We start from the raw sequence: 56417 nt of genomic DNA, 5'->3' as shown, positions 1-56417 counted from the left end.
GTTCGTCGAGCGTGACGGGCTGCACGCCGAGCTGCTGGGCCCGTGCCGAGGTGATGTAGGGATCGTATGCGATGACATTGGTGCCGAAGGCCTGCATGCGGGCCGCGATCAGGGCGCCGATGCGACCCAGGCCGATGATGCCGATGGTCTTCTCGTAGAGTTCCACGCCGGTGTACTTCGAGCGCTTCCACTGGTTCTGGGCGAGCGCACCGTGTGCCGCCGGGATGTGTCTGGCCAAGCTGAGGATGTGGCCGACCGTGAGTTCCGCGGCGGAGATGATGTTCGATGTGGGCGCGTTGACCACCATGACGCCGGCCGCGGTGGCGGCCTTGATGTCGACGTTGTCCAGGCCGACCCCGGCGCGCGCGATCACCTTGAGGTTGGGGGCAGCCTTGATCGCCTCGGCGTCGACCTTGGTGGCGGAGCGCACCAGAACGGCGTGTGCGTTGGCGAGTTCGGCGAGCAGTGCGGCACGGTCAGTGCCGTCGACGTTGCGGATCTCGAAGTCGGGGCCGAGTGCGTCGACGGTGGCGGGCGAAAGTTCTTCAGCGATCAGTACGACAGGCTTCGACACGTAAGAGTAGTCCTTCGGTTGCGGGAGGCGGGAGCTCAGCTGCGCCGCGGCCTCGGGGCGCCAGAGTTGAAATCACTCTACTTGCTGCGGACTTACCCGATGAGCAGCATGACGCCGAGAGTCGCGCCCCCGCCGTCCGCACGGACTGGCCGGCCGCGCTGCCCGACCGCGCTGCCGGCATCCGCTGAGGTACGTATATAACATCTCCCCTGACTGAACGAAGGTGTTATATACGTACCTCGGCGCGGGTGGCCGGGCGGCAGGGGGCGTCCAGGGGCGCGGCGAGCGGCACGGCTCACGACCGACTACACGATCAGGCTGCCGAGTCCGAACACCGCATAGATATCGAGGGTGACGACGGCGATGAGCGCCAGGCCGACCAATAAGAGTAGCGCAAGCGGGCCGACACCGCGCTTCCGGCCGATCCAGAAGGCGATCCCGTAGACCGCCGCCGGCAGCAGGATTGCGCCGATCAGGATGCCCCAGCCGAAGCCGCTGAGCCGGGTGTCGAGGGCACCGGCCGCGACCGTCAGTCCAACCAGGTTGCCGACGGCCTCCCAGATGTCCCAGGCGTAGAGCAGTCCGAAAACGATGCAGACGGTGGCGACCAGCCACGCCGGCCCGGGCCGGCGTGGTGCTGCGACTGCGGCGGCGGGGCTCCGTTCGGCGGCGATCATGACGCTCCCCCGGCTCCGATGATGAACGGCAGCGGCGCGAGCAGCACCACGCCGAGCAGCAGGACCACGATCCGGGTGCGAGGCCGGTCCCGGGTGAGCTGGAAGGCGGCGCCGAACCAGACCAGCGGGGAGACGACTGCGGTCCAGGCGCCGAGGGAGAACATGAACTGGCCGACAGGGTCGGTGAGCGGGTTACTCATGCGTGAGACCCCGATGAACCAGCCGACGGCGTAGAGCAGGTAGACACCGGCGAGGATCCCCATCCCGACCAGGGCGACGGATGCCGCCACCTGGCCGGCCGCCGGCGCCTCAGGCGCCGAGGCGACCGCGGCCGGGCTGCCGGGAACCGACCAGCCCTCGGGCAATTCGGTGGCATCCGTTGGCTGGGCCTGCCCGGCGCCGGCCGTTTCGGCCGCGCGCGGCGGACTGAGGGTGGGATCGGAATCGCCGGCCCAGCTCAGGGCATCGTCTTCCGGTTCGGGGTTCATCCCTCTAGGGTACCGAGCGCTGGGCACGCCGCGGCGACCATGGCGCCCAACCAGCCGACCGAAAGCGACGGACGCCGCCGCCCGGCACCCGATATCCCGCCGGGCACCCGAAATCCCGCGCGCCCGGCGCATTCTCGCGCGCCCAGCGCATTCTCGCGCGCCCACGCCCGCGACGGAGGAGCAAGACCCGCGCCGTCCTCACCGGGTACGGCCCCTGGGCGGACGTGGACGACAAAGCGGCGGGACCAAACCGATTGGTCCCGCCGCAGATCATGCCGTACGGGGGTTAGCGGGCCACTTCGCCGTCGACGTAGTCGTCGTCGTTCGAGGCGTTCCAGGCAAAGAGCTTCCGCAGCTCGCGGCCGGTGGCCTCGATCGGGTGCTCCTCGCCCTTCTTGCGGAGCGCCAGGAATTCCGGTGCTCCGGCGTCCTGGTCCGTGATGAAGCGCTCGGCGAACGCGCCGCTCTGGATGTCGGCGAGAACGGCCTTCATGTTCTCCTTGACGTGCGGGTCGATCACGCGCGGCCCGGAGACGTAGTCGCCATACTCTGCGGTGTCGGAGACGCTCCAGCGCTGCTTGGCGATGCCGCCCTCCCACATCAGGTCGACGATGAGCTTCAGCTCGTGCAGCACCTCGAAGTAGGCGACCTGCGGCTGGTAGCCGGCCTCGGTCAGCGTTTCGAAGCCGTACTGGATGAGCTGTGACGCGCCACCGCAGAGCACAGCTTGCTCACCGAACAGGTCGGTTTCGGTCTCCTCGGTGAAGGTGGTCTTGATGCCGCCGGCGCGGAGGCCGCCGATCGCCTTGGCGTAGCTGAGCACGAGCGGCCAGGCATTGCCTGACGCGTCCTCTTCCACGGCAACGATGACGGGAACGCCACGGCCCGCCTCGAACTCGCGGCGCACGGTGTGGCCGGGTCCCTTCGGAGCGACCATGATCACGTCGACGCCTTCCGGCGGGGTGATGTAGCCGAAGCGGATGTTGAAGCCGTGTCCGAAGACAAGGGCCTTGCCCGCGGTGAGGTGTCCTTCGATGTCGTCGGCGTAGAGGTGGCGCTGCACCTGGTCCGGGGCGAGGATCACGATGACGTCGGCCCAGGCCGCGGCGTCTGCCGAGCTCAGGACCTTGAAGCCGGCTTCTTCGGCCTTGGCCTTCGACTTGGAGCCGTCCTTGAGTCCGACGACGACCTCGACACCGGAGTCGCGCAGGTTCTGGGCGTGGGCGTGGCCCTGTGAGCCGTAGCCGATGACGGCGACCTTCTTGCCCTGGATGATCGACAGGTCGGCGTCTTTGTCGTAGTAAATCTCTGACACGAGTGGTGTTCTCCTTATATATTTCGGTGGTCAAGCTTGTCGAGACCCGACAGGCTCACAACCGATCGAGATTCGGTGGTCGAGCTTGTCGAGACCCGGTGCTGGGTGTTCAGTTCTTGAAAACGCGTTCGGTGATCGACTTGGAGCCGCGCCCGATGGCGAGCAGGCCCGACTGGGCGATCTCCTTGATGCCGTACGGTTCGAGCACGCGCAACAGCGCCTGCGTCTTGCCGGAGTCCCCGGTGACCTCGATCACCAGTGCATCCGCGGCCACGTCCACGACGCGGGCGCGGAACAGGGTGACCGCCTCGAGCACCTGCGACCGGGTGGAGTTGTCCACGCGCACCTTGATCAGCAGGTGCTCCCGGTGCACGGATTGCGCCGGGTCGAGCTCGACCACCTTGATCACGTTGATCAGCTTGTTCAGCTGCTTGGTGACCTGCTCGAGCGGGAGGTCTTCGACGTCGACGACGACAGTGATGCGGGACAGGCCCTCGATCTCGCTGTGGCCCACGGCGAGGCTCTCGATGTTGAATCCCCGGCGGGCGAAGAGCCCGGCGACGCGGGTCAGGAGGCCCGGTTTGTCCTCGACGAGGAGGCTCAGAACGTGCGTGCTCACGGGCTACTCCTCTCCCCAGGTCGGTGCGTGGTCTTTGGCGTACTGCACATAGCTGTTGCTGACGCCCTGCGGGACCATCGGCCAGACCATGGCGTCACGGCTGACGATGAAGTCGATGACCACCGGGCGGTCGTTGGTCTCGAGGGCCAGCTTGATCGCGGCGTCCACCTGGTCGGCGCTGGTGACACGGATGCCGAGGGCACCGTACGCGTCGGCGAGCTTCACGAAGTCGGGCACCATCTGGGTGTCGTGGCCGGTGTTCAGGTCGGTGAAGGAGTGGCGTCCGTCGTAGAACAGGGTCTGCCACTGGCGCACCATTCCCAGCGAGGAGTTGTTGATGATGGCGACCTTGATCGGGATGTTGTTGATGGTGCAGGTGGCCAGTTCCTGGTTCGTCATCTGGAAGCATCCGTCACCGTCGATCGACCAGACCACCCGATCGGGTTCGGCGACCTTGGCCCCCATGGCCGCGGGCACCGAGTATCCCATGGTGCCGGCGCCGCCGGAGTTGAGCCAGGCGTTCGGGCGCTCATACTTGATGAACTGGGCGGCCCACATCTGGTGCTGGCCGACTCCGGCTGCGTAGACCGCCTCGGGTCCGGTCAGCTCCCCAATGCGCTTGATCACGTACTGCGGCGAGAGGAGGCCGTCGGCCGGCTCGCTGAAGCCGAGCGGGAACTCCTGGACCAGCCCTTTCAGGTAGGTCCACCATTCCTCGGTCTCCGGCTTCCGGCCGGCGATGGCCTCTTCGAAGGCGACGATGAGGTCAGCGATGACGTCCTTGGCATCGCCGACGATGGGAACGTCCGCCGTGCGGATCTTGGAGATCTCCGCAGGGTCGACGTCGACATGGACCACTTTCGCGTTGGGCGCGAACTCGGAGACCTTCCCGGTCACCCGGTCGTCGAAACGCGCGCCGAGCGACACGATCAGGTCGCTCTCCTGCAGTGCCAGCACCGCGGGAACGGTGCCGTGCATACCCGGCATGCCGAGGTGCTGCGGGTGCGAGTCGGGGAAGGCACCGCGGGCCATCAGCGTGGTCACGACGGGGGCGCCGGTGGTCTCGGCGAGCTTCAGCAATTCCTTCGACGCACGGGCCCTGATCACACCACCGCCCACGTACAGCACCGGCCTCTTCGCGCCGGCGAAGAGCGCCGCGGCGGCCTGCACCTGCTTGCCGTGCGCCTTAGTGATCGGCCGGTAGCCGGGCAGGTCGAGCTTGGGCGGCCAGACGAACGGGGCGGAGTTCTGTTGGGCGTCCTTGGTGATGTCGACCAGCACCGGGCCCGGGCGTCCGGTCGACGCGATGTGGTACGCCGACGCGATCGCCGCGGGGATGTCTTCGGGCCGCTTCACCAGGAAGGAGTGCTTCGTGATCGGCATCGTGATGCCGACGATGTCGGCCTCCTGGAAGGCGTCGGTCCCCATCAGCGTGGAGAATACCTGGCCGGTGATGGCCAGCAGCGGCACCGAGTCCATGTAGGCATCCGCTATGGCGGTGACCAGGTTGGTGGCCCCCGGTCCGGAGGTCGCGATCGCGACCCCGACCCGCCCGCTGGCTGCGGCGTAGCCCTCGGCGGCGTGCCCGGCGCCCTGCTCATGGCGGACCAGGATGTGCCGGATGTCGGTTTGCGCCATCAACTCGTCGTAGAACGGGATGACCGCGCCGCCGGGGATGCCGAAGACGTCGGTGACGCCGAGGTGCTTGAGGGTGCGGAGAATCGCACCGGAGCCGGTGAGGATTTCGGGTGCCGACGAGTCCGGCGCCGTGGAGGCGCGGGCTGACGGGGATGGCACGGGCGAGGGTTCCGTGGTCATGGAAGGAGAGTCCCTAGGTCGAATGCGGATGGTGGGCGCAGAACTAGCCGGTGATCGCGCCTTCGGCGGCTGAATGCACAAGCTTCGAGTACTTTGCGAGGACGCCACGGGTATAGCGCGGAGGAAGCGGAGCCCAGCCTTCACGGCGGGCGGCCAGCTCATCAGGGTCGACCAGTAGGTCGAGCGTGCGAGCTGCGATATCGACCCGTATCAGATCACCATCGCGCACGAAGGCGATGGGACCTGCGTCCACCGCTTCGGGTGCTATGTGGCCGATACACAGTCCGGTTGTGCCGCCTGAGAATCGACCGTCCGTCAATAGTAGTACATCCTTGCCGAGACCCGCGCCCTTGATGGCTCCGGTGATGGCAAGCATCTCGCGCATGCCGGGACCGCCCTTCGGGCCCTCATAGCGGATGACGACCACGTCGCCGGCGCCGATCTTGCCTTCGGTGAGCGCGTCCATCGCTGCGCGTTCGCGTTCGAACACTCGTGCGGGCCCTTCGAACACGCTGGCGTCGAAACCGGCCGTCTTGACCACGGCGCCCTCCGGCGCGAACGAGCCCTTGAGCACGGTGAGGCCGCCGGTGGCGTGGATCGGGTTGTCCAGGGTGCGGAGCACCGTCCCGTCCAGTGCCGGCGGGTTGATCTCGGCGAGGTTCTCGGCGACGGTCTTGCCGGTGACCGTGAGCGCGTCGCCGTGCAGCAGGCCGGCGTCGAGGAGGGCCTTCATCACGGTCGGGACACCGCCGTGACGGTCGACGTCATTCATGACGTAGTTGCCGAATGGCTTCAGGTCGCCGATGTGGGGAATCGTGTCACCGATGCGGTTGAAGTCATCGAGGGTGAGCTCCACCTCGGCCTCGTTGGCGATGGCCAGCAGGTGCAGGATCACGTTGGTCGAACCGCCGAAGGCCATGGCGACGGCGATCGCGTTCTCGAACGCCTTCTTGGTCAGGATGTCCCTGGCCGTGATGCCGAGGCGCAACATGTTGACGACGGCCTCGCCGGAGCGGTGCGCGTAGTAGTCGCGGCGGCGGTCGGCAGAGGCCGGGGAGGCCGAACCGGGCAGGCTCATGCCGAGTGCTTCGGCGACGCTGGCCATCGTGTTCGCCGTGTACATGCCGCCGCAGGCACCCTCGCCCGGAGCGAACGCGCACTCGATGCGCTTGGCGTCCTCGGCCGACATCCGGCCGGCCTTGACCGCGCCGACGGCTTCGAACGAGTCGATGATGGTGATGTCCTTCTCGGTGCCGTCCGAGAGCTTGACCCAGCCGGGCGCGATCGAGCCGGCGTAGAGGAACACGCTGGCCAGGTTCAGGCGCGCGGCGGCCATCAGCATGCCGGGCAGCGACTTGTCACAGCCCGCGAGCAGGATCGAACCGTCGAGGCGCTCGGCCTGCATGACGACCTCGACCGAGTCGGCGATCACCTCCCGTGAGACCAGGGAGAAGTGCATTCCCTCGTGGCCCATCGAGATGCCGTCGGAGACGGAGATGGTGCCGAACTGGAGCGGATACCCGCCGCCGGAGTGCACGCCCTCTTTCGACGCCTGGGCGAGGCGGTCAAGCGAGAGGTTGCAGGGCGTGATCTCGTTCCATGAGCTGGCGATGCCGATCTGCGGCTTCTCCCAGTCGGCGTCTCCCATTCCGACGGCCCGAAGCATCCCCCGTGAGGTGGTGGCTTCGATGCCGTCCGTGACGACGCGGCTTCGGGGTTTCAGATCAATCTCAGGCATGTCCACGAGTCTAGAACCTCGGGAACCACTCACTCTTCGCGGGCGGCGGCCGCCCCACGGAAGTCCGCGAGCAGCCCCAGCACCTGGGCGACTTCTTCGGGACCCCGCACCCGGTAGCCGGCCAGGGAGGCACCGGGGCCGATCTTCAGTCCGAGGTCTCCCTCCCCGAGCGCGGCGAAGCCGTCCTCATCCGTCACGTCGTCGCCGGCGTAGAACACGGCGGTGGCGCCGGTGTGGGCGCGCAGTTGCGCGAGCGCGTCGCCCTTGGTGCTGGAACGCACCGAGAACTCCAGCACGTTCTTGCCCTCCCGCATGGTGAGCCCGGGGAGCAGTTCGCTCACCTGTTCCCGCGCCTCACGCTGCGCTTCCCTGCCCTCATCCGCGCTGGCCAGCCGGGTGTGCAGGGCCATTCCGGCTGGTTTCCGCTCGATGAACGCGCCCTCGACGGAACCGCTGATCCGTTCGAGCACGCGGGCCAGGGTGTCCAACTCCTCAAGTTCCGCGGCCACCAGCCCCAGTTCGATGCCCGGTGTGTCCAGTTGCACCTCGATCCCGTGCGACCCGGTCAGCAGCACCCGCTCGGACGGCTGGGCCACCTGCTGCAGGCTGACCAGGGCGCGGCCAGAGACCAGGGCAACCCGGATGCCGGGAAGCTCCAGGAGTCGCTGAACAGCTTCGCGGGCGCCGTCCACGGCACGCGCGTTCTCGGGCTCGTCGACGTGGGGCGCGAGTGTCCCGTCGAAGTCGAGGGCCACCAGGAGGTTGTCGACCGCGGCGAGCTCGCGGAGCGCTGAGACCAGATTCTCGGGAACACCTGCCTGCACGGCTGCACCTCCGGTGAGGGTTTGAAGGAAATTGGCTGACCAGGCCGCGACGTCGTTGTCGAAGACCTTGCGCCGGAGTGCGCGCATCCGTCGTGCCCGGTCGCGAGGCGGCATCTCAAGCGCGTACATGATCGCGTCCTTCACGCCCTCGATGTCATGCGGGTTGATTCGCACCGACTGGCGGAGTTCGTCTGCGGCGCCGGCGAATTCGCTGAGCACCAGCACGCCGTCATTGTCGAACCGCACCGCAACGTACTCCTTGGCGACGAGGTTCATCCCATCGCGGAGCGCGGTGACCAGCATCACGTCGGCGGCGAGGTACAAGGCCACCATCTCCTCCCGCGGGTACCCGTGGTGGTGGTAGCTGATGGCCGTGTTGCTGATGGTGGCGTAATCGCCGTTCAGGCGCCCGACGGCGAGTTCGATTTCGTCGCGGAGGGCCATGTACGCGCCCACCCGCTCCCGGGACGGGCTGGCAACCTGCACCAGCGTCACGTCCTGCACGGTGAGGCGGCCTTCGGCGAGGAGTTCGCCGTATGCCTTGATCCGGTGCCCGATGCCTTTGGTGTAGTCCAGGCGGTCGACGCCGAGCATGATCTTCTTGGGGTTGCCGAGGTCTTCCCGGATCTGCTTGGCCCTGGCCTGGATCTCCGGGCGCCTGGCCAGTTCCTCGTAACTGTGGGCGTCGATCGAGATCGGGAAGTGCCGGGCGATGACCCGGCGCGAACGGCCTTCGCCGTCGGGGACGTCGATCGTGGTGCCGCGGGTGGTGTAGCCGAACAGGCGCCGGGTGGCGCGGGAGAAATTGCCCGCGTCTGCGACGCGCTGGAAACCGATCAGGTCGGCGCCGAGGAGGCCGTCGATGATCTGACGGCGCCAGGGCAGCTGCGAGTAGATGCCGTACGGAGGGAAGGGGATGTGGTTGAAGAACCCGATGACCAGGTCGGGTCGCATGTCACGCAGCATCCGTGGCACCAGTTGGAGCTGGTAGTCGTGCACCCACACCGTCGCCCCGGTGGCGGCGACCTCGGCGGCCGCGGCGGCGAACCGCTTGTTGACGGCGACGTAGGAGTCCCACCACTCCCGGTGGAAGCTGGGCGGTGCGATCACGTCATGGTAGAGCGGCCAGAGGGTGTCGTTGGAGAACCCCTCGTAGTAGCGCTCGAGGTCTTCGGTGCTCAGCCGCACCGGCACGATGGAGATGCCGTCGTTCTCGAAGGGTTCGAAGTCACGGTCCGCGACGCCGGGCCAGCCCACCCACGCTCCGTCTGAGGCGCGCATCAAGGGTTCGAGCGCGGTCACCAGGCCGCCCGGCGAGGTGCGCCAGTTGCCGTCGGTTCCGAGGGGACCCTCGGGTCCTGGATCGTAGTCGACCGGCAGGCGGTTGGAGACCACGACCAGCGAGAAAGCGCCGTTCTGGGCGTGGGGTCGTCGGGATTCGGTTGACTTCGTGATGGTTCGTCCGTTTCCGGCTGGGCCGTACTGCCGCCCCGCCTCGGTGTTCCTTCAGGTTATCAGGGCGCCTCCCGGCCCCGCCGAACCCGCAGTAGTTGGGGTTATGCGGGCCTCATAAACCCAACAAGTGCGGGTTCGCGGGGGTGGGGGCGGGCTAGGAGCGGGACAGGGCGAAGCTGAAGGAGCGGGCGCCGCGGCGCCGCCCGACCACCCAGAGGGAGACCAGCACGCCGAACAGCGCGAACGCCGCCAGCGCCGCAGCGGATGCCGCGACCTCCGCTCCCCCGACGCCCGACACGATCGCCTGCATGCCGTCCACCGCCCAGGTGAGCGGCAGGAACGGGCTGACCAGCTGGAATGGTTTCGCGACGATCTCGATCGGGTATAGCCCGCCGGCCGAGGTGAGCTGCAACGCGAGCAGCACCAGCGAGACCACGATTCCGGCCCGGCCGAACGCCACGGTGAGGGCATGGTGCACGGCGACGAAGACCAGGGCGAGCAGCAGCGCGAACGACAGGGTCGACGGAAGCAGTGCCCACGACACTCCGAGGGCGGCGTGCAGCAGCAGCGTGATCGCCACCGCCTGTGCGGCGGCGATGCCGAACCCCCGTCCGAGGCTCCGCAACACGATCCGCCCGGTCGACGCCGTGGAGGCCAGCGCGAGCGGGCTCACCGGCCGCAGGAGCAGGAAGATCGCCAGCGCGCCGATCCAGAGGCCGAGGGGCACGACGACCATCCCGATCACCGGGCCGATCGAGCCGATCTCGTTCGCCCGGGTGGTGCTCACCGTGACCGGCTCCGAGACCACCTTCGCGGTGGCGTCGGCGTCCTGGTCACCCGCAGCGGATGCCTGGCGGGCGCCGCTGGTCAGCCCGGTTGCGAGGGTGCCCGCTCCCCCGGCCAGCTGGTGGGCGCCGGCGGCGGAGGCGGCAGTGCCGTCCGCGAGCTGCGTGACCCCGTCGGCCAGGCCGGATACGCCGGAGGCGAGGTTGTACGCTCCCGACCGCAGCGCGCCGGACCCGGCCGCGAGTTGCGCGGCGCCGGCGGCGCTCTGCGCGATGCCGTCGGCGACGCTCCCGATTCCCCCGCCGGCCAGGCTGGTCGCCGGACTCTGGGCGGAGAGCGCGTCGAGACCGGCGCCGAGGCTGTTCAACGACGCCACCAGGGTGTCGATCTGCGCCAGCTGGGCGGCCTCGGCCGGCCCCTGCGGAACGACGGCGGCGATGGCGGCCCGGTTGGCGGCGAGCATCGGTTGCAGCCCCTGGGACAGTTGCGCGAATCCGGTGGCGCTCTGCTGCACCCCCGAGGCGTACGCGGGCAGCCCGGTGCGGAGCACCCCGAGGCCGGCCGCCCCGGAACTGAGCCGGCCGAGGCCCGTAGCCAGCGCATCAACTCCCTGCGTGTACGACGTCACCCCGGAAGCGAACGACTCAGCGCCACCGGCCGCGGAGGAGGCGCCGGACGACGTGGTCGCCGCACCCGCTGCAAGGGAGTCGAGCCCCGTGGCCAGACCGTCGACTCCGCTGGAAACCTGCGACGCGCCATCCGCCGCGCTGGTCAGTGACTCACCCATGGTGCCGAGTTGGGCGTAGAAGCCGGTGAGGTACTGGGCGGTGATGGCACGGCCGAACGCGCTCGTCATGGCGGTTCCCACCGATTGGGCGGCTGAGCCGGCCAGGTAGGAGTGCGCGTCGTCGGTGCGGATCGCGAGCTTCGCCTGCTGCGGGCTGCTGCCGGAGAGTGAGGTGACAGAGGCCGAGAAGTCCCTGGGGATGGTCAGCACCGCGTAGGCGTCACCGGCGGCGAGCGCGTCGGCCGCGTCGGCGGAGTTGGAGATCGTCCAGTCGAATCCGGCGGATTGTTCCCCGCCGGCGCGCGGGCCGGTGAGTTCGGTGACCAGTTGCCGGCCGGCGAGCACCGGCGTGGTGGTGCCGTCGGGCTGGGGCAGGTTCACCATGGTGTCGTTGTTCACGACGATCGCCGGGATGGTGTCGATCCTCTGGTCGGCCGACGCCAGCGCACCGGCGAAGAGGCCGCCGACCGCCAGCGGCACGATGACGAGCCCGGCCAGCACCGCTCCGAACGACACCCGGCGCTGCCTCGGTGTGCGGCCGAACAATTTTTCAAGCCTGGAGCTCATCGCAGCACGGCCTCTCTGTCATCGGATCCGGTCGGGGCCGGAACACTCTCTGCGGGGTCTGGCACGGTCACGCCGGCCGCGACCAGCTCGAGACGACGGATGCCCCTGCCGCCGATCCCTCCCACGTCGCGGCCGACGGCGGCACCGGCACCGGCACCGGCACCGGCACCGAGCACGATTGTGGTCGTGTCGGGGGCAAGGGCTGCGGCCACGGTCGCGAGAAGCACGGTATCCGGGCTCTCACCGAGGTCGACGAAGACCACTCCGGGGTTCTCGGCGAGCGCCGCGGCGACCAGCACCGCGGCCCGGGCCTCTGCGGAGAGCGATGACACCGTCGTGTGGGCGGTGATCCCGTGGCCGATCCCGTTGCCGAGTGCGCGGTTGATTTTGTCGTGCCACTGGTCCAGCTGGGCGCGCCGCGGCCTGGTGCGGAACCAGGGCAGGCCCAGTTCCAGCCGCTCGGAGATCAGTTCACCGACCGTGCGCCCGTTCGAAGCACTGTCGCCGCCGCCCAGGTCACACAGGGCAACGGTGCGGAGGGCCCGCGCCCGCTCCGAGGGCAGCGGGGCGCCGAGGACCTGAAGTCGGCCGTCGACGGGCTCGAGGCGACCGGCCAGGGTTGCCGCGACCACGCGGCGATCGGCGGCGCTCCCGGTCACGAACACTAGCGCACCGGTGGGAACAGACAGGTCGAACGGTTCGAGCGGGCTCTCCGGCAGTCCCAGCCGTACGGCGTCGGCGGTGATGGCGTCGCCGTGCCCCCAGTGGGCTTTCGCCCAGTCGAGATCGGCGAGGTGGTGCCGCAGGCTCTCCCCCTCGATATCGACGTTCGGGAGGATGCGTTCCAGCCAGGACGGCAGCCACCAGGCAGCGGTCCCCGCCAGCGCCATCGCAGCCGGCACCAGGGTCATCCGCACCAGGAACGCGTCGAGGAACACTCCGACGGCCAGCGCGAACGCGATGCCCTTGATCGCCCCGGAACCCTCGGGGACGAAGGCGAAGAAGACGAAGAACATGATCAGGGCCGCGGCCGTGACCACTCGCGCGGCGTGTGAGAACCCGGCGACGACCGATTCGCGGGCCTCGCCGGTCTTCACGAACTCCTCCCGCATTCCGGAGACCAGGAACACCTCGTAGTCCATGGCCAGGCCGAACAGCACCGCCATCAGCAGGATCGGCAGGAAGCTGAGGATCGGGCCGGGGTTCTCCACACCGAGCAGGTCGGCGAACCAGCCCCACTGGAAGATCGCGACGCTGGCGCCGATCGCGGCGAAAACGGAGAGCAGGAAGCCGACAGCCGCCTTGACCGGCACGAAGACCGAACGGAACACCATCATCAGCAAGACGATCGAGAGGCCCACCACGATCAGGGCGAACGGGATCAGCGCGTTGCTGAGCCGGTTGGAGATGTCGATCGACACTGCCGTCGCGCCGGTGACGGTGATCGGCGTGCCGAGGCTGCTGTCGATCGACGGGCCGAGGTCACGGATGGCCTGAACCAGGTCCTTGGTCTCCGGGGCGTTCGGTGCGCTCTCCGGCATGACCTGGATGATTGCGGTGTCGACGGTGGGGTCGGGCAGGCCGCCGCTGACGAATGCCACGTCGGGCAGTTCACGGATCTTCGCACCGATGGTCTCGAGGTCGGGCATGATGTCGGTGGTCTGGGTGATGTCGACGACCACGATCAGCGGACCGTTGTAGCCGGGGCCGAACCCCTGCTCGATCAGGTCGAACGCCTCGTGCTGGGTGGACCCCGCCGGTTCTGAGGCGCCGTCGGGCAGGTTGAGGTCGAGGCTGAGGGCGGGGACGGCCATCACGCCGAGGATGGCGACCACGGCGAGGCCGGCGACGACCGGGGCCTTCAGCACCAGCTTCACCCAGCGCCGGCCGAGGGTCGGGCGACCGGAATCCGGGGTGGTCGCTCGGCGGTGAGCGCGGCCGCCTGGCTTCGGCGCGAGCCGCATGCCGACCAGCCCGAGAATCGCCGGCAGCAGCGTGATCGCCACGAAGATGGCGACCAGCACTGCGAACGCGGCAGCCACACCCATCACCGACAGGAAGGGGATGCCCACCACGAGCAGGCCGAGGAGGGCGATGATGACCGTCAGCCCGGCGAACACGACAGCGCCGCCGGCGGTCGCCACCGCGGTGGCCGCCGATTCCTCTGGATCGTCACCCCGAGCCAGCTGGGTGCGGTGCCGGGACAGGATGAACAGGGAGTAGTCGATGCCGACCGCCAGCCCGAGCATGAGCGCGAGCATCGGGGCGGTGCTTGAGACGGAGGCGAACGCCGAGACGGCGGTGATGCCGCCCATGGCAACGCCCACGCCGATGAGGGCCATCAACAGGGGCATGCCGGCGGCCAGAAGGGATCCGAATGTGATGATCAGCACCACCCCGGCGAACAGCACGCCGAACACCTCGGTGACGGTGATCCCGAAGGTGTTGTCCTGGAACACCTGGCCGCCGAACGCGACGGTGAGGCCCGCGTCGGAGCCGATGGAACTGGTGGCGGTGAGATCGTCCAGCGTCTGCGGCGTCACATCCGTCGACTGGCCCTTCAGCTGCACCTGGGTGAACGCCGTGCCCTTGTCGGCGGAGATGGCGTCGGACGCGTACTCCGAGAACGGCGTGATCACGGTGTCCACGCCGGCGACTTTCTCGATCGCCCCGGCCATGTCGTCGATGGCGCCTTTGTAGTGCGGGTCGGAGACGGATGCCCCGTCCGGCGCTTTGTAGACCACCTGCACCTGCGTGCCCGCCGCAGACGGGAAGACGGCGGCGAGCTTGTCGATGCTGTCCTGGGATTCGGTGCCGGGGATCGCGAAAGACTCCTGGGTCTGGCCGCCGAGGGCGAAGCCACCGCCGAGGATCCCGCCGAGCACGACGACCCAGATGCCGATGACGAGCCAGGCGCGACGGAATGCGAACCGTCCGATGCGTTGCAGGAGGATGGCCATGGTGTTACGCCTTCTGGTTTCGGTCGGTGCGGGGGCCAGTGGCCACGGTGACCGGGGCCAGCAGTTCGGTGACGACGGTGAGAAGCGCGGTGCGGATCTCATCGGCCGGGGCGATCTCGTCTTCGAAGAAGGTCGCGCCGGCGACCAGCGTGTATGCGGCCCCGCCGAGGGCGATCCCGAGGCGCAGCCGGTCTTCGGTGCTTGCGGTCTCGTCGCAGAGCGTTTCCGAGAGCCTCACGATGAGCCGGCCGGCCCGGTCGATCACCGGGATGCCGCGGAGCGATTGACCCTGGTTGATGAAGGTGTGCACCTCGAGTCGGTACCGGAGCAGGAAGTCGATGAAGTCGTCGACGAACCGCGCCCGGCCCTTTGCGGGGTCCGATGCCCCCGCGAAGCGGTCGAGCATCACCTCCAGCTGGTCGATGGCGGGCGTGATGACGTCCTGGAGCAGCGCCTCCTTCGACGCGAAGTGGTACAGCACGCTCGACTTCGAGAACCCGGCGGCATCCGCTATCTGTTGCAGCGAGGTGCCGGCGAAACCGACGGATGCGAACTGTTCGAGCGCGATTGCGCGCAGTTCGTCGCTGGTCGTGGGGCGGGAGGCGGCGTGCGGTGCGTCAAGGGTCACGGATCGAGGCTACCCTGACCGATCGGTCAGATCCTGCACGATCGGTCAGATTCGCGGGGAGCTCGCAGCCGGGGCCCCGACTAACCGGCCACCGCAGACAGGGAGAGGGTGGCCAGGACGACGGTCACCGGGGCCAGCACCACGCCGAGCACCACGTAGCGTGACCACCGGATCTGCTCTCCAGACTCGCCAGCCGCTGGTGCCAGAGCAGCGTCGCCAGCGACGCCCACGGGGTGATCAGGGGCCCGGCGTTCACTCCGATCAACACGGCCACCAGTCGAAGTGGAGACCCGGCGGCCGGTTCGAGCGCGAGGTACGCGGGCAGGTTGTTGATCGCGTTCGCCCCGGTCGCGCCGACCCACGACAGGCGTCAACAGGACCGCGGTGGTGTCCAGGGACAGGTACACGGTGCTCGCCACAGCCAGCGCGACGACAAGCAGCCACAACGCCCAGGTGCGCCCGCCCGCCCAGCGCACCAGGCGATCCGCGACACAAAACGGAACAGACCCGCCTCAGCGGACAGCTCGGCGACGACAGTGATGGCGACGACAAAGGTGAGAATCGGCCAGACCCGGATGGCAAGCTCCGCGACGTCCGGCCAGGGCAGCAGACCGGTCACGATCGACACACAGCCCACGAGGAACAGGACCGCACCGACCAGGACTGTACGCACATCGTCCCTTCGTCGGGATGGGGTGAAGCACCTGTAGTCCGCCGCCGACCCCTGCGGGATCCGCGAACACCCGGGTACGTTAGTAGCAGGAGGCCACCATGCGAAAGTTCATCTTCAGCAGTGCAATGCTCGGCGTCGTGTCTGGCGGCTGGAACGCGGTACAGGCGACCCGGCACGGTCCGCGGGACTGGCGGTTGCTGCTGCTGTGGATCGGCTGGGCGCTCAGCGCCGCCGTGGCCATCGGCACCGTCATCGAAGACGCCAACGAGCGCAGAATCGAACACTGACTCGACACCGACTCGAGCCCCGGGCGATAAAAGCCTCATTAGCCGGTTGAATCTTCGGCGTGTCAGCAGGTGCGGAGCGGCGTCGTCCCCGACACTGGTACCAGTGCCATCGTTCCGTTTGAAAGGGGCCCCCATGTTCGGTCGTCGACGTCGTGTCGCACCTGTCGTCCAGGCGCCAGCCCCCGAGCTGAGCGACGAGCACATCTTCGAGCTGCTGAACAGCAAACTCGCGGAAATCGTCGGGGCCCGCGGCTCGTGGACCCTCGTTCCTCGCAGCAGCGACGACACCGATGTGATCTTCCACGACCTCAAGTCCACGCAGATCGCCACCGTCCTCGCCACACTCCTGAAGACGGAGAAGGCGACGTTGCGCGGCGAGACCGCTGCCGAACCGACCGCTCTCCCCTGGACACCGGCCCCGATCACGGTGTGGGCAGAGCCGGAACACGCCTCGGTCAACGCCCCGGTGCGGATTCCGGCCTACCAGGCCGCCGGCGAACCAGAGCGCGCCCGCCTCGTCGCTTAGCGGACTCAAGCCGGGTCAGCGGATGGCGGCCCAGCCATCGGGTCCGGCGCTTCCCGCCGGATAGGAGTCCAGCGGAACGTCGCCGTCACGCCAGGCCTTGAGCACGGGCGCCACGATCCTCCAGCACTGCTCGGCCGTGTCACCCCGCACCGACAGCGACGGGTCGCCCTCGAAGATCCCCTCCAGCACCTCGCCGTAGGCCAGCAACTGCCCAGGCCCGAACGTCGCCCCCAGGCTGACCCGTTCCAACTGCAACGGATCCCCCGGACCGTTGATGTTGAGCTCGAGCGACATCTCGTCCGGCGCGAGGAAGATGCGGAGCACGGTCGGATCCGTCAGCCCACGCAGCCCGGTCGGCAGGTGCGGCACCGCCTTGAACGTGATCACGATCTCGCGGCGCCGGGCGGCGAGCGCCTTCCCGGACCGCAACGTGAACGGCACCCCGGCCCAGCGCCAGTTGTCGATTTCGAAGGTGACCTCGGCGAGCGTCTCGGTGCCGTTGTTCGGATCCACCCCTGGCGAATCGACGTAGGCGGGCAACTTCCGCCCGTCGACCGTCCCCGCCGTGTACCGGCCGCGCCGGCTCGACCGTTTCGGCGACCCGTTCCGCAGCCGGGTCGCACGGAGCACGGCTCCCTTGGCGTCCCGGAGATCCACGGCATCGAGGGTCGACGGCGGCTCCATTGCGAGGATCGACATCACCTGCAGCAGGTGGCTCTGGATCATGTCGACCAGGGCGCCGGCCTGGTCGTAGTAACCGGCGCGGCCCTCGAGCCCGAGCTGCTCGTCGTAGACGATGTCCACCCGCTCGATGTTCTCGCTGTTCCAGAGCGGCTCGAAGATCCGGTTCGCGAACCGCAGCCCCATCAGGTTGAACACCGTCGAGCGGCCCAGGAAGTGATCGACCCGGTGGATCTGGTTCTCCGGGACCAGCTTCGCCAGCATCGCATTGAGTTCCGCGGCGCTGGCCTCATCAACGCCGAACGGCTTCTCCAGTGCCAGCTGGGTCCCGGCCGGCAGCGTCAGGTCACCGAGCGCCGCACACACACGCTCCGTGACGGCGGGCGGGAGCGCGAAATAGATCGACGGCGTTCCGGCGCACAGGCCGAGCAGCCGCTGCATCTCCGCGGCCTGCGTCACGTCTGCCTGCTTGTAGACAGCGGATTTGATGAGCGCGTCCACCGCATCGCCACTGGCCCCGGCCGTCGCGAACGACTTTCTGAGGGTGTCCCGCCAGGCGGCGGGTGAGAACTCTTCACGCCCGGCGCCGACCAGGGTCACCGCCAGCTCCGGCCGTTTGGCAAGCAGTTGCCCCAGGGCCGGCAACAGGAGGCGGGCGGACAGGTCCCCGCCGGCACCGAGAATCAGAAGCGTGGAAGCGGGCTGCGTCATCTCCCCAACGTAGTGTCAGTATGGGCAGATGGCACTGAACATTGAGGATTATGCCCTGATCAGCGACTGTCACTCGGCCGCGTTGGTGGGCAAGGACGGCAGTATCGACTGGCTCTGCCTTCCGCGCTACGACTCCGCTTCGATGTTCGGCGCCCTTCTCGGGAATGAGGAGCACGGGCGCTGGCTGCTCCGCCCGGCCGACCTCGACGCCACAGCACGCCGCTCCTACCTCGGCGACACCTTCATCCTCTCCACTGTCTGGACCACGGCCACCGGCAGCGTGGAGGTGATCGACCTGATGCCGCACAGCGATCGCCGGGCGGACGTGGTCCGGGTGGTGCGGGGACTGTCCGGATCCGTCGAAATGATCCAGGACCTGCGCATCCGCTTCGGATACGCATCGACCGTGCCGTGGGTACGGCAGCTGAGGCAGGAGGACGGGTTGGTCGCCGTGGCCGGGCCGGACGCCATCGTGGTGCGTGGACCCAAGCTGCGCGCGTCAGACCACCGGCACGTGTCGGAATTCACCGTGGCCGCCGACGAGAGTGTCGACATCCAGATGACCTGGTATCCCTCGCACCGGGCCACCCCTGGCCCGGTCGACGTGGGCGAGGCGATGGAGCGCACCGCCGCATGGTGGGCCGACTGGGCACGGCAGAGCCCGTCCGAGGGCCCGTTCCGCGCCGAGGTGACCCGGTCGATGCTGGTCCTCCGCGCGCTCACGCATGAGTCCACCGGCGGCATCGTCGCGGCAGCGACCACGTCGCTGCCGGAGAGTTTCGGCGGCAACCGCAACTGGGACTACCGCTACGTCTGGTTGCGTGACGCCGCCCTCACCCTGGAGGTGCTGCTGTCGCACGGCTACGAAGGCGAAGCCGAGCGATGGATGATGTGGCTGCTGCGGGCGATCGCCGGTGACCCGAACGACGTGCAGATCATGTACGGCCTGGCCGGGGAACGGTACCTGCCCGAGCGCGAGCTGACCAGCCTGCCGGGGTACCGCGATTCCACGCCGGTGCGGGTGGGCAACGCCGCCGTCAGCCAGTTCCAGTCCGATGTGATCGGCGAGGTGATGGTCGCGCTCCACGCGGCGCGCATCGCCGGGATCGAGGAGGGTGAGTTCTCCTGGCCGCTGCAGCGTGCGCTGATGGCCTTCCTGGAGCAGAACTGGCGCCGGCCGGACCAGGGGCTCTGGGAGGTACGCGGCCCGGCGCGCGAATTCACCCACTCCCGGGTGATGGTCTGGGCGGCCTTCGACCGTGCTGTGCGCGGCATCACCGAATTCGGGCTGGATGGCCCGCTCAAGCGGTGGACCGCCATCCGCGACCAGGTGCGACGCGACATCGAAGACCGCGGCTTCAACCGGGCACGCAACAGTTACACCCAGTTCTTCGGCAGCGAGCAGGTGGATGCGTCGTTGCTGGTGCTCCCCCAGGTCGGTTTCTGTGAGCCGATGGACCCGCGGATGATGGGCACCGTCGCGGCCATCGAGGAAGACCTGCTCCGCAACGGGCTGCTGATGAGGTACCTCACCCACAGCTCGGTGGACGGTCTGCCGCCCGGCGAGCATCCGTTCCTGGCCTGCTCGTTCTGGCTGGTTGAGCAATACGCCACCTGCGGGCGGATGGACGACGCTGAGGAGCTGATGTACCGGCTGCTGGGCCTGGCCAACGATGTCGGACTCCTGTCCGAGGAATACGACGTCGAAAACGGACACCAGGCCGGCAACACACCGCAGGCGTTCTCCCACCTGGCACTGGTGCGGGCAGCGGATGCCATCATGGCCGGCACCGCCTCGCCGACCCAGCAGGTGACGCAGTAAGCGTGGACCGCACAGAAAAGGGGCCGGCACAGTTGCCGGCCCCTCCTGTCGTCGCGGCGTCTTAGGTCGTAGTGGTGCGGTTGCGGGTGATGAGGCCGTAGATCAGCAGCACGATGATCGAGCCGACGATCGCGATCAGCCAGGAGCGGATGTCGAAGAACCCACCCATGTCGATGTTGAAGAGCAGGCTGGCCAGCCAGCCGCCGAGAAGTGCGCCCACCACGCCGAGCAGCAGCGTGATGAACCAGCCGCCACCCTGCCTGCCGGGCAGGATCGCCTTGGCGATGGCGCCGGCAATCAGGCCGAGAATGAGGAAGCCAATGAAACTCATGGTCGATTCCTTTCGTAGGGCACCGCGGAAAGCGCCGGTGCGACAGCCGCGGGCCGTGGATGGTCCGCTTAGCCCAACAGGTTATAGAGTTTCGCCACTTTCTTTGTAGATTTTCCTCGGCATGGCGGCATTGCCGGATCCTAGATTGATGAGCATGACCGCTCGAACATTCACCTCCCGCGACCTCGCCCAGATTGCGATCTTCGCCGCCCTCATCGCCGCGCTCGGACTGCCCGGGGCGCTGAGCCTCGGCGCCGTCGCCGTGCCGATCACCTTCCAAACGCTGGGCGTCATGCTCGCCGGCGCCATACTCGGCGCGCGCAAGGGCTTCTTCGCGGTGCTCCTTTTCCTTGCCCTGGCCGCCGCGGGGCTTCCGCTGTTGTCCGGTGGACGCGGCGGACTGGTCTGGTTCACCAGCTCACCGGCCGCCGGCTACCCGTACGGCTGGCTGCTCGGCGCCGCACTGATCGGCTTCTTCACCGCCCGGCTGCTGCCGAAGTACCGCGTGCTGCCCGCGATCGGCGCCACGGCGCTCGGCGGAATCGTCGCCGTGTACCTGATCGGGATCCCGGTCACCGCGATCAACCTGGGCATCCCGCTCTGGGTCGCCGCGGCGGACAGCGTCAAATTCCTGCCGTTCGACATCGTCAAAGTCGTCGTGACAGTGCTGGTGGCCAAGGGCGTGCACAAGGCATACCCCGGGCTGATCCCCCTGCCCTCCCGCCGACGCGCCGGGACGACCGCGGTCACACGACAGGCCGACGCGGCGTCCGACGCGCCGGCCAGGTGACCCGGCAGGCCTCGCGGCGGATGCCGGCGGTCACCGCGTGAGCATCATCGAGTTCGCTGACGTCTCGCACTCGTTCGGCGACCGGACGGTGCTGCGCGGCATCCGCTTGCACCTCACCGAGCACCGGATCGGGATCGTCGGGGCCAATGGTTCCGGCAAGTCGACACTGGCGCGGATGATCAACGGCCTGGTGGCCCCGAGCAGCGGCACGGTAACCGTCAACGGGATGGACGTCTCCCGGCAGGCCCGCGAGGTGCGCCGCACGGTCGGATTCATCTTCACCAACCCCGACAACCAGATTGTGATGCCCACCGTGCAGGAGGACGTGGCGTTCACCCTGCGCCGGCGGGGCCTCGGCGCGGAGGAGATCGCACGCCGCACGGCTGCCGCACTGGAGCGCTTCGGACTCACCGCCCACGCCGACCACCCCGCCCACCGGCTCTCCGGCGGGCAGAAGCAGCTGCTCGCCCTCGCCGCGGTGCTGGTCGCCGAGCCCGAGATCGTGGTGGCGGACGAGCCGACCACTCTCCTGGATGCACGCAACTCCCGGCGATTCGGCACCCTGTTGCGCGAGATGACCCAGCAGGTGATCGTCGTGACGCACCAGCTCGAGCTGCTGGACGACTTCGACCGGGTGATCGTTATCGACGAGGGCGAAATCGTGGCCGACGACACAGCGGATGCCGCGCTCAGCCGATACCGGGCGCTCACGGCATGATCGGTTTCTACCTTCCCGGCCGGTCCCTGGTGCACCGGGCGTCGGCCCTGCTCAAGCTGCTGGTGCTGGCCGTCGGCATGGTGCTGGTTGGCCTGTTGCAGGAGCCGTGGCTGCTCGGGGCAGCCGGGCTGGTGACGGTCGGCCTGTACGCGCTGGCCGGGGTTCCGTTCCGGCCGGCATGGCAGCAGATCAGCCCGGTGCTCTGGCTGCTCGTGATCGCCGTTCCCCTGCAGGCGGTGTTCGCCGGGTGGACCGTGGCCGCGTTGATGGCGGGACGGCTGCTGGTCGCCGTGGCCCTGGCCGCCCTGTTCACCCTCACCACGACGGTGACGGCGGTACTCGGGGCATTCGAGACCCTGTTGCGCCCGTTCCGCCGTTTCGTCGACACGGACCGCATCGGCCTGCTCGTCGCGCTGATGATCCGCTGCATCCCGCTGGTGGCCGGGATCGTCGCCGAGGTGCTGGAGGCGCGGCGAGCGCGGGGAACACAGGGGTCGCTCCGGGCGCTCGCGGTGCCTGTCGTGGTGCGGTCGTTGTACGCCGCTGACGCCATCGGTGAGGCGCTCGCGGCGCGCGGCATGGACGACTAGCGCCGGCGCCCTTCGCCTGGCCCGGTGGTCGGCTGATCCCCTTTCCCGGTGTCGGTGGTCCTCGCTAGCGTGGACCCAGGATGATTCGAAAGGACACCACCATGAATTCGAAGACGATGGATTGGAAGATCGAACTCGTCGCCATCCCGGTCACCGACGTCGACCGGGCGAAGGCGTTCTATGTCGACCAGGTCGGATTCACTGCCGACCACGACCACCAGGTGAACGAGAACCTCCGTTTCGTGCAGCTCACCCCGCCGGGTTCGGCGTGTTCCATCGTGTTGGGCACCGGCGTCACCGAGATGGCCCCCGGTTCGCAGAAGGGGGTTCAGATCGTGATAGCGGACGCCGACGCGGCGCGGGCCCACCTGCTGGGCAACGGCGTCGCGGCCAGCGACGTGGACGACCAGCCGTGGGGCCGCTTCGTCTTCTTCGCCGATCCGGACGGCAACACCTGGGCGCTGCAGGAGATCAAATACCCGGCGTGACACGGGGGCGGGAGCACCTTGACGGGCGCCCCAACCGGTGACACGGTGGCAGCATGACCCGGTTCGGCTACACCCTGATGACGGAGCAGAGCGGCCCGAAAGACCTCGTGCGGTATGCTGTCGCGGCCGAACAGGCCGGTTTCGACTTCGAGGTGACGAGCGACCACTACTCACCCTGGCTTGCCTCCCAAGGCCACTCCCCCTATGCCTGGACGGTGCTCGGCGCCGTCGCCCAGGCGACGGAGCGGGTGGACCTGGCGACCTATGTCACCTGCCCGACCATGCGCTACCACCCGGCGGTCGTCGCACAGAAGGCCGCCACGATGCAGGTGCTCTCGGATGGGCGGTTCACCCTGGGCCTCGGCGCCGGGGAGAACCTCAACGAGCACGTCATCGGCGAGGGCTGGCCGGCGGTCGAGGTGCGGCAGGAGATGCTCGAGGAGGCGGTGCACATCATCCGCTCGCTCCTCGACGGGCACGTGGTGACCTGGGCCGGCAACTATTTCCGCGTTGACTCCGCGAAACTCTGGGACGTTCCGCCGGAGGGTGTGCCGATCGGCATCGCGGTGTCCGGTCCGAAGTCCGTCGAACGGTTCGCCCCGCTGTCTGACCACTTCATCTCCACCGTTCCCGACAAGAAGCTGGTCGACGGATGGCGGAGCGCCCACGCAGACGCCGCTGCTGCAAGCGTCGCCGGCAGCGGCGCGACGCGCTTCATCGGCCAGGTTCCGATCTGCTGGGGAACCGATCGCGAGGCGGCAGTCGCCCAGGCTCACGACCAGTTCCGCTGGTTCGGGGGTGGCTGGTCGGTGAACGCCGACCTCCCCACGCCCGACGGATTCGATGGCGCATCCCAGTTCGTTCGCGAGGAAGACGTCGCCCAGTCGATCGCCTGCGGACCAGACCTCGACGCGCTCGCCGAGAGCGCGCGGGCATTCATCGACGCCGGCTACACCGACATCGCGCTGGTGCAGGTCGGCGACGACGGCCAGGACCAGTTCCTGGCCGAGGCCGCGGGCCCCCTGCTGGAGAAACTCCGCGCCCTCGCGTAGGGATCGGCATCCTGTGCGCACCGACGTTGACGCCATTGTCGTGGGGTCAGGCCCGAACGGACTCGCCGCGGCAGTGACGCTCGCCCGCGCCGGACTCTCGGTGCGGGTCTACGAGCGGGAATCGACGATCGGCGGCGGTGCGAGCACGCAGGAGCTCACCCTGCCCGGTTTCCACCATGACGTCTGCTCCGCGGTGCACCCGATGGCGCTCGCGAGCGACTTCTTCCAGCGGTTCGGACTCGCCGAGCGGATCAACCTCGTGGTTCCGGACATCTCGTACGGGCATCCGCTCCCCGGCGGGGCAGCCGGGATCGCCTGGCGTGACCTGGAGCGCACCGCATCGGGCCTCGGCCGGGACGGCCCGGCCTGGCGCCGCCTGTTCGCGCCACTCGTGGCCCACGCCGCGGGGGTGGCCGAGCTGACCGGCGACCAGCTGCTGCGCGTGCCGCGGCATCCGCTGCTCTTCGCCGCGTTCGGCCTGCGGGTGCTGGAGCAGGGCAGCCCGGCCTGGAACGTGCGCTTCAGCCGTGAAGTCGCCCCGGCCCTCCTGACCGGGGTGTTCGCGCATTCGATTCGCACCCTGCCGAGCCTGGCCACGGCCGGCGCCGGGCTCACCCTGGCCACCTATGCGCACTCGGCCGGCTGGCCGGTCCCTCAGGGCGGCAGCGGTGCGATCGTGCGTGCATTGGCCGACGACATCGTGGCGCACGGCGGCGAGATTGTCACGGACCACGAGGTCACCGCGCTGTCCGACCTGCCGCCGGCGCGGGCGGTGCTACTCGACGTGACGCCGCGCGCGCTGCTGGGGCTGGCCGAGGGGGCCCTTCCCGTCCGCTACGCGGCCGCGCTCGGTGGCTTCCACTATGGGAACGCGGTGGCCAAGGTGGATTTCGCGCTCGACGGGCCCGTGCCGTGGACGAACCACCAGTTGCGTTCGGCCGGAACCCTGCATGTGGGCGGCACCCGGGCGGAACTGGTGCGCGCGGAGAACACGGTGTCCCGGGGACGCCACGCCGAGCATCCGTATGTGCTGGTCTCCCAGCCGAGCGTGTTCGACGACACCCGCGCCCCGGCCGGCAAGCAGGTGCTGTGGGCGTACACGCATGTGCCGCGGAATTCGACCGTTGACCAGCGGGAACAGGTCACCCGACAGATCGAGCGGTTCGCGCCCGGCTTTCGCGACCGGATCCTGGCCACCGCCAGCCGCACCGCCCGCGACCTGGAGAATCACAACCCGAACTACGTGGGCGGTGACATCGCCTCCGGTGAGATCAGCATGCAGCAGCTGATCCGGCGTCCGGTGCTCGGCGTCGACCCCTGGCGCACGCCGATTCCGGGCGTGTACCTGTGCTCGGCGTCGACTCCGCCGGGGCCTGGCGTGACCGGGCTCTGCGGCTGGCGGGCGGCGTTGTCGGCCCTGCGCACCGAGTTCGGTATCGGCACCGGGCCTGACCTCGCGCCAGCACCAGACCCCGCACCGAGCACGGTGACCGGGTGGCCGGGCACCACCGGATCGAAAGGATGACACCATGGCCGTGAACCATCGCCGGATGAACTGCGCACCGGAGCAGGTCTTCACCGTGCTCGCAGACGGGTGGCTGTATCCGACCTGGGTGGTCGGCGCCTCACGCATGCGCGGCGTCGACGACTCCTGGCCGGGCGTCGACAGCACCATCCACCACTCGGTCGGGGTCTGGCCGGCCCTGCTCGACGATTCCACCGTGCTGTTGGAGTGGAACCCGCCCCGGCACGCGATGCTGAAGGCGCGAGGCTGGCCGGCCGGGGAGGCGCACGTCGCCATCGACGTGCAGCCGAGGGGCAACGGATGCGTGGTGCGGATCACCGAGGACGTCGTCGCCGGGCCGGCGCGGCTGGTACCGAAAATCCTCAGCGACGTCGTCATCCGTGCCCGCAACACCGAGACGCTGCACCGCCTGGCGTATCTGGCGGAGGGCGGCGCCGGCGGGGCGAGATAGCGCTGTGCCCGCGGGAAGATGACGATCAGTTCCCAGGCGCGGCCGTCTGCTCAGAGTTCGTCGGTGAACCGTGCCCCCACCTGGCGCCGCATCTCGTCGAGCAGTGTCATGATCGCCACGCTGTCGTCGAGTCCGTGCACCGGCGACTCGGTGAGGCCGTCCGCCACATAACGGGCCATCGCGCTGGCCTCGAAGGCGAGGCACTCGCGGCCGGGGTATCGCTGGTCGTTCCAGTCCAGCCGCCGAAGGCCGTCGGCGGAGATGAGCGAAAGCGGTGATGGATTATGGAATGGTTCGCCACTCTCGACCCGGGCAAGCGACCCGTTGATACTCGCCCTGATCGGCGTGCTGGCTCGCAATGTTGTCTCAACCAGCGCGCGGGCGCCGCTCTCGGTCGTCAGCACCGCAGATGCCGAGTCATCCACCCCGGAGGCGGCGAGGGTTCCGGAGGCCTTCACCGACGTGAACGCACCGAGGACCGTGTAGGCGAACGAGAGCGGGTAGACACCGATGTCGAGCAGAACACCGCCGCCGAGCGCCGGGTCGAACACGCGGTGGCCGGCCTGGAACGGCACAACGCCGCCGTATTGGGCGACGACGGAGTCGACGGTGCCGAACACACCGTCGGCGAGCAACCGGTCGATCACCTGTACCTGCGGGATGTAACGGGTCTTCATCGCCTCCATGACGAAGACGTCACCGGCACGGGCGAGCTCGCGCACCTCGACGGCTTCTGCTGCCGTGCGCATGAACGATTTCTCGACCAGGGCGTGCTTTCCCGCCTGGACGCACATGACCGTCTGGGCGTAGTGCTCGCTCATCGGAGTGGCAATGTAGACGGCGTCGACGGTGTCGTCGGCGAGGAGGTCCTCGTAGGACCCATATGACTGCGCGATGCCGTACGAGTCGGCAAAGTCGGCAGCACGCTGCGCGGTGCGCGAGGCGACGGCGGTGACCTGTTGGCCGGTGTGTTTCATCAGCGCGGCCACGAAGTGCCCGGCGATGAGACCGGGGCCGAGGATGCCCCAGCGCAGTACCGGAGCGTCGCGCGGGTCTGGATGGGCGGGCGCCGGCAGCGAATTCGGGAACGCGGTCATGCCTTGATCGTAACGGTGGGCTCCGCACGCCCGATGCGTGGCCGGGGCTCCGGCTCTGCGCAGGGGCGCGTAGCCTGTATGGCGAGCCGTTCGAGGAACGGCCCAACGAAAGGTGTCCCGTGGACAACGCCCGACTCCGGCATTTCATCGCCGTCGCAGAGGAGCTCAATCTGGGCCGAGCCGCAAAGAAAGTCACCCTCACGCCGTCCGTGCTGGGCGCATCCGTTACAAAGCTCGAGACCGAGTTGGGGGTGCAGCTGATCGACCGCACCACGCACGATTTCGTCCTGACAGAGGCTGGAGCGGCGTTCTTGGTCGAGGCGCGCGCGACGCTGGCCGGCACGGCGCGGCCGGGCCGCGCGTTCGCCCCGCAGGCCGGCGGCAAGGCCAAGGCTTCGAAGGGCAAGGGCAGGGCGCCCGCCGTGAAGGGCCAGCCGAAAGTCGGGAAACGCCGGCAGTCACGCTAACGGCACTCCAGAGACAAGAAAGGCCCCCGGTCACGACGAGCGCTCCCGGGGGCCGATCCTATATCGGGGTCTCCCGTTCATCTCTAACCCGAATAGAGACATACGGCAGCCCACCACCTATACAACCCGGTTTAACGCGTTAAGCCACTACCCCCGTTCGGGCTGGGGGCGGCTCAGCGAGTGAGGCATGCTGATTCACCTGCACCAGCGGCGACGCTCAGGCGCCAAAACATCACGGATCACCGCCCTGCATCAAGCGGATGCTCGCGATCGTCGCAACGAAGGAAGACCCGGTCGAAATCATCCGACCGGGTCTTCCTCGCACTACCTGGTGCACCCCCCGGGACTTGAACCCGGAACCCACTGATTAAGAGTCAGTTGCTCTGCCAATTGAGCTAGAGGTGCAGACATTCGGTTCGGGAGCAACCCGAACCGACGACCAAGACTAACACCCATATTCGGGTCGGTGCCAATCGAGCGCGCCGCCCGGGCGAGTCCCCCCGCGCATTGCGCATTTCCGGCGTGGACGCACCGATCTTGGCGCGCACGGGCGCCTCCCGTTCGGAAACCCGACCGCCGGCAGCCGGTTCACGCCGCCCCTTCGCGCCGACCCCCTTCGTCCCTCTCGCTCCACCCCCCTTCGCACCGACCCGATACCCGCCGATCCCCTTCCGCACCGAGCCGATACCCGCCGATCCCCTTCCGCACCGACCCCATACCCGCCGATCCCCTTCGCGCTGTGGTTTTTGCCACGCGCGCATGGCAGGCCATCCGCGCGTGGCCAAAACCGCAGCGTGAAGAGAGGAAACCGCGGCGCGACAGGTCGAATCCGCCGCGCGTGGCCAAAACCTCAGCGCGACGGGAGGAACCTCAGCGCGACGGGAGGAACCACAGCGCGACGGGAAGTAGCCACAGCGCGACGGGAAGTAGCCACAGCGTGACGACGGAAGGCACGGCGGTCCTACACGGCCGCGCACCGCCCCACAGCCGCAGCCGCGCAGCGCACCGCGGCCGCGCAGCAGCCCACCGCCCGCAGCCGCACAGCGCAGCTGCCCGGCACCTCGCGGGGAATTACTATCCTTGGGATGTGACCCAACCGGCAGAACACCCCATCGACACCGACCTCGAGCTCGCCTTCGCCCTGGCCAATGCGGCGGACGCCATCTCCCGCGACCGCTTCAGGGCCGTCGACCTGGAGGTGTCCAGCAAGCCGGACCGCAGCTACGTCACCGACGCCGACAAGGCTGTCGAGCTCGCCATCCGCACGCTCGTCGAGCAGCACCGGCCGGACGACGCCTTCTTCGGCGAAGAATTCGGCACGGCGGGCGAGGCCAGCCGACAATGGATCATCGACCCGATCGACGGCACCGCCAATTTCCTCCGCGGAGTCCCCGTCTGGGCCACCCTGATCTCCCTCGCCGTCGACGGCGTTCCGGTTCTCGGCGTGGTCAGCGCCCCCGCCTTCGGCAAGCGCTGGTGGGCCGAAGCCGGCGGAGGCGCCTGGCTGCAGGAGGCCGGGGCCGAGCCGCGTCGCATCCGTGTCTCCGGAGTCAGCGACCTGGCGGATGCGTCACTCAGCTTCCAGAGCATCGCCCAGTGGGACGACGCCGGCTACCTCGACCAGCTCATCGACCTCAGCCGCCGGGTCTGGCGGGACCGGGCCTATGGCGACATGTGGGCGTACATGCTCCTGGCCGAAGGCCTCATCGACATCGCCGGCGAGTTCGACCTGAAGCCCTATGACATGGCCGCGCTCATCCCTATCATCGAAGAGGCCGGCGGCCGGTTCACCTCCATCGACGGCCTCACCGGCCCCTGGCACGGCACCGCCCTCGCCACCAACGGGCTGCTGCACGAGGAGACCCTCACAGCCCTGCAGTTGGACTGAAGCGGATGCCCGGTCCACAGTTGACGCAGCGCCCTGCGCCGGCCTGGCGCGCGCTGACGTGCACGGTGATGATCGCATCCGCCGTTCTCGTGCTCAGCGGATGCTCCGCCGACCACGTGCCGGACGCACCGTTCCCGAGTGCGCAACCGGCGGCATCCGCTGCCCTGCTCGCGCCGCTGGCCGTCGGCGACTGCGTGAACGGCTCCGCTGACACCCTCTTGCGCGACCTCACACAGGTGAAGTGTGAGGAAGGCCACGATTACGAGGTCTATTCGGCGTTTGATATGCCCACAACGGCATATCCCGGCGACGATGCGGTCACTGCTGCGGCCGAGTCGGAGTGCGCTTCGGTGTTCGAGTCGTTCGTCGGTGTACCGTACCCGCGTTCAGCGCTTGACTACGCCGCGCTCACGCCCGACGCTGCCGAGTGGGACGGTGGCGATCGCCGGGCCGTGTGCCTGGTCGGCGACCCGGCCGGGCCGGTCGCCGGAAGCCTCGCCGGTATCCGGCGATAACCCGGCCCACGCCATCGCCTGGCGTCATCACGTACTGTCAGCGGTATGACGCGTACCCTCACTGGTATGAAGAGAATCGGGTTCCTGTCCTTCGGTCACTGGCAGCCGATACCGGGCAGCGCGACCCGCGCCGCCCGGGACGCCCTGGTCCAAACCATTGAATTGGCGGTGGCGGCCGAGGAGTTGGGAATCGACGGCGCGTACGTGCGCGTGCACCATTTCGCGCGCCAGCTGGCCTCACCGTTCCCCCTGCTGGCGGCGATGGCGGCGCGCACCAGCCGGATCGAAATCGGTACCGGCGTTGTCGACATGCGCTACGAGAATCCGCTCTATGCCGCGGAGGAGGCGGCGGCCACCGACCTGATCAGCGACGGCCGACTGCAACTCGGTATCAGCCGGGGCTCACCCGAAACGGCGCTGCGGGGGTATGAGACCTTCGGCCACGTCCCGGCGGAGGGCATGACGGATGCCGGCATGGCCCGGGCACACACGGAGCTCTTCCTCGCCGCCATCGACGGGGCGGGCATCGCCCAGGCCAACCCGCAGATGACCGGCACCTCAGGGGCGCTCATGATCCAGCCGCAGTCCGCCGGTCTGCGGGAGCGCATCTGGTGGGGCTCCGGCACCCGGAAGACCGCCGTCTGGACGGCGGAGCAGGGCATGAACCTGATGAGCTCGACGCTCTTGACCGAAGACACCGGGGTGCCGTTCCACGAGCTCCAGGCGGAGCAGATCGCGCTTTACCGGGCGGCGTGGGCCGAAGCCGGGTGGGAGCGTGAACCGCGGGTCTCCGTGAGCCGCAGCGTGCTGCCCATCGTCAGCGACGTGGACCGCGCCTACTTCGGCGGCATGGCCGATGGCGAGCAGTCCGACCAGGTCGGCTACCTCGATGGCGGGCTCGCCCGGTTCGGCAAGAGTTATGTCGGCGAACCCGACGCCATCGCCACCGAGTTGGCCGCGGATGCCGCGGTGCAGGCCGCCGACACGCTGTTGCTCACGGTGCCGAACCAGCTGGGCGTCGACTACAACGCCCACCTGCTCGAGACCATCGCCCGGCACATCGCACCGGCCATCGGCTGGAATGCGGCCGGGGCTGGGTAGCCCCGGCCGCGTGATCCGGACGAACGGCGTTACGCGGCCAGCGGCATCCGTTCTCGTTCAGCTCTCACGACCAGCGCGTCGCCGTCCACCGACACGGTGACCCGCCCACCCGCCTCGAGTTCCGAGGCAACCAGCAGGTCGGCGATGCGGTCGTCGAGTTCGCGCTGGATGACCCGCCGCAGCGGCCGGGCGCCGTATTCGGGCTCGTAGCCGTGTGCAGCGACCCAGTCCACCGCCTCATCGCCAACACTGAGGCCGATCCCCTGTGACGCCAGGCGGGCCTGGGTCGCATCGAGCAGCAGCCGCACGATCTGCCGCAGCTGCGGCTGGTCGAGCTTCTGGAACAACACCACTTCATCGATGCGGTTGAGGAACTCGGGCCGCATGGCCTCGCGGAGCTTGCCCATCACCCGGTCGCGCAGGGCCTTCTCTGAACCGAAGCCGTTGCCGGATCCGTCGGTCTGGGCCACGAACCCTAGCGCGCCACTGCGGCTGGCCAGGAACTCAGAACCGAGGTTCGAGGTCATGATGATCACCGTGTTGCGGAAGTCCACCGTGCGCCCCTGGCCGTCGGTCAGGCGTCCGTCGTCGAGCACCTGCAGCAGCAGGTTGAATACGTCGGGGTGGGCCTTCTCGATCTCATCGAGGAGCACCACCGAGTAGGGGTTCCGCCGGACGCGCTCGGTGAGCTGGCCGGCCTCGTCGTAGCCGACGTACCCCGGAGGGGCACCGACCAGCCGGCTGACGGTGTGCCGTTCGCCGAACTCGCTCATGTCGAAGCGCAGCATCGCCTTCTCGTCGCCGAACAGCGACTCGGCCAGCGCCTTGGCGAGCTCGGTCTTGCCGACCCCGGTCGGGCCGAGGAAGAGGAAGCTGCCGACCGGGCGGCGCGAGTCACCCATGCCGGTGCGGTTACGCCGCACGGCCTTCGCGACCATGGCCACGCCGTCGTCCTGTCCGATGACCCGCTGGTGCAGGTCGGCTTCGAGCCGTCCCAGGCGTTCGCGGTCGCCGGCGGTGAGCCGGGCGGCCGGGATGCCGGTCGAGCGGGAGATGACTTCAGCGATTTCGGCCTCGTCGACCACCGGCACAGCGACAGGGCCGGCAGCAGCATCCGTTGTCGCGGATTCCAGCGCCTGGTTCACCGTCTCCATCTCGTCGCGCAGCGCCGAGGCCTCCTCGTACCGCTCAGCGGCCACAGCCGCGTTCTTGGATGCCTCAAGGGAGGCCAGCTGCCCGCGCAGGGCGTCGAGCTCGGCCTCGGTGTCGTCCAGGCCGGCCAGCACACCGAGCTTCAACCTCAGGCGCGCCCCGGCCTGGTCGATCAGGTCGATCGCCTTGTCCGGCAGGAAACGGTCGGGGACATACCGCGCCGACATCTCGACCGCACTGCGAATGGCCGCGTCCGTGTAGGTCACGCCGTGGTGCTCCTCGTAACGGCCCTGCAGCCCGGCAAGGATCAGCACGGCATCCTCGATGCCGGGCTCCCCCACCGTGACCGGCTGGAACCGCCGCTCAAGCGCCGGGTCCTTCTCGACCCGGCGGTATTCCTTCAGCGTCGTGGCGCCGATCACGTGCAGCTCCCCGCGCGCCAGGCGGGGCTTCAGGATGTTGCCGGCGTCCATTCCACCCTCGCCGCCGCCCCCGGCGCCCACCACGGTGTGCAGTTCGTCGATGAAGACGATGAGTTCGCCGGCGTGTGCGCTGATCTCGTCCATCGTGGTGGTCAGGCGCTCTTCGAAGTCACCGCGGAAGCGGGTGCCGGAGACCATGGCTGGCAGGTCGAGGGCGATCACACGCTTGCCCCGGAGCTGCTGCGGCACCTGGCCGTCGACGATGGCCTGCGCCAGTCCGTCGACGATCGCGGTCTTGCCGACCCCGGCCTCGCCGATCAGCACCGGGTTGTTCTTGGTGCGCCGCGACAGGATCTCGATGGTCTGCTCGATCACCTCGGCCCGGCCGATCACCGGGTCGAGCTTGCCCTCGCGGGCGCGCTGGGTGAGGTCGATCCCGTAGGTGTCGAGCATCGGGGTGGCGGTTGCGGCGCCGTCAGCGGATGCCGCCTGCCCGCCTTCGCCAGCCGTCCCGTCCGGACCGGCCTGGCCGTTCTGGCCCTGTGCGGCCTTCACCGCACCGGCCTGGAGCGACGCCGGGGTGATCCCGGCCGTCATCAGTACCTGACCGGCGGGAGAATCCTGGTTGAGGACCAGCGCGAAGAACAGGTGCTCGGGGTCGATGTAGGTGGAGCCGAATGCACGAGCCACCTGGTGAGCGTCGAGCAGGGCGCGCTGTGCGGAGGGCGTCAGCGCCGGGGCGCTGTCCTCGGTCGGCGACGAGTTTTCCGGCAGCCGGAGGTCGGCGGCCGTGATGATCGCTGCCGGGTCTGCCCCGGCGTTCCGCACCGGATCAACGATGGGTGCCTGGTCGACCATCACCCGGAGGATGTGCAGGGCATCGACATCGGTGTGGCCGTGCTCGACGGCGAACCGAGCGGCCCGGGCGAGCACCTCCTGGGTACGCCGGCTCAGCAGCCGGGTGAGGTCGATCGGGCGGGCAGACCGCGCGGAGTGCTGGCCGTGCAGGTACCGCGCGATGAACTCGTCGAACGATCCGTTCCCCGAATCGTCGGGGCCGAAGAATGTTGGCATGCGTCCTCCTGGTGAAACTTGAGTGCCACTGACTCAACTTAACGCGGAGGGGCGAGATCCATTCCCGGATGTCGAACACAAACAGATGCGGAGGAGCGGGACACCCGGTTACGAGCCGATGATGCGGAGTCGTCCGCGCAGGAAGGGCAGCGAGGGCGCCGAGTACTCGAGCGTGATCGGAGCCGCCCGGTCGGAAACCTCCACGCTGTACTCAGCGACGCCGAACGTCCACAGCCGGTTGAAGAGGAACACCCGCACGGTCGTCGGTTCATCGACCGGCGCCTGCCAGGTACCGGTTCCCCACTGCGCGGGGTGACCCCGCCCGCCGAAAACGACGGTCGGTCGTGGATACCACCCGAACCACGGCTTATGAAGCAGAAGCTCAAGGCGGCGCACATTCGCTGGCGTGGGGGGCGTCACGTCCACAGTGTATGTCGATATCCCACCTTCGCGTCCGAGCCACGGGCGAACGGGTGAAAGAGAAGAACGCGGGAGTGTTACGCTTCTTCTACACGTCGTAGAAATACCCCGGTGAGCCCGGGTATTCGCGACAACGCTGCGCAGTTCCCGGTGCAGAAATAGGAGAAACGCATGCTCTCAGCTCAGTCATCTTCACTCATCTCGGCAACCCTGCCGCTCCTGACGGAACGCATGCCGGCCATTGCCAGGAATTTCTACGAGCGGATGTTCGCCGCCCACCCTGAGTTCCTTGACGGCTTGTTCAGCCGTTCCAACCAGAAGAACGGTTCCCAGCAACAGGCCCTTGCCGGAAGCATCGCCGGTTTCGCCCGCCACATGGTGGAGAACCCGGACAGCACGCCCGAGGCACTCCTGGCACGAATCGCACACCGGCACGTTTCGCTCGGCATCCGCCCCGACCAATATGACATCGTGTATCGGCACCTCTTCGACGCGATCGCCGAAGAACTCGACGACGTCATCACGCCAGAGATCGGGGCTGCCTGGACCGAGGTCTATTGGCTGATGGCGCATTCCCTGATCAAGATCGAGCAGGGCCTGTACTCTGCCGCCTCCAACGGTCAGCCGTGGACCCCCTGGACCGTGGTCGGAAAGGTGAAAGCGGGGAGCGAGGCTATGACATTCACCCTGGAACCCGCAGACGACGCCACCCCGACGCCATCCCGGCCCGGCCAGTACGTCAGCGTGAAGGTGCGCATGCCAGACCGAATCGACCAGGTGCGGCAGTACTCGCTTTCCTCTGGCGGCGACCCAACGGTGCGCGTATTCACCACCAAGCTCGATGCCGACGGCGAGGTCTCCCCCGCGTTACACCGCACAGTGGAAATCGGCGATGTCGTGATGCTGTCCCACCCGTGCGGGGACGTCACCCTGGACTCCGGCGACCATCCGCTCGTCCTGGCCTCTGCGGGAATCGGCTGCACGCCGAGCGCATCCATTCTCCGGTCCCTAGTGGAGACCGACTCCAAACGGGAGGTCCTGGTTCTGCACGCCGAGAGCAGCGTTGAACGGTGGGCCTTGCGTGACCAGATGCGCCGTGACGTTGAGGTGCTGGACGCGGCTGAGCTGGAGTTGTGGCTCGAGACTCCCACGGACGGCGCGCACGAAGGGTTCATGAACCTCGACGACGTCACACTCCCGGCCGATGCGTCGGTGTACCTGTGCGGGCCGCTGCCGTTCATGCGAAAGATCCGGTCGCAGGCTCTGAAATCAGGAGTCCCGGCCAAACGCATCCACTACGAGATCTTCGGATCCGACGTGTGGCTGGTTGACGCCTGACCGGCCGTTCGGGCATCCACGTGCACAAAAAGGGCCGCCCAACCGGGCGGCCTTTTCGCGACAACAACGCGTGACAGGACCGATGTGGAGATGGGGGGAATTGAACCCCCGTCCACTGCTGTGGTCATGTGCCTTCTACGGGTGTATCCAGTGAAATCGTTCTACTCGGCTCCGGAATTTGCCACTGGCATCTAATCCGACGAGCCCAGCCTTCGTTTGAGTCCCTCTACACCCCGCGGCTCAGTGTAGAAGCAATCTCTCTCAATTGCGCCAGGGTCCGGGTAGAGAGCATTCCCGGTCTGACGGACTTCATTAGTGCTTTCGCTTAGGCAGCGAGAGCGAAGTCAGTGCGCTTTGAATTGGCACTTATTGTTTTGCGGGGATCGTTTACGAGATAACCCTGCATCCTCGACCCGCTTCTCACAATTGCGCAGGCAATGTCGAAACCGATCATCCCCATGCACACCTGAAAAGGTGGGTCCTGTCACACGCTGTTGAGTTTCCAAACCTGCGCCGCAGGAGTTACCAAGGCGGGCGCAGCCTTTCACACTACAACACTTTCGAGGTGGGATCTATGCCCGGCGCGGTGGTCCCCGTCACATGACCCTCGGCGTCCGTTGTCACTCCGAACGGATGCCCGGCGAAGCGAAGGCCGTCAACGGTCACCGTGCCCAGTCCCGGCAGCGGGGAGATCGCCACCGTGCCGCTGCGGGGATCCGGCGTCAGGCCCAGCGCTGTGGCGAGTACCGCCACGGCCGCGCCGGCCGACCAGGCCTGCGGCCGGCACGCAGCCGGGTACGGCACCGGTGCGGCGAATTCATCGGCCGGGTCGCCCGAGTGCAATTCCGGCATCCGGTAGTCGAAGCCCTCGGCCGCGGCGAGCAGCCCGCGAATCAGCGCCGCGGCTTCCGCTCCGAAACCGGACCGTCCGAGACCGCTGATGGCGATGGCCGTGTCGTGGGTCCAGACCGACCCGCCGTGATAGCTGAGCGGCCAATACCCGCGGGCGTCGGTGGACATGGTGCGGAGGCCGTATCCCGAATTCAGCGCCGCGCCGACCAGGCGGTCGGCAACGAGCCGGGATCCGGGCTGATCGAGGATTCCGGTGCCGAGGAGGTGCCCGATATTGCTCGTGACGGTGTCGACCCGCTGCTTGCCCGCGTCGAGGGCGATGGCCGGATAGGCCCCGGCCGGGTCATCGATCCAGAACGAAGCCGCAAACCGAGCCTTGAGCGCGGCGGCCCACTCGCGCCACTCGGTGCCGGCGGGACGCCCCTTCGCGTCCACCCGCCCGAACCGGTCGAGCAGCTCGGCGCCGCCGATGGCCGCCTCATAGGCGTACCCCTGCACCTCGCACAGCGCGATCGGGCCCGTCGCGAGCCGGCCATCGCGCCACTGGATGGAGTCGCCGGAGTCCTTCCAGCCCTGGTTGGCCAAACCGTGCCCGGTGGTGTCGACGTACTCCAGGAATCCGTCGCCGTCGCTGTCGCCGAAGTCCCGCATCCAGGCCAATGCCGCGTCAAGATGGGGAAGCAACGCCGCGACCTCCGCGTCGGGCATCCCCCACTGCCACGCATCGTGCAGCAGCGTGATCCAGAGCGCCGTGGCGTCTACGGTGCCGTAGTAGAGCGGCGGGAGCATGATGTTCTCGCCCGGAATGGCCAGCGGAGCGGCCCGAAGTTCGTGCATGATCTTGCCCGGCTGCTCTGCCGTGTGCGCCACGTCGCGGGTGCCTTGCAGCTCGGCGAGCACCCGGAGCGTCGAAGCGGCCAGTTCCGTGCCGAGTGGCAGCAGGAATCGGGCCGCCCAAATCGAGTCCCTCCCGAAAAGCGTGAAGAACCAGGGCGCGCCGGCGGCGAGGAACACCTCGGCCGGCGCGTCCGAACGCGCCATCCGCAGGGCCGTGAGGTCGCCGAGGGCCTGCTCCACCCAAAACCCGAGCCGGGAGTCCCCGCTCCGCACGCTCGCCGTCGCCCATTCCGGGCTGCCACCGGCAGCCACGACCACCGCATGGGCGTCACTCACGGTCAGCGCCCACGTCACCCGCACGCTGCCGTGCTCCGGCACCGTGACCGGCCAGTCCAGCGTGACGCTGCCCGTCTCCGACCGGGCGACGGATGCGCCGCCCGCCGTCACCGACGCCGTCAACGATCCAGCGGCCAGGTGCACGGTGTCCTCCGCAACCGTGATGGGCATCGCGCCGCTGCCCGCCATGCCGGCCTTCACCGCCTGCATGGCGTCGGCAGTGAAGTGCAGCCGAAGCGAGATGGTGGTGCGCACCTCGGCCGAAAGCGCCGACGACAGGGTGATCGACTCCGACATCCCGCCCGGTGCGACGCCCCGGACCCGCTCCACTCGGATTTTCGGATCGGCCGACGCGTCGTCCAGTCCGCGGGCCAGCGCGACGAACCGCAACGTGGCAGGATCCACTGCCGCATGCATCAGGTGCTCCGGATTCTCACCGCCGACCCGGAGCGCCAAGCCGGAGAGAATACGGGTGTCTGAGTGGAAGTAGCCGTGGATCGGCCGCTCCCCCATCTCCCCGTTCGCGCCGCACCAGGCCTGCGACGGCGCACTGAGCTGCACCAGGCTGTCGTGCAGCAGCGGCTGGAGATCCGGCGCCGGGGCGAGAGGCTGCGGCGAGGGTAACGGCTGCTGTGGAAGTGACATTGGCGGCGCCCCGACTCTGTGATGTGTCCGCGGCCCGTTGACAGTCGCGGCTATCTGGGTAACATAACACTCAGGATTTGAACGATCAAATATTTGATCGATCACAGCTCCAGACCTGATCCACGGCGCGGCAAGGAGGCCACAGTGGGACTGTTGCCGACCGTTGACGACGTGGCCCGGGTGGCTCACGTTTCCCGCCAGACCGTGTCAAATGTGATCAACTCGCCCGACATCGTTCGACCGGACACTCGCAAACGGGTGGAGTCCGCGATCGCGAAGCTGGGGTATCGTCCCCACGCGTCAGCCCGGCGGCTCCGCACCCAGAAATCGTCGACGATCGGCATCCGGCTCGACCCGATGACCAACGGGATCTCCGGATCCGTGCTGGACCGTTTCCTGCATGCGCTGACTGAGCAAGCCGACGAACGTGGAATGCGCGTGTTGATCTTCACCGCCACCGATCCGGAGAGCGAGATCCGGCAGATCCGGAAGCTCCGGGACGGCGCGGATGTCGACGCGTTCGTGCTCACTTCCACGTTCTACGGAGACAAGCGCACGGAATGGCTAATCGAGCATCACGTGCCGTTCGTGACGTTCGGCCGCCCGTGGGGAATCGACGACATGAACGACCCGCAGCATCTCTGGGTGGACGTGGACGGGTTCGCCGGCCTGCACGAGGCGACGACCGACCTCGCCGCCCGGGGTGCCCGCCGAATCGGGTATGTGGGCTGGCCGAGCCCGTCGGGCACCGGCGACGACCGCCGCCGTGGGTGGGAAACGGCCATGACAGAACAATTCGCGGGCGCCGCGGACCTCGATCTGCTGAGCGTCGCGGTCGAGGACGACGTGGAAAGCGCCCGCACGGCCGTCGCGGGTCTGCTCGAGCGCGCTCGGCCCGACGCGCTGGTCTGCGCCAGCGATTCCCTGGCCCTGGGCGCGTTGATGGCCGCGTCCGGGCCCGGTCTCGCCGACGTGCCCATCATCGGCTACGACAACACTCCGGTCGCCCAGGCGGTCGGACTCTCCAGCGTGGAACAACCGCTCAACGAGGTGGCCGCCGGCGCACTGGAACTGTTGATGGGCGACACCGGAAACACCGTCATCCACCGTGGCGGTGACGATCCCCGCCACCGTTTGATCACCCCCAAGCTCGTCTCCCGGCGATCCACGCATCTCGCGCGCTACGAGGACGACACAGCGACCGTCACCAAGAGTGCGGCCGGCAATCACAAATGAAAGGAACGACCATGAAACTCCGAAAGGGAGCGCGCTGGGGCGCCATGCTCGCCGCAAGCGGGCTGATGATCGGTCTCGCCGCCTGTTCGTCCGGCGGCAGCGGAGGTGGCTCGGGGGGCGGAGACGTCGCGGGTGCGAAACTGACCGTGATGATCGGCTCGAGCGGTGACGCCGAGACGAAGGCCGTCACCGACGCCGTCGATGCCTGGGCCAAAGACAACAAGGCAAGCGCCAAGGTGGTGGCGGCCAACGACCTGGTGCAGCAACTGGGACAGGGTTTCGCCGGTGGGAACCCGCCCGACCTGTTCTACATGGGCTGGGACCAGTTCCAGACGTACGCGAGCAAGAAGTACCTGGAGCCCTACGCCAAGGATGCGGCCAACAAGGGTGACTTCTACCCGGCCTTGAAAGACGCCTTCACCTACAAGGACACGTTCTACTGCGAGCCCAAGGACTTCTCCACCCTCGGACTGATCATCAACACCGACATGTGGACTGCTGCCGGCCTGACGGACGCCGACATCCCCAAGGACTGGGCAGGCCTGGAAGCGGCGGCGAAGAAGCTGACCACACCGACCACGGCCGGACTCTCGTTCGGCGCGGAATATGCCCGCATCGGCGTGTTCATGAACCAGGCGGGCGGGTCGCTGCTGAGCAAGGATGGCAAGAAGGTCACCGCAGACACGCCGGAGAACCTGGCCGGCCTGCAGGAGGTGCAGAAGCTGGTGAGCGATGGCGTGCTGAAGTTCCCGGCCGAGATCGACTCCGGCTGGAGCGGTGAAGCACTCGGCAAGGGCAAGGCCGCGATGGTCATCGAAGGTCCGTGGATCAGCGGGCTCAAGGGCGACTACCCCGACCTCAAGTACACGGTAGCCGAACTGCCGGCCGGCCCGGGCGGCCAGTCAACTTTCACGTTCAGCAACTGCTGGGGCATTCCCGCCCAGTCGTCGACCTCATCTGCTGCGGAGAGCCTGGTCAGTTTCCTGACCAGTGACAAACAGCAGCTGGAGTTCTCGAAGGCGTTCGGCGTCATCCCCTCCACCGAGAGCGCCGCGAAGACCTATGCGACGACGTACCCGGAGAACCAGGCCTTCGTCACCGGTAACGACTATGCGGTCAGCCCGGTGGCATTTGCCGGGGCGGCCACGGTGATCACGGACTTCAACTCGCAGTTGCAGGGCATCGCGACCGGCGATCCGAAAGCAATTCTTGCCGCTCTCCAGACCAATCTGCAGAGCGCGCTGGACGCCGCCAACAAGTAACAGTGAGCCGACGCTGGTCCGGTTTCGGCCGGGCCAGCGCTCGACTCCTGACCGCGCGAATCGGAGAGGTGCTGTGATGACGGATACATCGAACCGGGCTTCCGCCCCCAGGCGCCCGAGCCTCCGCCGCGGCGAGGCGCGCTACGGCTGGCTGTTCACCGCCCCGTCACTGATCATCATCGGCGTCTTCCTGGTCATCCCGATCTTCCTGGCGCTCTGGGTGAGCTTCAGCGACTGGGGCGGGCTCGGCTCCCCCCTGAACCCGCAGGTGAGCTTCGTCGGCACCACGAACTACCAGGCCGTCCTCACCGATCCCGGCCTGGCGCAGAAAGACTTCGGCACGTCCATCCGCAACAATTTCTATTATGTGATCCTGGTCGTTCCACTGCAGACAGCCCTCGCTCTCTTCCTGGCCGTGCAGGTCAACCGGCGCGTGCTCCGCGGCCGCGGATTCTTCCGCACCGCCTTCTACTTCCCGTCGGTGACCAGTTCCATCGCCATCACCGCGATCTGGCTGTTCCTCTTCGGCGCGACCGGAGCCGTCAACCAGATCATCGCCGCCCTCGGCGCGAAAGGCCCCACCTGGTTCGCCGACCCGAGCGGGCTGATCCACAACTTCCTCGGACTGTTCGGGGTGGATTCGGCCCCCGCTGCGCTCGCCGGCGCCGGCCCGCTCGGACTGAGCTGGTGGGATTGGCTGAGCGGGCCGAGCGTGGCCATGAGCGCCCTGATCCTGCTCGCGGTGTTCACGACCTCCGGCACCTTCATGCTGCTCTTCCTGGCCGCGTTGCAGAATATCGGCGCCGAGGTGGAGGAAGCCGCCCTGATGGACGGCGCCGGCGCCTTCCGCAAATTCTTCTCGGTGACGCTGCCGATGCTGAAGCCGACGTTGTTCACCGTGCTGACGCTCGGTCTGATCGGGACCTGGCAGGTCTTCGACCAGATCTATCTCACCGGTGGTGGGGCCCCGGGCAAGACGTTGCTCACCCCCGCGTTCCTCGCCTACCAGACGTCGTTCAAGGGCCTTAACTGGGGCCAGGGAGCGGCGATCTCCTTCGTGCTGTTCCTGATCATCATCGCGTTGACCGCGCTCCAGCGGTACGTCCTGCGGGAGCGAAAAGACAGCGGACGGGTGGACAAGGACCTGGCCCGGCTGATGACCGCCGGCGCCGCCCCGCTCGGCACGGCGGGAGGCGCCGGGGGCAACGCCACCGGCCGTGCGGCGGAACGAACCACCGGGAAATCAGGGAGCACGCCATGAGCCGCGTCCGTGAGCGCCAGCACACCCTCGGCTGGCGCCTTCGCACCACAGCCGCGCTCAGCTATCTCATGCTGATCATTCTCGCGGTCATCTACATCTATCCGTTCCTCATCTCCCTGGCGTCCTCGTTCAAGAGCGACGCCGACGCCACCAACAATCCGCTCTCGCTCCTGCCGACGACCTGGACCTTCACCGCCTACGAGCGTCTGTTCACGGATGTCCCGCTGCCGCTCTGGACCCTGAACTCGGCGTTGGTCACGGTCCTGGTGACCGTGGGCCGCGTGTTCTTCGACAGCCTGGCCGGCTACGCCCTGTCCCGCCTCAGGTTCCGGGGGCGCGGCGTTGTGTTCGCGGGCCTGCTGGCGGTCATGGCGGTGCCCAATGTGGTGCTTCTGATTCCGCGCTTCCTGATCCTGAAGCAACTGGGGCTCTACGACAGTTACGCCGGCATGATCATCCCGCTGCTGGTGGACGCGGCCGGCATCTTCATCATGAAACAGTTCTTCGAGTCGATCCCAGTGAGTGTCGAGGAGGCGGCCAGGATCGACGGCGCCGGAATCTTCCGCAGCTTCTGGACCATCGTGCTCCCGATGGCGCGGCCCGCGCTGGTGACCCTGTTCATCCTCAGCTTCCAGGGTTCCTGGAACGAGTTCGCGCATTTCATCATCTCGAGGCAGAACCCGGACCTGAACACGCTGACCACGGGCATCGCCTCGCTGTTCTCCGGGCAGCTCGGCTCTGGAAACCAGTATCCGTTGAAGATGGCCGGCGCCGTGCTGATGACCATCCCGGTGGCGGTGCTGTTCTTCATCTTCCAGAAACGGCTGATGAACACCACCGAGGGTGCCGAGAAGGGCTGAGCCTAGTCGCCGAGGTGGCGGCGAGCCGAGATGGCACGGTCGGACTCGCGCTTGTCCTGGCGCTCCCGCAGCGTCTGGCGCTTGTCGTATTCCTTCTTGCCCTTGGCCACGGCGATCTCCACCTTGGCCCGGCCGTCACTGAAGTAGATCTTCAGCGGCACGAGGGTGTACCCGCCCTCTTTGGTCTTGTGGCTGATCTTGACGATCTCGTTCTTGTGCAGCAGCAGCTTGCGCTTGCGCCGCGGCGGGTGATTGGTCCAGGTGCCCGCGGTGTACTCGGGAATGTGAACCGCGTCCAGCCAGGCTTCCCCCGCTTCGATGAACGCGTATCCGTCGACGAGGGAGGCACGGCCCGCCCGTAGCGACTTCACTTCGGTCCCGCTGAGAACCATGCCGGCTTCGTAGGTGTCCTCGATGAGATAGTTATGGCGCGCCTTGCGGTTGGTCGCCACGACCTTTTCGCCACGTTCCCTGGGCACGGCGTTCTCCTCGTCCTGTCTCGGTTGCACCCGGGCTCACGCCGGGCAGCCCATCAGTCTAGCGCGCCGCCGGGCGGTCCACGCCACGCCCGGGGCGCCGCCCGGTCCCTTACACCCTGAGGTAGCGCGTGATCGCGAAGTTGGCGGACAGCGCCGCCAGCACCCCGCCACAGACCAGCAGGATCGGCACCACCACCAGGGCGTCATCGATACCCACCAGCGCGAACCCGGTGAATCGTACTCCCAGATAGCCCTGCACGAACCAGTGCACGATCGCGACGATCGCGCCGCCGGCCAGGACCGACCCCAGCAAGGCCGCGAAGACGCCCTCGAGGATGAACGGCGTCTGGATGAAGCGGTTGGATGCCCCGACCAGCCTCATGATCCCCAGCTCTCGCCGCCGGGAGAAGGCCGACAGCCGGATCGTTGTTGCGATCAGCAGCGCGGCGGCGATGAGCATCAGCACCGCGATTCCGATCGCCGTGTAGCTTCCGGCGTTCAGGACGGAGAAGATCTGGTCGAGGTACTTGCGCTGGTCGGCGACGCTCTCCACGCCGGCCACCCCGGACAGGCTCTCCTTCAGCACGTCGGCCTGCGACGGGTCCTTCAGGTTCACCCAGAACGTCTGGTTGAGCTGGTCAGGGGTGACGTAGTCGGCCACCGGGTTCCCGGCGAACTGCTTCTTGAAGTTCTCGAACGCCTGCTCGTGCGTTTCGAAGTAGTACTTGTCGATGAAGGGGGCCAGGGTCGGCGACTTCAGCTGCGCCTCGACGGTGTCGATCTGCTCCTGCGTCGCCTCGCCGCCGGTGCACGTCTCCCCCGGCGAGATGGCCGTGCACATGTAGATGCCGACCTGTGCTTTCTCGTACCAGAAGTTCTTCATCTGGCCGATCTGCATCTGCATCAGGATCGCGGCGCCGACGAAGGTCAGCGAGATGAAGGTGACGAGCACGACCGACACCACCATCGAGGCGTTGCGGCGCAGCCCGTTGGCTGCTTCAGACAATACGAGGGCGAGTCTCATCGGGTGGGCCCTACATTCTGCTCACTGGCGGGGTCCGGTCTCTCCCCTGGCGCGCGCAAGCCGAGCTTCTCGGCGAGGGTGAGCTGTTCTGGCACGTCATGGTGCGTGACCGGGAGTACCGGCCTGGTCATCGGTGCGGCCGTCTCGGCCGGCGCGGAATCGTCGTCGACCAGGTTGTCCGGTGCGGCGACGGGGATGGCGCTGGTAAACGGAGTCGTCCGGGGCATGCCGGAGTCCGCGTCGATTGCAGTAGCCGACTGGGGAGTCGACGTCGGCAGGGCGGATGCGCCAGTCGCGGCATGCTCGCGGCTCACGGGAACAGCACCGGAGGTCGCCGCCACGTCAGCCTCGGCCGGTTCGGCCGGTACGGCCGGAGCCGCGCCGTCCACCGAGGAGTGTGGTGCCGCGGCGGAGCTCGGTGCGTAGAACGCGGCAAGCGGCTGTGCCGGCGCCGCCGGTGCAGCCGAAGCGGGAGGTGCGTACGCAGGCTGGCGCACCGCCCCGGTGGCTGGCGCGGCGGAACCGGCCGGAACCGACGCGGCTTCGCGCGCGGGCGCATCCGCTGCCTCGGCCTGGATGGGGATCGACGTGGTGTAACCGCCCTGGCGCTCGTCGCGCACAATTTGGCCGCTGACGAGTTCGATCACGCGGCGCTGCATCTGGTCGACGATGCCAGCCTCGTGCGTGGCCATCACGACGGTCGTGCCGCCGGCATTGATGCGCTCGAGCAGCGCCATGATGCCGGCACTGGTGGTGGGGTCGAGGTTTCCGGTCGGTTCGTCGGCCAGCAGGATCTGCGGCTTGTTGACGATGGCGCGGGCGATCGCCACCCGCTGCTGCTCACCACCGGAGAGCTCGTGCGGCAGGCGCTGCGCCTTCTCGGCGAGCCCTACCATCTTGAGAGTGTCCGGGACGGCTTCCTGAATGAAGCCGCGGGACTTGCCGATCACCTGCAGGCTGAACGCGACATTCTCGTAGACCGTCTTGTTCGGCAGCAGCCGGAAGTCCTGGAAGACGACTCCGAGGTTGCGCCGGAAGTAGGGCACCTTGCGGTTGGAAATGGAGCGCAGGTCCTGGCCGAGCACGTGAATGCTGCCGCTGGTTGGCTTCTCCTCCTTCAGCATGAGTCGGAGACAGCTCGATTTTCCGGAGCCCGAAGCTCCGACCAGGAAGACGAACTCGCCGCGCAGGATTTCAACGTCGATGGAGTTCAGGGCCGGTCGGTTCGTACCCGGATATTGTTTGGTGATGTGATCAAAGCGGATCATGGCCTTTTGAGCCTAAGCAGCCAATCTGGATTTGGCGAGAGCGACATGCCCAACCCGCTGATCGGGCCTGTCGATCCCGGTGATCGAGCCTGTCATCCGGTGATCGAGCCTGTCGAGCGGTGATCGAGCCTGTCGCGATTCAGTCTTTCGGCTTCTGCTTCCGCCAACGGATGCCGGCGGCGATGAATCCGTCGATATCACCGTCGAACACGTGGCTGGGGTTGCCGACCTCGTACTCGGTGCGCAGGTCCTTGACCATCTGGTACGGCGCGAGCACGTAGCTGCGCATCTGGTCGCCCCAGCTCGCGGTGATGGTTCCCGCGAATTCCTTCTTGGTCGCGGCCTCCTGCTCACGTTGCAGCAGCAACAGGCGAGACTGGAGCACCCGGAGCGCCGCTGCGCGGTTCTGGATCTGGCTCTTCTCGTTCTGGCAGCTCACCACGATCCCGGTGGGCAGGTGCGTGATGCGCACGGCGGAGTCAGTGGTGTTCACCGACTGGCCGCCGGGGCCGCTGGAACGGAACACGTCGACGCGGATGTCGTTGTCCGGCACTTCGATGACGTCGGTCTGTTCGATCAGCGGCACCACCTCGACCGCCGCGAAGGAAGTCTGGCGTTTGCCGGCCGAGTTGAACGGGCTCATCCGCACCAGGCGGTGGGTTCCGGCTTCGACGCTCAGCGTGCCGAACGCGTACGGGGCGTCGATCTCGATCGTGGTCGACTTGATGCCGGCTTCTTCGGCGTAGCTGGTGTCGAGCACGGTGGCGGAGTAGCTGTGCTGCTCGGCCCAGCGCAAATACATCCGCTGGAGCATCTCGGCGAAGTCGGCGGCGTCGACGCCGCCGGCGCCGGCGCGGATGGTGACCACGGCCGGGCGCGGGTCGAACTCGCCGTTCAGCAGGGTCTGCACCTCGAGTTCGCCGATGATCTTCTGGATGCTTGCCAGCTCGACGCCAGCCTCATCCGCTGACTCCTGGTCGTTCTCACCGTTGGCGAGTTCGACCAGGACCTCGAGGTCGTCGAGCCGGGAGGCGATGCTCTCCACGCGGGCGAGGTCGGACTGCCGGTGGCTGAGCGCGCTGGTGACCTTCTGGGCGCGCTCGGTGTCGTCCCACAGGTCGGGTACGCCGGCCTGCTCGCTGAGGTCGGCGATATCCGCGCGCAACCGGTCGACGTCGATCACCGACCGGATGTCGTTGAAGGTGGCCCGCAGTGCGGCGATCTGCTCCGAAAAATCCAGCTCATCCATGTCGCCCCCAGCCTACCGGCCCGCGCTCCACCCCGCCGAAAACGGCCTAGTTCGCCAGAACCGCATTCGTTGGGGTTATGAGTGCGTGATAACCCCAACTACTGCGTTTTCGGGGGGTAGTTCGGGAAGGGGTAGTTCGGAAGGGGTAGTTCGCGAAGGGGTAGTTCGCGCTGGCGTAGCATCGAAGGGCCATGACTGAGACCGAGCGCCCCTTCAACCTGCGCTCCGTCGCACTCGCCGCATTCCTGCCCACGCTGCTGTTCTCCATCGGCGAGGGCGCGATCATCCCGCTGATCCCGATCGTCGCGCACAACCTCGGCGCCTCGCTGGCCGTCGCCGGGCTGATCGCCGCCATGGTGATGCTCGGCGAGCTGATCGGCGACATCCCCAGCGGATGGGTGGTCTCCCGCATCGGGGAGCGAAACGCGATGATCTGGGCATCCGTTCTCACCATCGTCGCGGTGCTCGTCTGCATCGTCGCGCCCAACCCCGTCGTGCTCGGGATCGGGATCTTCCTGGTCGGATTGGCCACCGCCGTGTTCGCCCTTGCCCGCCACGCATTCATGACCAGCTATGTGCCGCTGGCCTACCGGGCCAGGGCCCTGTCGACCCTCGGCGGGATCTTCCGGGCCGGATGGTTTGTCGGTCCGTTCATCGCGGCTGGGCTGATCCACCTCACCGGTGGTACGCAGATCGTGTTCTGGGTGTTCGTCGTCACCTGCGTGGGAGCCGCCGTCATGCTCCTCCTGCTTCCCGACCCGTCGAGCACGTTCGGGCCGCCGCAAATGGCGGTCGGAGCGGATGGCGCGCTCCGCAGTGCCGGCGAGGAGCTCGCCGCAGAGGAATCGCACGGACTGTTCCGAACGATCTGGAATCACCGTGGTGTCCTGGCGCGGCTCGGAACCGGCGCCGGGCTGATCGGCGCGCTGCGCGCCAGCCGCACCGTCATCCTTCCGCTCTGGGCGGTGAGCATCGGCATCACCGAATCCAATACCGCGCTCATCATCGGTATCGCCGGGGCGATCGATTTCGCCCTGTTCTATGTGAGCGGCCAGATCATGGACCGCTTCGGCCGCATCTGGACTGCTGTCCCGTCGATGATCGGCCTGGGGCTCGGCCACGTGGCCCTCGCGCTCACCCACGACCTGCCGGCCAACGTCGAATGGTTCATCGCGGTGGCGATGTTCCTCTCCGTGGCGAACGGGATCGGCAGCGGGCTCCTGATGACGCTCGGCGCTGACCTTGCACCGAAAGACAATCCGGCGCCCTTCCTCGGCGCCTGGCGCTTCACCGGGGACTTCGGTGGTGCCGCAGCGCCCTTGGCGGTGGCCGGGCTGACCGCGCTGATCTCGATCTCGGCCGCCGCAGGCATCGTCGGGGCGTTCGGGCTGGCCGGCGCCATCTTGCTGGGGCGGTACATCCCGCGGTACGCGCCGCACACGTCGCGCCCGCCCGGAGCGCCCCGCGCACACAGGAGGTAGGCTCGTCGGACGTCATCCGCTCGAGGCGGCCTGGCGGATGCCCGCCGCAGCGGATGCCCGCACCAGCGGATGCCGCCACCTCACCCGGCGTGCGGTTGAATGGTGACATGGCCCTCATCGGTGAATACGAACCCAGCCCAGCGAAATGGGTACGCGACCAGGTCGAACTGTACGAGAGCTCCGGCGGCACGAAAGGGACAACACTGCGCGGAATGCCCGTGGTCATTCTCACCACGCTGGGACGCCGGTCGGGCAAGATCCGGAAGGCCGCGCTGATGCGAGTCGAGCACGACGGCAGCTATGCCATCGTCGCGTCCCTCGGCGGCAGCGCGAAGAACCCGCTCTGGTACGACAACGTGCGCGCGCACCCCGAGGTTCAGTTGCAGGACGGCCCGAGCCGGTGGGACATGATCGCCCGTGAGGTGACAGGCGAGGAGAAGTCCGTGTGGTGGGAGCGCGCCGTCGAGGCGTACCCGCCCTACGCCGATTACCAGGTCAAGACCAGCCGCCAAATCCCGGTTTTCGTGCTCGAGCCGCTTCCGGCCTCGTAGCACCGGGCTTCACGAATCGTGGCGAAGAAGACCAAAACCAGGGGTCCACAGATCGACCCCATCACTCTCGTCGACCTGGTGGACAACGACGGCACCCTGCTGCGCGCGGGCGACAGCCGCGACGCCGAGCGCTTCACCGGCGCCGAGCTCGGCGGACTCGACCTCACCGGCATCACGTTCCGCGAGTGCGAGTTCCGTGCGGTGTCGCTCGGCGACACCAAACTGCGCGGGGCCACGTTCTCGGAGTGCATCGCTGCCGACGTGCACGCCCCCGTGTTCAGCGCGCCGCGCTCCAGCTGGCGTGACGTGCGGATCGACCACTCCCGGCTCGGCTCCGTCGAACTCTACGACGCCACCCTGCGCTCCGTGCACTTCGACGGCTGCAAGCTCGACTTCGTGAACCTGCGGAACGCAACGCTCACCGACGTGCTCCTCTCCAACTGCATCATCGACGAGCTCGACCTGTCTACCGCCACCGTGCAGCGATTCGAATTGCAGAACTGCCGTATCGGCACACTCGACGTCGCCAACGCCAAGCTGGCGGACGCCGATCTCCGCTCGAGCGATTTCGGAGCGGTCCACGGGGTGGAGGGCCTCCGCGGCGCCACGATCGACGACTCGCAGCTCTCCCTGATGGCGCCCCTGCTCGCCGCCCACCTCGGCCTCATCGTCGACTAGCCCTACCCCCCCCCCCGAGTACCCACGCTTCCCTCCCTCGCGAGAACGCACTTGTTGGGTTTATCACCCGCGAATAACCCCAACGAGTGCGTTCTCGGCGAGGGGGTTGGGGAACACCTCGCCAGGGACGGGCGTTGAAGTCGGACATGGACGTTGAACCTGTGAAACAACTTCGGCTCGTCGTGGAGACCGATGACTTCGAGGAGGCCGTTGCCTTCTTCCGCGACGCGCTCGGGCTGACCGAGCGCGAGTCGTTCGAGGGCGATGGCGGCGCACGGGTGGCCATCCTCAACGTGCCGACGGCTACCCTCGAGATCGCGAACCCGGCCCAGGTGCGCATGATCGACGCGGTGGAGGTGGGACGCGACGTCGCGCGGCGGTCGACCCGCAGCATCCGTGTCGCGTTTGAAGTAGCGGATGCCGCTGCCGTCACCGAGCGCCTTGCTGCGGCGGGTGCCGAGGTCGTCGCTCCGCCGACCGAGACGCCGTGGCGCTCACTGAACGCGCGGCTCGAAGCACCGGGCGGCCTGCAGATCACCGCCTTCCAGGAACTCGACTCCTAACGCCTTAACCTCCCCTGGATCCCCGCCTTCCGTGACGCGAGAACGCACTTGTTGGGGTTATCCGAGTCGAATAAGCCCAACAAGTGCGTTCTCACGGGAGCGGGAGGGTCAGGTGAGCGCGTCGGCGGTCAGCTCGAGGTCGGACTTCGGGCGCTCCCGCTGGGTCGCGATGGCGGCGCTGGCCGCGACGCACACCACGACGATCGCGATCTGCTGCAGGAGCGTGAAGGATTCCCCGAGGATCAGCCAGCCGAACACGGCGGCGATGACCGGGCCGAAGCTCGTGATGATGGCATAGAGGCGCGGCGAGATGCGACGCAGGATGAAGGTGTCCAACGTGTAGGGGAAGGCCGATGACAGGACCCCGATCGCAGCGAGCAGGCCAATGACCATCCAGTTGAGCGCCGAGTAGTCGACCGTCGCGAAGGCAATCGGCAGCACCAGGGCCAGGCTCACGATGCTCGCCACCGAGATGCCCTCCAGCCCGGCGAAATCCATCGCCACCCGCCGGGTGAGCAGGATGTAGGCCGCCCAGCACACGGCCGCGGCGAGCGCGAACAGCACGCCCGGCAGGCTGAGGGCGCCGTCGGTCCAGGTGAGGAGCACCACCCCGGCGGCCGCGGCGATCGCACAGAGGAAGTCGAGCGGTCGTCGTGAGGCGGCCAGGGCCAGCGAGAATGGGCCGAGGAATTCGATCGTCGCCGCGATGCCGAGCCCCAGCAGGTCGACTGCCTGGTAGAAGGTGACGTTCATCACGGCGAGGGTGAGGCCGAGTGTGAGGGCCGGCCAGAGACGGCTCCAGGTCATGTGCGCCAGCTTCGGCCGGTAGAACGGCAGCAGTACGGTGACCATGACAATCTGGCGGGCCGCGACCACGACCGGCGAGCCGACAAGCGGGATCGCCAGGCCGGCCAGGGACGAGCCGAAATTGATGCTGACTTCCGTGACCACCTGGGCGCCGGCGCCGAGTGCGCGCCCACGCTTCACGGTACCGGGACGTCCCGGCGCAGTCGACCCGGGCACATCAGCACCCGGCACGTCACTCCTCGGCACGTCACTCCTCACCCGTCGTGGCGCCGTCGCGGTCGCCCTACTGAGGCTATCCGCTACCAGAACACCGACCGCGCCACCGCCGTCACGCCAAGCGGCACACCGGCGGGGAGAACAAGGGTCAGCACCGGCGGTCGCCAGTACGCGCTCAGCGACACCGTGGCACTCTGGCCGTCAACGGATGTCGCTCGCACCACGGTCAGTCCCTCAAATCCTGCGTTCGGTGCGGACTCCAGATAGTCCCGAACCGCGGCGTCGACCTCTGCCGGGCTGAGCGCGGGTTTCAGCACGCCGGTGCCCGACGCCGGTGCCACCGATTCCAGCGGGAAGGCCTCGGCGCCGGCGAGTGCGGCTCCGTCGGCGAGGGTGAGCAGTCGCTTGCGCTCGAGGTAGAGGGACGTGGCGGCCACCACAACGAGGACAAGCACCAGGGCCAGGAATCCGTAGAAAATGGTGAGCAGGAGCGTCGATCCTTCTTCGGAATCGCAGCGTCGCATCCGCTTGGAGTTCATGAGGCGCCGCTCCAGAAACGCGAGACTGTCTGGGTCGCGGAGGCCTGCATCGGGATGCTGACGGCGCTGGGCAGGGAGAGCACGTCAGGGACGAGTGGCAGGGCAACCGTGATGCGAACCGTAACCGTCACATGAGCCTGGCGGGTGAGGCATCCGCTCCGGGCGGATTCACAGTGGATGTGGACCTCGGCCCCGCCGGCAGCGATGCCGTAGTCGGCCAGGCTGAACTCGACCGCCCGGGCGGCGCGCACCCTGCCCTCGGCGTCGTCGGGTGCCTGCACGTACACCCGGGCAGCCTGCCTCGCTGCGCCTTCCACGGCCAGGGCGCCGCCCTGCACCACGGACATCGCGAGGATCAGGTAGACGAGCGGCACCAGCAGGATCATGCCGGCCGTGATGAACTCGAGCGATGCCGAGCCGGCGTCAGACGTGCCCGTTCCACGCGCCGTCGCGTCACTCCTGGTCGAGTGTCTCCACCGCGGCATGGCCCACCACCTCCAGGCCATTGCCCGGACCGATCAGGCCCAGCAGCGGGAGCGGCGCAATCACTGTCACCTGGGCACTCGCGTGCCCCGCATATGCCCCGTAGCTGGCTCGCACGTTGGTGGCGTAGGCGGCCCCGACGGCCGCGGTGATGAGGTCGCGGGTGCGCGCTTCTCCCTCTGGCAGGCCGCTGTCGGCGAGGGCCGCGAAGCGGGCACCTTCCGCGGCTGCGTCGAGCACGGTGTTGCGGATGTGCAGCGCCAGCCCGAGCTGGAGTACGGAAAGAGTGAGCACAGTGAGCAGCGAGACCACCATGACGAACTCGGCGACAGCGGAACCGGAGTCGTCGCCGAGGGCCGATCTCAGCCCCATCCGTCTCATGACCGAGGTCAGAACCCGCTGACTCGGTCGATCGCCTGCTGGAACACTCCGCTCAATGCCGGACCGGCGAGGCCCCAGATGATAATCACAAGGCCCGCTGTCATCAGCGTGATTAGGACCCAGCCGGGAACGTCCCCGGTGTCATCGGCCAGGTCCGTGCGGTTCAGACCGAAGCGGCGGGCGAACCCCCGGCGGAGCGTCTTCATTGGTCTTCCTTTCTCTGGGGCGGTGCCATGACTGACCTGTCGGGTCAGAAACCGGATTGGAGCACGAAGATGCCGGGGAAGATTGCAAACACCACGGTCATCGGCAGGATCAGGAACACCAGGGGTACCAGCATCGCCACTTCTTTCTTGCCGGCGAGCTCGAGCAGGGCGCGCTTGGATTCGTCGCGGGCGTCCTGTGCCTGCGCGCGCAGCACCTCCGCCAATGGCGACCCCCGTTCCAGCGCACCCGTGATCTGGTCGAGGCACCGGGTGAGTGGTGCAAGCTGGATCCGCTGCGCCAGCTCGTTCAGCGCCACGGCGAGCGGCACCCCGGTGTGGACCTCCGCCAGCACCCCGGCGAACTCGCGCGAGACCTCCCCCGAACTCGTCACGGCTACCCGGCCAAGGGAATCCAGAATGCCCTCCCCCGCCGACAGCGAGAGCGTGAGGAATTCGAGGATCGTCGGCAGTTCGCTGCTCATCCGGGCCAGTCGAGCGCGTGCCGCCCGTTGCAGCACCCAGTCCCGCAGCAGCGCACCGGCCAGGCCGGCAACCAGGGGCAGCAACAGCTGCACCCCAACCGGCAGGTCATGGATCGACGGCAGCAGCACCACAACGGATGCGCCGACGACCAGTGCCACAAGACCGACGACCAGTTGCTCGGAGCGGAATTGTTCGACGGACTTCGACGATCCGGACTGGTGCAACCGGCGCTTGATGGTGTCCGCACCGCCGACCACTTCCGCGAATGCCCGGGTGACGCGGCCGACCACGGGTGCGAACAGGGCGCCGAGCACGGGAATGGGGTCGACGGTGCGGCGTCCGACGAATGCTCGTGCCTCGGCGGACACGTCCAGGATGTACGGCGCGACCCGGTCCACCAGGCGGGGACGGCTGAGCCGCGGGGTGATGCTGACCAGCGACCAAAGTCCAAGGCCCAGGGTCGTGCCGCAGAACACCGCCCATGCCGCTGCCTCGCTCATTCGAACCACCGCCGTTCTTCTGGAAAACGACCGAGGGCGATCATGACCCGATAGGCGATGACCGAGACGGCGAGCCCGCCGACGATGACCACGGTGCCGGGCGGGGTGTTGTACGCCAGCGCCGCCTCGGGGCGGGAGGCGAGCAGGAGCAACACGATCCAGGGTGCGGCCACACCGAGCTTTGCCGCGTTCACGACCCAGGACTGCCGGGCTTCGACCTCCTGACGGATCGCGGTGTCCTGCCGGAGCCAGGCCGCGAGGCTGCGCAACACCACGGTGAGATCGCTGCCTCCCACTTCCCTGGCCATCCGAAGGGTTTCCAGGATTCGGTCGGCGATCGGGTCTGCGAGGGCCGCCTTGAGCTGGTCGAGGCTGTGACCGAAACTGCCGGTGGACCGGTACTCGCGCTCGAACTGGGCGAAAGCGGCCCGCGTTGCCACCGGACCGGATAGGGACAGGCTGCTGACACTATCGGGCAGCGCGAGACCGGATCGCACTGCGGCGACCAGATGGTCCACTACATCCGGCCAGACGGTGCGGTTCGCTCGACGCCGAGCCTGCGCTCTCCAGGCCACCAGCAGCGACGGGAGAAGAAGCCCGCTGACGAGTGCGACCACCGTGAGCGGTTGGATGGCGAGCACGGCCTGGGTCAGCGCGGCGGCCGCCACGGCGACGATCGCCGAGATGACGATGAAGGCCGAGAGCGGCAACTGCCCGAGCCCCGCCTGCACCAGGCGGGCCTTCAGGCGGTCACGCAGCCTCGGGCGCACCGACGCCGGGCGTCGCTCGACCGGCCAGAGCAGCGGGGAGACGACGAGGAGCAGCCCGGCCCCGAGCAAGCAACCCAGCATGACCGTCATGTCGCACCTCGGCGCAGCACACTTGCCGGGTCGAGCCCGGCGGCGTTGAACTTGGCGAGCTTGGTCGGATATCCACCGGTGGGCTCGAGCATGCCGTCGATCGTCCGAAAGATCGGGCTGGCCTCGATCATCGGCCCAGCCAGTTGGCCACTCGGGGCGATGATCTCACCGACTCGGCGATGCCCGAACCGGTCGATCTCGCAGTGCACCACAATATCGATGCACCCCGCGACGGTGGGCAGGACGAATGACGAGTCGATGTTCCGGCCGGCGAGCAGCGGCAACGTCGACAGTTTTGCGAGGGCGTCACGCGCGCTGTTGGCGTGTATCGAGCACATCCCGGGCAGGCCGCTGTTCAATGCGATCAGCAGGTCCAGGCTTTCGGCTTCGCGCACCTCTCCAACGACCAGGCGATCCGGGCGCATTCGCAGCGATTCCTTGATCAGCCGGCGCAGCGTGATCTCACCGGTTCCCTCCAAGCTTGGCTGGCGGCACTGCATGGCCACGACGTCGCGTGCGGCGAGGTCCAGTTCGAACGTCTCCTCCACCGTCACGATGCGTTCGTTGTGCCGGGTGCAGGACAACAAGGCGTTCAGCATCGTCGTCTTGCCGGTCTGGGTGGCGCCCGAGACCAGGATGTTCTGACCGGCCAGCACGCACACCCTAAGAAACTCGGCCGCCTGCTGGCTGAGCGACCCCAACGTCACCAGCTGGTTGACCTCACGGATGCGCCGGGTGAACTTCCGAATATTGACCGCCCAGTGCTTCTGAGTGATATCCGGAATCACGACGTGCAGCCGGGACCCGTCGGGCAGCGATGCGTCAACAAACGGTGACGAGAGATCGACCCGCCGACCGGAGGCCTGCAGCATCCGCTCGACCAGATCGCGCACGTCGCGCTCGGACAGTACCATCGTGGTGAGCTCAGGCACTCCGTCGCGTGCGACGAAGATGCGGGATGGTGAGTTGATCCAGATCTCTTCGATGTCGGGGTCATCGAGGAACGGCTGCAGTGCACCGAATCCGGTGAGCGAAGCCACCACCTCGCGTGCGGCCTGATGCTCGTCGCCGATCAGCGGCAGTGAGCCACCGAGGGCCCGTTCGCTGTAGCGCTGCAACTCGGCGTGCACGTACTGCTCGGCAAGGTGACCGTCGGAGGCGAGGTCGACGCCGTCACGGCGCACGCGAAGCCGCACCTGCTCGGTGATGATGCGCACGGCCTCGCTCATGGAAGCATGATGCTCCGATCTCACAAGCCGCGCTGAACTTATCCACAGGCGCGTTTCGGGTGCAGTCACAGGCGGGCGCACGGCGCAAAGTACACTGGGACGGCACTCGCGGGAGTGGTGAAATTGGCAGACACGCAGGATTTAGGTTCCTGTGCTTTCGAGCGTGGGGGTTCAAGTCCCCTCTCCCGCACCGAGATGTTCCGGTCCACAGGGTCAGTTCGGACGACCCGGCGCAGCCGCCGCTGGCGTTGCCAGCGGCCAGCGGCGGCGAGCCCGTCAAATTTGCACCGGTGCACATGCGTGACCACCCTTCGGATGACGACCGCGAGTCGGATGAACTTCGCGCGAGGGCCGACAGTCTGGGCTCTGACATCAGAGTCGATCCTGCCGACCTCGCGAGGTCGCGCGAGCTCGAGGCGGCGTAGCGCGCTGCCGTCGCGCGTTGAGCGGACGTGGGTGCGACTACGAAGATAGCTCCGAAACTCGATCTCACCGTGGTTGGCCGCATCCTGCTTCCACACACCCACATACAGACACGACATTCGGGTCGATCGACGGAGAAGGAACCCCGGCAACTATGGCGCCTCTGCCGATACGGGCACAGTCCCCCGCCCATTATCGCAGCCACCTCCGACACCGGTTCAGGGCGGTAAATTGCCAGACCAGGGCAAAAAAGTAGTGGACTTAAGTACGAAACTCAGGTAAAATGAGGATATGACAACAACCGTCGAGGCGGCACCACCGGGAACGGGAAACACCCCCGGCACACCGGCCGC

Annotated in this window: 52 protein-coding genes, 2 tRNA genes, 1 other RNA gene and 1 pseudogene (1 of these 56 running past the window's edge); 24 read left to right on the top strand and 32 right to left on the bottom strand. The window is 67.8% G+C overall.

What is annotated here, in order from left to right; translation table 11 throughout:
- From serA to AB4Y94_RS16575, 12 genes and pseudogenes are all read right to left on the bottom strand, one after another.
- Positions 1-574, bottom strand: the start of a protein-coding gene (gene serA, locus AB4Y94_RS16630) for a phosphoglycerate dehydrogenase (RefSeq protein WP_441729118.1). 1019 nt of this gene lie to the left of the window's left edge; the window shows 574 of its 1593 coding nt (coding positions 1-574); it begins with the start codon at positions 572-574; its stop codon lies beyond the left edge, outside the window.
- A 305-nt stretch (positions 575-879) separates the two neighbouring features.
- Entirely contained in the window at positions 880-1251 is a 372-nt protein-coding gene (locus AB4Y94_RS16625) for a hypothetical protein (protein ID WP_441729117.1), read from the bottom strand.
- Positions 1248-1739 carry a DNA polymerase III subunit gamma/tau gene (locus AB4Y94_RS16620; RefSeq protein WP_441729116.1) on the bottom strand — a complete coding sequence of 164 codons (492 nt, stop codon included), beginning with the start codon at positions 1737-1739 and terminating at the stop codon, positions 1248-1250. The genes AB4Y94_RS16625 and AB4Y94_RS16620 overlap by 4 nt, the downstream gene beginning before the upstream one ends.
- Before the next feature lie 286 nt (positions 1740-2025).
- A complete protein-coding gene (gene ilvC, locus AB4Y94_RS16615) occupies positions 2026-3054 on the bottom strand; it encodes a ketol-acid reductoisomerase (protein ID WP_441729115.1) in 1029 nt (342 codons plus the stop codon).
- A 109-nt stretch (positions 3055-3163) separates the two neighbouring features.
- Positions 3164-3673: an acetolactate synthase small subunit gene (ilvN, locus tag AB4Y94_RS16610; protein WP_441729114.1), complete on the bottom strand. Its 510-nt coding sequence runs from the start codon at positions 3671-3673 to the stop codon at positions 3164-3166.
- Positions 3674-3676: 3 nt separating this feature from the next.
- Entirely contained in the window at positions 3677-5491 is a 1815-nt protein-coding gene (locus AB4Y94_RS16605; protein WP_441729113.1) for an acetolactate synthase large subunit, read from the bottom strand.
- 43 nt (positions 5492-5534) lie between these two features.
- Entirely contained in the window at positions 5535-7229 is a 1695-nt protein-coding gene (gene ilvD / locus AB4Y94_RS16600; RefSeq protein WP_441729111.1) for a dihydroxy-acid dehydratase, read from the bottom strand.
- 29 nt (positions 7230-7258) lie between these two features.
- A complete protein-coding gene (locus AB4Y94_RS16595) occupies positions 7259-9448 on the bottom strand; it encodes a bifunctional alpha,alpha-trehalose-phosphate synthase (UDP-forming)/trehalose-phosphatase (RefSeq protein WP_441729110.1) in 2190 nt (729 codons plus the stop codon).
- 214 nt (positions 9449-9662) lie between these two features.
- Positions 9663-11648, bottom strand: coding sequence for a YhgE/Pip family protein (locus tag AB4Y94_RS16590; RefSeq protein ID WP_441729109.1), 1986 nt, complete (start codon positions 11646-11648; stop codon positions 9663-9665).
- A complete protein-coding gene (locus tag AB4Y94_RS16585; RefSeq protein ID WP_441729108.1) occupies positions 11645-14608 on the bottom strand; it encodes an MMPL family transporter in 2964 nt (987 codons plus the stop codon). Before AB4Y94_RS16585 ends, AB4Y94_RS16590 begins: the two co-directional genes overlap by 4 nt.
- A 4-nt stretch (positions 14609-14612) precedes the next feature.
- Positions 14613-15236 carry a TetR/AcrR family transcriptional regulator gene (locus tag AB4Y94_RS16580; protein ID WP_441729107.1) on the bottom strand — a complete coding sequence of 208 codons (624 nt, stop codon included), beginning with the start codon at positions 15234-15236 and terminating at the stop codon, positions 14613-14615.
- 80 nt (positions 15237-15316) lie between these two features.
- Positions 15317-15606 (bottom strand): annotated as a pseudogene (locus AB4Y94_RS16575) (ArsB/NhaD family transporter); the annotation flags it as partial.
- Positions 15607-16007: 401 nt separating this feature from the next.
- On the opposite strand from AB4Y94_RS16575, the gene AB4Y94_RS16570 reads away from it, so the two are divergent.
- Together AB4Y94_RS16570 and AB4Y94_RS16565 are read left to right on the top strand one after the other, a co-directional pair.
- Positions 16008-16196: a hypothetical protein gene (locus tag AB4Y94_RS16570; RefSeq protein WP_441729106.1), complete on the top strand. Its 189-nt coding sequence runs from the start codon at positions 16008-16010 to the stop codon at positions 16194-16196.
- 133 nt (positions 16197-16329) lie between these two features.
- A complete protein-coding gene (locus AB4Y94_RS16565; protein ID WP_441729105.1) occupies positions 16330-16722 on the top strand; it encodes a hypothetical protein in 393 nt (130 codons plus the stop codon).
- Between the two features lie 15 nt (positions 16723-16737).
- On the opposite strand, the gene AB4Y94_RS16560 is transcribed toward AB4Y94_RS16565, so the two are convergent.
- Positions 16738-18114, bottom strand: a complete 1377-nt coding sequence (locus tag AB4Y94_RS16560) for a glucose-6-phosphate dehydrogenase (protein ID WP_441729104.1) — start codon at positions 18112-18114, stop codon at positions 16738-16740.
- 28 nt (positions 18115-18142) lie between these two features.
- On the opposite strand from AB4Y94_RS16560, the gene AB4Y94_RS16555 reads away from it, so the two are divergent.
- On the top strand, positions 18143-19936 hold the full coding sequence (locus AB4Y94_RS16555; protein ID WP_441729103.1) for a glycoside hydrolase family 15 protein: 1794 nt from the start codon (positions 18143-18145) through the stop codon (positions 19934-19936).
- 61 nt (positions 19937-19997) lie between these two features.
- Here AB4Y94_RS16555 and AB4Y94_RS16550 read toward each other — a convergent pair whose 3' ends face one another.
- Positions 19998-20267 (bottom strand): GlsB/YeaQ/YmgE family stress response membrane protein, encoded by a 270-nt coding sequence (locus AB4Y94_RS16550; protein ID WP_441729102.1) that lies wholly within the window; start codon positions 20265-20267, stop codon positions 19998-20000.
- Positions 20268-20421: 154 nt separating this feature from the next.
- Between AB4Y94_RS16550 and AB4Y94_RS16545 the strand changes: the two genes are divergently transcribed.
- The 7 genes from AB4Y94_RS16545 to AB4Y94_RS16515 all read left to right on the top strand — a co-directional run bounded on the left by AB4Y94_RS16545 (position 20422) and on the right by AB4Y94_RS16515 (position 25881).
- Positions 20422-21057 carry a biotin transporter BioY gene (locus AB4Y94_RS16545; protein WP_441729100.1) on the top strand — a complete coding sequence of 212 codons (636 nt, stop codon included), beginning with the start codon at positions 20422-20424 and terminating at the stop codon, positions 21055-21057.
- A 37-nt stretch (positions 21058-21094) separates the two neighbouring features.
- Positions 21095-21775 carry an energy-coupling factor ABC transporter ATP-binding protein gene (locus AB4Y94_RS16540; protein WP_441729099.1) on the top strand — a complete coding sequence of 227 codons (681 nt, stop codon included), beginning with the start codon at positions 21095-21097 and terminating at the stop codon, positions 21773-21775.
- The gene (locus AB4Y94_RS16535; protein ID WP_441729098.1) at positions 21772-22365 is read left to right on the top strand and encodes a CbiQ family ECF transporter T component; all 594 of its coding nucleotides are present in this window, start codon (positions 21772-21774) and stop codon (positions 22363-22365) included. The genes AB4Y94_RS16540 and AB4Y94_RS16535 overlap by 4 nt, the downstream gene beginning before the upstream one ends.
- Positions 22366-22481: 116 nt before the next feature.
- Positions 22482-22853, top strand: coding sequence for a glyoxalase superfamily protein (locus AB4Y94_RS16530; protein WP_441729119.1), 372 nt, complete (start codon positions 22482-22484; stop codon positions 22851-22853).
- A 53-nt stretch (positions 22854-22906) separates the two neighbouring features.
- Positions 22907-23905: a TIGR03557 family F420-dependent LLM class oxidoreductase gene (locus AB4Y94_RS16525; RefSeq protein ID WP_441729097.1), complete on the top strand. Its 999-nt coding sequence runs from the start codon at positions 22907-22909 to the stop codon at positions 23903-23905.
- 13 nt (positions 23906-23918) lie between these two features.
- Positions 23919-25430 carry a phytoene desaturase family protein gene (locus tag AB4Y94_RS16520; protein ID WP_441729096.1) on the top strand — a complete coding sequence of 504 codons (1512 nt, stop codon included), beginning with the start codon at positions 23919-23921 and terminating at the stop codon, positions 25428-25430.
- Between the two features lie 4 nt (positions 25431-25434).
- Positions 25435-25881 carry an SRPBCC family protein gene (locus tag AB4Y94_RS16515; RefSeq protein ID WP_441729095.1) on the top strand — a complete coding sequence of 149 codons (447 nt, stop codon included), beginning with the start codon at positions 25435-25437 and terminating at the stop codon, positions 25879-25881.
- Between the two features lie 50 nt (positions 25882-25931).
- Here AB4Y94_RS16515 and AB4Y94_RS16510 read toward each other — a convergent pair whose 3' ends face one another.
- Complete coding sequence (locus AB4Y94_RS16510) at positions 25932-26978, bottom strand: Gfo/Idh/MocA family protein (protein ID WP_441729094.1); 1047 nt, start codon at positions 26976-26978, stop codon at positions 25932-25934.
- Positions 26979-27097: 119 nt separating this feature from the next.
- On the opposite strand from AB4Y94_RS16510, the gene AB4Y94_RS16505 reads away from it, so the two are divergent.
- Positions 27098-27445 carry a LysR family transcriptional regulator gene (locus AB4Y94_RS16505; RefSeq protein WP_441729093.1) on the top strand — a complete coding sequence of 116 codons (348 nt, stop codon included), beginning with the start codon at positions 27098-27100 and terminating at the stop codon, positions 27443-27445.
- A 329-nt stretch (positions 27446-27774) separates the two neighbouring features.
- Here AB4Y94_RS16505 and AB4Y94_RS16500 read toward each other — a convergent pair.
- A tRNA-Lys gene (locus AB4Y94_RS16500) sits at positions 27775-27850 on the bottom strand.
- A gap of 682 nt (positions 27851-28532) precedes the next feature.
- Between AB4Y94_RS16500 and AB4Y94_RS16495 the strand changes: the two genes are divergently transcribed.
- The 3 genes from AB4Y94_RS16495 (at position 28533) to AB4Y94_RS16485 (ending at position 30949) form a co-directional block, all read left to right on the top strand.
- Complete coding sequence (locus AB4Y94_RS16495; protein ID WP_441729092.1) at positions 28533-29333, top strand: inositol monophosphatase family protein; 801 nt, start codon at positions 28533-28535, stop codon at positions 29331-29333.
- A gap of 5 nt (positions 29334-29338) precedes the next feature.
- Positions 29339-29848, top strand: coding sequence for a septum formation family protein (locus AB4Y94_RS16490; RefSeq protein WP_441729091.1), 510 nt, complete (start codon positions 29339-29341; stop codon positions 29846-29848).
- A gap of 66 nt (positions 29849-29914) precedes the next feature.
- A complete protein-coding gene (locus AB4Y94_RS16485) occupies positions 29915-30949 on the top strand; it encodes an LLM class flavin-dependent oxidoreductase (protein WP_441729090.1) in 1035 nt (344 codons plus the stop codon).
- A gap of 29 nt (positions 30950-30978) precedes the next feature.
- Here the strand turns inward: AB4Y94_RS16485 and AB4Y94_RS16480 are convergent, their stop codons facing one another.
- Both AB4Y94_RS16480 and AB4Y94_RS16475 read right to left on the bottom strand, forming a co-directional pair.
- On the bottom strand, positions 30979-33597 hold the full coding sequence (locus tag AB4Y94_RS16480) for an ATP-dependent Clp protease ATP-binding subunit (RefSeq protein WP_441729089.1): 2619 nt from the start codon (positions 33595-33597) through the stop codon (positions 30979-30981).
- A 108-nt stretch (positions 33598-33705) separates the two neighbouring features.
- Positions 33706-34017 carry a hypothetical protein gene (locus AB4Y94_RS16475; RefSeq protein ID WP_441729088.1) on the bottom strand — a complete coding sequence of 104 codons (312 nt, stop codon included), beginning with the start codon at positions 34015-34017 and terminating at the stop codon, positions 33706-33708.
- A 171-nt stretch (positions 34018-34188) separates the two neighbouring features.
- On the opposite strand from AB4Y94_RS16475, the gene AB4Y94_RS16470 reads away from it, so the two are divergent.
- The gene (locus tag AB4Y94_RS16470) at positions 34189-35355 is read left to right on the top strand and encodes a globin domain-containing protein (RefSeq protein ID WP_441729087.1); all 1167 of its coding nucleotides are present in this window, start codon (positions 34189-34191) and stop codon (positions 35353-35355) included.
- 82 nt (positions 35356-35437) lie between these two features.
- On the opposite strand, the gene ssrA is transcribed toward AB4Y94_RS16470, so the two are convergent.
- Together ssrA and AB4Y94_RS16460 are read right to left on the bottom strand one after the other, a co-directional pair.
- Positions 35438-35813: a transfer-messenger RNA gene (ssrA, locus tag AB4Y94_RS16465) on the bottom strand.
- Positions 35814-35904: 91 nt separating this feature from the next.
- On the bottom strand, positions 35905-38025 hold the full coding sequence (locus AB4Y94_RS16460) for a glycogen debranching N-terminal domain-containing protein (protein ID WP_441729086.1): 2121 nt from the start codon (positions 38023-38025) through the stop codon (positions 35905-35907).
- A gap of 144 nt (positions 38026-38169) precedes the next feature.
- Here AB4Y94_RS16460 and AB4Y94_RS16455 point away from each other — a divergent pair, with 144 nt between their 5' ends.
- From AB4Y94_RS16455 to AB4Y94_RS16440, 4 genes are all read left to right on the top strand, one after another.
- On the top strand, positions 38170-39261 hold the full coding sequence (locus tag AB4Y94_RS16455) for a LacI family DNA-binding transcriptional regulator (RefSeq protein WP_441729085.1): 1092 nt from the start codon (positions 38170-38172) through the stop codon (positions 39259-39261).
- Positions 39262-39272: 11 nt separating this feature from the next.
- Complete coding sequence (locus tag AB4Y94_RS16450; protein ID WP_441729084.1) at positions 39273-40523, top strand: sugar ABC transporter substrate-binding protein; 1251 nt, start codon at positions 39273-39275, stop codon at positions 40521-40523.
- Positions 40524-40599: 76 nt separating this feature from the next.
- Positions 40600-41784 carry a carbohydrate ABC transporter permease gene (locus AB4Y94_RS16445; protein WP_441729083.1) on the top strand — a complete coding sequence of 395 codons (1185 nt, stop codon included), beginning with the start codon at positions 40600-40602 and terminating at the stop codon, positions 41782-41784.
- Positions 41781-42644, top strand: a complete 864-nt coding sequence (locus tag AB4Y94_RS16440) for a carbohydrate ABC transporter permease (RefSeq protein ID WP_441729082.1) — start codon at positions 41781-41783, stop codon at positions 42642-42644. Before AB4Y94_RS16445 ends, AB4Y94_RS16440 begins: the two co-directional genes overlap by 4 nt.
- 2 nt (positions 42645-42646) lie before the next feature.
- On the opposite strand, the gene smpB is transcribed toward AB4Y94_RS16440, so the two are convergent.
- The 4 genes from smpB to prfB all read right to left on the bottom strand — a co-directional run bounded on the left by smpB (position 42647) and on the right by prfB (position 46664).
- Positions 42647-43123: an SsrA-binding protein SmpB gene (smpB, locus tag AB4Y94_RS16435; protein WP_441729081.1), complete on the bottom strand. Its 477-nt coding sequence runs from the start codon at positions 43121-43123 to the stop codon at positions 42647-42649.
- 109 nt (positions 43124-43232) lie between these two features.
- Positions 43233-44147, bottom strand: coding sequence for a permease-like cell division protein FtsX (gene ftsX / locus AB4Y94_RS16430; RefSeq protein ID WP_441729080.1), 915 nt, complete (start codon positions 44145-44147; stop codon positions 43233-43235).
- The gene (ftsE, locus tag AB4Y94_RS16425) at positions 44144-45415 is read right to left on the bottom strand and encodes a cell division ATP-binding protein FtsE (protein ID WP_441729079.1); all 1272 of its coding nucleotides are present in this window, start codon (positions 45413-45415) and stop codon (positions 44144-44146) included. Before ftsE ends, ftsX begins: the two co-directional genes overlap by 4 nt.
- Positions 45416-45554: 139 nt before the next feature.
- Complete coding sequence (gene prfB, locus AB4Y94_RS16420; protein WP_441729078.1) at positions 45555-46664, bottom strand: peptide chain release factor 2; 1110 nt, start codon at positions 46662-46664, stop codon at positions 45555-45557.
- A gap of 191 nt (positions 46665-46855) precedes the next feature.
- On the opposite strand from prfB, the gene AB4Y94_RS16415 reads away from it, so the two are divergent.
- The 4 genes from AB4Y94_RS16415 to AB4Y94_RS16400 all read left to right on the top strand — a co-directional run bounded on the left by AB4Y94_RS16415 (position 46856) and on the right by AB4Y94_RS16400 (position 49937).
- A complete protein-coding gene (locus tag AB4Y94_RS16415; RefSeq protein WP_441729077.1) occupies positions 46856-48145 on the top strand; it encodes an MFS transporter in 1290 nt (429 codons plus the stop codon).
- Between the two features lie 107 nt (positions 48146-48252).
- Positions 48253-48696, top strand: a complete 444-nt coding sequence (locus AB4Y94_RS16410; protein WP_441729076.1) for a nitroreductase family deazaflavin-dependent oxidoreductase — start codon at positions 48253-48255, stop codon at positions 48694-48696.
- An 18-nt stretch (positions 48697-48714) separates the two neighbouring features.
- Positions 48715-49374: a pentapeptide repeat-containing protein gene (locus AB4Y94_RS16405; RefSeq protein ID WP_441729075.1), complete on the top strand. Its 660-nt coding sequence runs from the start codon at positions 48715-48717 to the stop codon at positions 49372-49374.
- 146 nt (positions 49375-49520) lie between these two features.
- The gene (locus tag AB4Y94_RS16400; protein ID WP_441729074.1) at positions 49521-49937 is read left to right on the top strand and encodes a VOC family protein; all 417 of its coding nucleotides are present in this window, start codon (positions 49521-49523) and stop codon (positions 49935-49937) included.
- A gap of 108 nt (positions 49938-50045) precedes the next feature.
- Here AB4Y94_RS16400 and AB4Y94_RS16395 read toward each other — a convergent pair whose 3' ends face one another.
- From AB4Y94_RS16395 to AB4Y94_RS16360, 8 genes are read right to left on the bottom strand one after another with little or no spacing between them, the layout of a single operon-like run.
- Positions 50046-50990 carry an EamA family transporter gene (locus AB4Y94_RS16395; protein ID WP_441729073.1) on the bottom strand — a complete coding sequence of 315 codons (945 nt, stop codon included), beginning with the start codon at positions 50988-50990 and terminating at the stop codon, positions 50046-50048.
- A 53-nt stretch (positions 50991-51043) separates the two neighbouring features.
- Positions 51044-51499, bottom strand: coding sequence for a pilus assembly protein TadG-related protein (locus AB4Y94_RS16390; protein WP_441729072.1), 456 nt, complete (start codon positions 51497-51499; stop codon positions 51044-51046).
- Positions 51496-51984, bottom strand: coding sequence for a hypothetical protein (locus tag AB4Y94_RS16385; RefSeq protein WP_441729071.1), 489 nt, complete (start codon positions 51982-51984; stop codon positions 51496-51498). The genes AB4Y94_RS16390 and AB4Y94_RS16385 overlap by 4 nt, the downstream gene beginning before the upstream one ends.
- Complete coding sequence (locus tag AB4Y94_RS16380; protein WP_441729070.1) at positions 51953-52354, bottom strand: TadE/TadG family type IV pilus assembly protein; 402 nt, start codon at positions 52352-52354, stop codon at positions 51953-51955. Before AB4Y94_RS16380 ends, AB4Y94_RS16385 begins: the two co-directional genes overlap by 32 nt.
- A gap of 17 nt (positions 52355-52371) precedes the next feature.
- Positions 52372-52569: a hypothetical protein gene (locus tag AB4Y94_RS16375; protein ID WP_441729069.1), complete on the bottom strand. Its 198-nt coding sequence runs from the start codon at positions 52567-52569 to the stop codon at positions 52372-52374.
- Positions 52570-52613: 44 nt separating this feature from the next.
- A complete protein-coding gene (locus tag AB4Y94_RS16370) occupies positions 52614-53552 on the bottom strand; it encodes a type II secretion system F family protein (RefSeq protein WP_441729068.1) in 939 nt (312 codons plus the stop codon).
- Complete coding sequence (locus tag AB4Y94_RS16365; RefSeq protein ID WP_441729066.1) at positions 53549-54412, bottom strand: type II secretion system F family protein; 864 nt, start codon at positions 54410-54412, stop codon at positions 53549-53551. The genes AB4Y94_RS16370 and AB4Y94_RS16365 overlap by 4 nt, the downstream gene beginning before the upstream one ends.
- A complete protein-coding gene (locus tag AB4Y94_RS16360) occupies positions 54409-55641 on the bottom strand; it encodes a CpaF family protein (RefSeq protein WP_441729065.1) in 1233 nt (410 codons plus the stop codon). Before AB4Y94_RS16360 ends, AB4Y94_RS16365 begins: the two co-directional genes overlap by 4 nt.
- 108 nt (positions 55642-55749) lie before the next feature.
- Between AB4Y94_RS16360 and AB4Y94_RS16355 the strand changes: the two genes are divergently transcribed.
- Positions 55750-55831, top strand: a tRNA-Leu gene (locus tag AB4Y94_RS16355).
- Positions 55832-56417: the final 586 nt, after the last annotated feature.

The sequence above is a fragment of the Glaciibacter sp. 2TAF33 genome (genome assembly GCF_052114945.1).
GTDB lineage: Bacteria > Actinomycetota > Actinomycetes > Actinomycetales > Microbacteriaceae > Cryobacterium.
Note: the sequence above shows the minus strand (reverse complement) of the source record. Positions and strands in the feature narration are given on the sequence as shown.

What these genes read in the sequence shown, in the direction of transcription:
- AB4Y94_RS16370 (WP_441729068.1), bottom strand. Translation starts at nt 53,552, where the DNA reads ATGAGCGAGGCAGCGGCATGGGCGGTGTTCTGCGGCACGACCCTGGGC.
- AB4Y94_RS16625 (WP_441729117.1), bottom strand. Translation starts at nt 1,251, where the DNA reads ATGATCGCCGCCGAACGGAGCCCCGCCGCCGCAGTCGCAGCACCACGC.
- AB4Y94_RS16545 (WP_441729100.1), top strand. Translation starts at nt 20,422, where the DNA reads ATGACCGCTCGAACATTCACCTCCCGCGACCTCGCCCAGATTGCGATC.
- AB4Y94_RS16400 (WP_441729074.1), top strand. Translation starts at nt 49,521, where the DNA reads ATGGACGTTGAACCTGTGAAACAACTTCGGCTCGTCGTGGAGACCGAT.
- AB4Y94_RS16450 (WP_441729084.1), top strand. Translation starts at nt 39,273, where the DNA reads ATGAAACTCCGAAAGGGAGCGCGCTGGGGCGCCATGCTCGCCGCAAGC.
- AB4Y94_RS16620 (WP_441729116.1), bottom strand. Translation starts at nt 1,739, where the DNA reads ATGAACCCCGAACCGGAAGACGATGCCCTGAGCTGGGCCGGCGATTCC.
- ilvD (WP_441729111.1), bottom strand. Translation starts at nt 7,229, where the DNA reads ATGCCTGAGATTGATCTGAAACCCCGAAGCCGCGTCGTCACGGACGGC.
- AB4Y94_RS16555 (WP_441729103.1), top strand. Translation starts at nt 18,143, where the DNA reads ATGGCACTGAACATTGAGGATTATGCCCTGATCAGCGACTGTCACTCG.
- AB4Y94_RS16360 (WP_441729065.1), bottom strand. Translation starts at nt 55,641, where the DNA reads ATGAGCGAGGCCGTGCGCATCATCACCGAGCAGGTGCGGCTTCGCGTG.
- AB4Y94_RS16525 (WP_441729097.1), top strand. Translation starts at nt 22,907, where the DNA reads ATGACCCGGTTCGGCTACACCCTGATGACGGAGCAGAGCGGCCCGAAA.
- AB4Y94_RS16535 (WP_441729098.1), top strand. Translation starts at nt 21,772, where the DNA reads ATGATCGGTTTCTACCTTCCCGGCCGGTCCCTGGTGCACCGGGCGTCG.
- AB4Y94_RS16410 (WP_441729076.1), top strand. Translation starts at nt 48,253, where the DNA reads ATGGCCCTCATCGGTGAATACGAACCCAGCCCAGCGAAATGGGTACGC.
- AB4Y94_RS16490 (WP_441729091.1), top strand. Translation starts at nt 29,339, where the DNA reads ATGCCCGGTCCACAGTTGACGCAGCGCCCTGCGCCGGCCTGGCGCGCG.
- AB4Y94_RS16380 (WP_441729070.1), bottom strand. Translation starts at nt 52,354, where the DNA reads ATGGGGCTGAGATCGGCCCTCGGCGACGACTCCGGTTCCGCTGTCGCC.
- AB4Y94_RS16390 (WP_441729072.1), bottom strand. Translation starts at nt 51,499, where the DNA reads ATGAACTCCAAGCGGATGCGACGCTGCGATTCCGAAGAAGGATCGACG.
- AB4Y94_RS16415 (WP_441729077.1), top strand. Translation starts at nt 46,856, where the DNA reads ATGACTGAGACCGAGCGCCCCTTCAACCTGCGCTCCGTCGCACTCGCC.
- AB4Y94_RS16605 (WP_441729113.1), bottom strand. Translation starts at nt 5,491, where the DNA reads ATGACCACGGAACCCTCGCCCGTGCCATCCCCGTCAGCCCGCGCCTCC.
- prfB (WP_441729078.1), bottom strand. Translation starts at nt 46,664, where the DNA reads ATGGATGAGCTGGATTTTTCGGAGCAGATCGCCGCACTGCGGGCCACC.
- AB4Y94_RS16460 (WP_441729086.1), bottom strand. Translation starts at nt 38,025, where the DNA reads ATGTCACTTCCACAGCAGCCGTTACCCTCGCCGCAGCCTCTCGCCCCG.
- AB4Y94_RS16590 (WP_441729109.1), bottom strand. Translation starts at nt 11,648, where the DNA reads ATGAGCTCCAGGCTTGAAAAATTGTTCGGCCGCACACCGAGGCAGCGC.
- AB4Y94_RS16440 (WP_441729082.1), top strand. Translation starts at nt 41,781, where the DNA reads ATGAGCCGCGTCCGTGAGCGCCAGCACACCCTCGGCTGGCGCCTTCGC.
- AB4Y94_RS16445 (WP_441729083.1), top strand. Translation starts at nt 40,600, where the DNA reads ATGACGGATACATCGAACCGGGCTTCCGCCCCCAGGCGCCCGAGCCTC.
- AB4Y94_RS16485 (WP_441729090.1), top strand. Translation starts at nt 29,915, where the DNA reads ATGAAGAGAATCGGGTTCCTGTCCTTCGGTCACTGGCAGCCGATACCG.
- AB4Y94_RS16585 (WP_441729108.1), bottom strand. Translation starts at nt 14,608, where the DNA reads ATGGCCATCCTCCTGCAACGCATCGGACGGTTCGCATTCCGTCGCGCC.
- AB4Y94_RS16570 (WP_441729106.1), top strand. Translation starts at nt 16,008, where the DNA reads ATGCGAAAGTTCATCTTCAGCAGTGCAATGCTCGGCGTCGTGTCTGGC.
- AB4Y94_RS16375 (WP_441729069.1), bottom strand. Translation starts at nt 52,569, where the DNA reads ATGAAGACGCTCCGCCGGGGGTTCGCCCGCCGCTTCGGTCTGAACCGC.
- AB4Y94_RS16515 (WP_441729095.1), top strand. Translation starts at nt 25,435, where the DNA reads ATGGCCGTGAACCATCGCCGGATGAACTGCGCACCGGAGCAGGTCTTC.
- AB4Y94_RS16560 (WP_441729104.1), bottom strand. Translation starts at nt 18,114, where the DNA reads ATGACGCAGCCCGCTTCCACGCTTCTGATTCTCGGTGCCGGCGGGGAC.
- AB4Y94_RS16565 (WP_441729105.1), top strand. Translation starts at nt 16,330, where the DNA reads ATGTTCGGTCGTCGACGTCGTGTCGCACCTGTCGTCCAGGCGCCAGCC.
- AB4Y94_RS16365 (WP_441729066.1), bottom strand. Translation starts at nt 54,412, where the DNA reads ATGACGGTCATGCTGGGTTGCTTGCTCGGGGCCGGGCTGCTCCTCGTC.
- AB4Y94_RS16550 (WP_441729102.1), bottom strand. Translation starts at nt 20,267, where the DNA reads ATGAGTTTCATTGGCTTCCTCATTCTCGGCCTGATTGCCGGCGCCATC.
- AB4Y94_RS16510 (WP_441729094.1), bottom strand. Translation starts at nt 26,978, where the DNA reads ATGACCGCGTTCCCGAATTCGCTGCCGGCGCCCGCCCATCCAGACCCG.
- AB4Y94_RS16385 (WP_441729071.1), bottom strand. Translation starts at nt 51,984, where the DNA reads ATGCCGCGGTGGAGACACTCGACCAGGAGTGACGCGACGGCGCGTGGA.
- AB4Y94_RS16470 (WP_441729087.1), top strand. Translation starts at nt 34,189, where the DNA reads ATGCTCTCAGCTCAGTCATCTTCACTCATCTCGGCAACCCTGCCGCTC.
- ftsX (WP_441729080.1), bottom strand. Translation starts at nt 44,147, where the DNA reads ATGAGACTCGCCCTCGTATTGTCTGAAGCAGCCAACGGGCTGCGCCGC.
- AB4Y94_RS16530 (WP_441729119.1), top strand. Translation starts at nt 22,482, where the DNA reads ATGGATTGGAAGATCGAACTCGTCGCCATCCCGGTCACCGACGTCGAC.
- AB4Y94_RS16480 (WP_441729089.1), bottom strand. Translation starts at nt 33,597, where the DNA reads ATGCCAACATTCTTCGGCCCCGACGATTCGGGGAACGGATCGTTCGAC.
- ftsE (WP_441729079.1), bottom strand. Translation starts at nt 45,415, where the DNA reads ATGATCCGCTTTGATCACATCACCAAACAATATCCGGGTACGAACCGA.